Origin of the sequence: Pseudomonas fontis, from assembly GCF_028656955.1 — a bacterium.
Classification (GTDB): Bacteria; Pseudomonadota; Gammaproteobacteria; order Pseudomonadales; family Pseudomonadaceae; genus Aquipseudomonas; species Aquipseudomonas fontis.
Window position 1 is genome coordinate 1 of the sequence record NZ_JAMDGY010000055.1, and the last position, 54,856, is coordinate 54,856.

At 62.8% G+C, this 54,856-nt stretch carries 45 protein-coding genes, 1 tRNA gene and 1 pseudogene; 27 read left to right on the plus strand and 20 right to left on the minus strand.

Translation table 11 applies throughout. From position 1 onward, the window contains the following. Positions 1–17: 17 nt before the first annotated feature. Positions 18–821: pseudogene (locus M5G11_RS17500) on the plus strand (ammonium transporter); the annotation flags it as partial. A 5-nt stretch (positions 822–826) separates the two neighbouring features. On the opposite strand, the gene M5G11_RS17505 reads toward M5G11_RS17500, so the two are convergent. Further along, on the minus strand, positions 827–2,785 hold the full coding sequence (locus M5G11_RS17505) for a monovalent cation:proton antiporter family protein (RefSeq protein ID WP_273913302.1): 1,959 nt from the start codon (positions 2,783–2,785) through the stop codon (positions 827–829). 167 nt (positions 2,786–2,952) lie between these two features. Between M5G11_RS17505 and M5G11_RS17510 the strand changes: the two genes are divergently transcribed. The 4 genes from M5G11_RS17510 to M5G11_RS17525 all read left to right on the plus strand — a co-directional run bounded on the left by M5G11_RS17510 (position 2,953) and on the right by M5G11_RS17525 (position 5,072). Beyond that, positions 2,953–3,189: a glutaredoxin family protein gene (locus M5G11_RS17510; protein ID WP_273913301.1), complete on the plus strand. Its 237-nt coding sequence runs from the start codon at positions 2,953–2,955 to the stop codon at positions 3,187–3,189. A gap of 111 nt (positions 3,190–3,300) precedes the next feature. Then, entirely contained in the window at positions 3,301–3,732 is a 432-nt protein-coding gene (locus M5G11_RS17515; RefSeq protein WP_273913300.1) for a D-Ala-D-Ala carboxypeptidase family metallohydrolase, read from the plus strand. A gap of 93 nt (positions 3,733–3,825) precedes the next feature. After that, the gene (locus M5G11_RS17520; protein ID WP_273913299.1) at positions 3,826–4,137 is read left to right on the plus strand and encodes a transcriptional regulator; all 312 of its coding nucleotides are present in this window, start codon (positions 3,826–3,828) and stop codon (positions 4,135–4,137) included. Between the two features lie 50 nt (positions 4,138–4,187). Beyond that, on the plus strand, positions 4,188–5,072 hold the full coding sequence (locus M5G11_RS17525) for a pseudouridine synthase (protein WP_273913298.1): 885 nt from the start codon (positions 4,188–4,190) through the stop codon (positions 5,070–5,072). A gap of 41 nt (positions 5,073–5,113) precedes the next feature. Here M5G11_RS17525 and M5G11_RS17530 read toward each other — a convergent pair whose 3' ends face one another. The 3 genes from M5G11_RS17530 to acnA all read right to left on the minus strand — a co-directional run bounded on the left by M5G11_RS17530 (position 5,114) and on the right by acnA (position 10,561). Beyond that, positions 5,114–6,679 (minus strand): methyl-accepting chemotaxis protein, encoded by a 1,566-nt coding sequence (locus tag M5G11_RS17530; RefSeq protein WP_273913297.1) that lies wholly within the window; start codon positions 6,677–6,679, stop codon positions 5,114–5,116. A gap of 191 nt (positions 6,680–6,870) precedes the next feature. After that, on the minus strand, positions 6,871–7,662 hold the full coding sequence (locus M5G11_RS17535) for a CPBP family intramembrane glutamic endopeptidase (RefSeq protein ID WP_273913296.1): 792 nt from the start codon (positions 7,660–7,662) through the stop codon (positions 6,871–6,873). Positions 7,663–7,819: 157 nt separating this feature from the next. After that, positions 7,820–10,561 (minus strand): aconitate hydratase AcnA, encoded by a 2,742-nt coding sequence (acnA, locus tag M5G11_RS17540; protein WP_273913295.1) that lies wholly within the window; start codon positions 10,559–10,561, stop codon positions 7,820–7,822. A gap of 255 nt (positions 10,562–10,816) precedes the next feature. On the opposite strand from acnA, the gene rlmM reads away from it, so the two are divergent. Then, positions 10,817–11,881, plus strand: coding sequence for a 23S rRNA (cytidine(2498)-2'-O)-methyltransferase RlmM (gene rlmM, locus M5G11_RS17545; RefSeq protein ID WP_273913294.1), 1,065 nt, complete (start codon positions 10,817–10,819; stop codon positions 11,879–11,881). 140 nt (positions 11,882–12,021) lie between these two features. Beyond that, a complete protein-coding gene (tusA, locus tag M5G11_RS17550) occupies positions 12,022–12,264 on the plus strand; it encodes a sulfurtransferase TusA (RefSeq protein WP_273913293.1) in 243 nt (80 codons plus the stop codon). Here tusA and M5G11_RS17555 read toward each other — a convergent pair. Continuing rightward, positions 12,261–13,655, minus strand: coding sequence for an MATE family efflux transporter (locus M5G11_RS17555; protein ID WP_273913292.1), 1,395 nt, complete (start codon positions 13,653–13,655; stop codon positions 12,261–12,263). The genes tusA and M5G11_RS17555 overlap by 4 nt on opposite strands. 155 nt (positions 13,656–13,810) lie before the next feature. On the opposite strand from M5G11_RS17555, the gene pdxB reads away from it, so the two are divergent. Further along, positions 13,811–14,959 carry a 4-phosphoerythronate dehydrogenase PdxB gene (gene pdxB, locus M5G11_RS17560; RefSeq protein ID WP_273913291.1) on the plus strand — a complete coding sequence of 383 codons (1,149 nt, stop codon included), beginning with the start codon at positions 13,811–13,813 and terminating at the stop codon, positions 14,957–14,959. Positions 14,960–15,106: 147 nt separating this feature from the next. On the opposite strand, the gene M5G11_RS17565 is transcribed toward pdxB, so the two are convergent. Beyond that, a complete protein-coding gene (locus M5G11_RS17565) occupies positions 15,107–15,280 on the minus strand; it encodes a PA1571 family protein (RefSeq protein WP_273913290.1) in 174 nt (57 codons plus the stop codon). Positions 15,281–15,564: 284 nt separating this feature from the next. Between M5G11_RS17565 and M5G11_RS17570 the strand changes: the two genes are divergently transcribed. Next, complete coding sequence (locus M5G11_RS17570) at positions 15,565–17,328, plus strand: ABC transporter transmembrane domain-containing protein (RefSeq protein ID WP_273913288.1); 1,764 nt, start codon at positions 15,565–15,567, stop codon at positions 17,326–17,328. A 1,252-nt stretch (positions 17,329–18,580) separates the two neighbouring features. Further along, on the plus strand, positions 18,581–19,189 hold the full coding sequence (locus M5G11_RS27630; RefSeq protein ID WP_420793893.1) for a methyl-accepting chemotaxis protein: 609 nt from the start codon (positions 18,581–18,583) through the stop codon (positions 19,187–19,189). Positions 19,190–19,317: 128 nt separating this feature from the next. Here the strand turns inward: M5G11_RS27630 and M5G11_RS17580 are convergent, their stop codons facing one another. The 3 genes from M5G11_RS17580 to M5G11_RS17590 all read right to left on the minus strand — a co-directional run bounded on the left by M5G11_RS17580 (position 19,318) and on the right by M5G11_RS17590 (position 20,183). Then, complete coding sequence (locus M5G11_RS17580; RefSeq protein WP_273913285.1) at positions 19,318–19,689, minus strand: bacteriocin; 372 nt, start codon at positions 19,687–19,689, stop codon at positions 19,318–19,320. Between the two features lie 152 nt (positions 19,690–19,841). Further along, positions 19,842–19,918, minus strand: a tRNA-Pro gene (locus tag M5G11_RS17585). Between the two features lie 43 nt (positions 19,919–19,961). Next, positions 19,962–20,183: a YgdI/YgdR family lipoprotein gene (locus tag M5G11_RS17590; protein WP_273913284.1), complete on the minus strand. Its 222-nt coding sequence runs from the start codon at positions 20,181–20,183 to the stop codon at positions 19,962–19,964. Between the two features lie 205 nt (positions 20,184–20,388). Here M5G11_RS17590 and moaB point away from each other — a divergent pair, with 205 nt between their 5' ends. Then, positions 20,389–20,928: a molybdenum cofactor biosynthesis protein B gene (gene moaB, locus M5G11_RS17595; RefSeq protein ID WP_273913283.1), complete on the plus strand. Its 540-nt coding sequence runs from the start codon at positions 20,389–20,391 to the stop codon at positions 20,926–20,928. Between the two features lie 22 nt (positions 20,929–20,950). Next, positions 20,951–22,138 carry a molybdopterin molybdotransferase MoeA gene (locus M5G11_RS17600; RefSeq protein ID WP_273913306.1) on the plus strand — a complete coding sequence of 396 codons (1,188 nt, stop codon included), beginning with the start codon at positions 20,951–20,953 and terminating at the stop codon, positions 22,136–22,138. Here the strand turns inward: M5G11_RS17600 and M5G11_RS17605 are convergent. Further along, positions 22,127–23,371: a glycosyltransferase family 4 protein gene (locus M5G11_RS17605; protein ID WP_273913282.1), complete on the minus strand. Its 1,245-nt coding sequence runs from the start codon at positions 23,369–23,371 to the stop codon at positions 22,127–22,129. The genes M5G11_RS17600 and M5G11_RS17605 overlap by 12 nt on opposite strands. 294 nt (positions 23,372–23,665) lie before the next feature. On the opposite strand from M5G11_RS17605, the gene yegS reads away from it, so the two are divergent. Beyond that, a complete protein-coding gene (gene yegS / locus M5G11_RS17610) occupies positions 23,666–24,568 on the plus strand; it encodes a lipid kinase YegS (RefSeq protein ID WP_273913280.1) in 903 nt (300 codons plus the stop codon). On the opposite strand, the gene M5G11_RS17615 is transcribed toward yegS, so the two are convergent. From M5G11_RS17615 to M5G11_RS17625, 3 genes are all read right to left on the minus strand, one after another. Further along, positions 24,552–25,208, minus strand: a complete 657-nt coding sequence (locus tag M5G11_RS17615; RefSeq protein ID WP_273913279.1) for a response regulator — start codon at positions 25,206–25,208, stop codon at positions 24,552–24,554. The genes yegS and M5G11_RS17615 overlap by 17 nt on opposite strands. After that, positions 25,205–26,095 carry a sensor histidine kinase gene (locus M5G11_RS17620; protein ID WP_273913305.1) on the minus strand — a complete coding sequence of 297 codons (891 nt, stop codon included), beginning with the start codon at positions 26,093–26,095 and terminating at the stop codon, positions 25,205–25,207. Before M5G11_RS17620 ends, M5G11_RS17615 begins: the two co-directional genes overlap by 4 nt. 477 nt (positions 26,096–26,572) lie before the next feature. Next, on the minus strand, positions 26,573–27,061 hold the full coding sequence (locus tag M5G11_RS17625) for a histidine kinase (protein WP_273913277.1): 489 nt from the start codon (positions 27,059–27,061) through the stop codon (positions 26,573–26,575). A gap of 407 nt (positions 27,062–27,468) precedes the next feature. On the opposite strand from M5G11_RS17625, the gene M5G11_RS17630 reads away from it, so the two are divergent. Then, positions 27,469–28,404 (plus strand): chemotaxis protein CheV, encoded by a 936-nt coding sequence (locus M5G11_RS17630; protein WP_273913275.1) that lies wholly within the window; start codon positions 27,469–27,471, stop codon positions 28,402–28,404. 78 nt (positions 28,405–28,482) lie between these two features. Next, positions 28,483–29,286 (plus strand): MOSC domain-containing protein, encoded by an 804-nt coding sequence (locus tag M5G11_RS17635; RefSeq protein ID WP_273913274.1) that lies wholly within the window; start codon positions 28,483–28,485, stop codon positions 29,284–29,286. Between the two features lie 344 nt (positions 29,287–29,630). Here M5G11_RS17635 and M5G11_RS17640 read toward each other — a convergent pair whose 3' ends face one another. Continuing rightward, a complete protein-coding gene (locus M5G11_RS17640; protein WP_273913304.1) occupies positions 29,631–31,559 on the minus strand; it encodes a transglycosylase SLT domain-containing protein in 1,929 nt (642 codons plus the stop codon). A gap of 204 nt (positions 31,560–31,763) precedes the next feature. Between M5G11_RS17640 and M5G11_RS17645 the strand changes: the two genes are divergently transcribed. Then, positions 31,764–33,680, plus strand: a complete 1,917-nt coding sequence (locus tag M5G11_RS17645) for an ATP-binding cassette domain-containing protein (RefSeq protein WP_273913272.1) — start codon at positions 31,764–31,766, stop codon at positions 33,678–33,680. Positions 33,681–33,722: 42 nt separating this feature from the next. On the opposite strand, the gene M5G11_RS17650 is transcribed toward M5G11_RS17645, so the two are convergent. Further along, entirely contained in the window at positions 33,723–34,172 is a 450-nt protein-coding gene (locus M5G11_RS17650; protein WP_273913271.1) for a universal stress protein, read from the minus strand. A 110-nt stretch (positions 34,173–34,282) separates the two neighbouring features. Between M5G11_RS17650 and M5G11_RS17655 the strand changes: the two genes are divergently transcribed. From M5G11_RS17655 to M5G11_RS17685, 7 genes are all read left to right on the plus strand, one after another. Further along, positions 34,283–34,720, plus strand: coding sequence for a hypothetical protein (locus tag M5G11_RS17655; RefSeq protein WP_273913269.1), 438 nt, complete (start codon positions 34,283–34,285; stop codon positions 34,718–34,720). A 539-nt stretch (positions 34,721–35,259) separates the two neighbouring features. Next, positions 35,260–37,407 (plus strand): fatty acid oxidation complex subunit alpha FadB, encoded by a 2,148-nt coding sequence (gene fadB / locus M5G11_RS17660; protein ID WP_273913268.1) that lies wholly within the window; start codon positions 35,260–35,262, stop codon positions 37,405–37,407. A gap of 31 nt (positions 37,408–37,438) precedes the next feature. Beyond that, positions 37,439–38,614, plus strand: a complete 1,176-nt coding sequence (gene fadA, locus M5G11_RS17665) for an acetyl-CoA C-acyltransferase FadA (RefSeq protein ID WP_273913267.1) — start codon at positions 37,439–37,441, stop codon at positions 38,612–38,614. An 87-nt stretch (positions 38,615–38,701) separates the two neighbouring features. Continuing rightward, positions 38,702–38,953 carry a DUF1653 domain-containing protein gene (locus M5G11_RS17670; RefSeq protein WP_273913265.1) on the plus strand — a complete coding sequence of 84 codons (252 nt, stop codon included), beginning with the start codon at positions 38,702–38,704 and terminating at the stop codon, positions 38,951–38,953. A 100-nt stretch (positions 38,954–39,053) separates the two neighbouring features. After that, entirely contained in the window at positions 39,054–41,666 is a 2,613-nt protein-coding gene (gene topA / locus M5G11_RS17675; protein ID WP_273913264.1) for a type I DNA topoisomerase, read from the plus strand. A 150-nt stretch (positions 41,667–41,816) separates the two neighbouring features. Next, positions 41,817–42,338, plus strand: coding sequence for a DUF6586 family protein (locus M5G11_RS17680; protein ID WP_273913263.1), 522 nt, complete (start codon positions 41,817–41,819; stop codon positions 42,336–42,338). A 51-nt stretch (positions 42,339–42,389) separates the two neighbouring features. Beyond that, a complete protein-coding gene (locus tag M5G11_RS17685; protein ID WP_273913262.1) occupies positions 42,390–42,623 on the plus strand; it encodes a hypothetical protein in 234 nt (77 codons plus the stop codon). A gap of 72 nt (positions 42,624–42,695) precedes the next feature. Here the strand turns inward: M5G11_RS17685 and sulA are convergent, their stop codons facing one another. Both sulA and lexA read right to left on the minus strand, forming a co-directional pair. Continuing rightward, complete coding sequence (gene sulA / locus M5G11_RS17690; RefSeq protein WP_273913261.1) at positions 42,696–43,169, minus strand: SOS-induced cell division inhibitor SulA; 474 nt, start codon at positions 43,167–43,169, stop codon at positions 42,696–42,698. Between the two features lie 27 nt (positions 43,170–43,196). Further along, on the minus strand, positions 43,197–43,805 hold the full coding sequence (lexA, locus tag M5G11_RS17695; RefSeq protein WP_273913259.1) for a transcriptional repressor LexA: 609 nt from the start codon (positions 43,803–43,805) through the stop codon (positions 43,197–43,199). Between the two features lie 206 nt (positions 43,806–44,011). On the opposite strand from lexA, the gene M5G11_RS17700 reads away from it, so the two are divergent. The 3 genes from M5G11_RS17700 to nagZ are packed head-to-tail and all read left to right on the plus strand — an operon-like array spanning position 44,012 to position 46,316. Beyond that, positions 44,012–44,725 (plus strand): TetR/AcrR family transcriptional regulator, encoded by a 714-nt coding sequence (locus tag M5G11_RS17700; RefSeq protein WP_273913258.1) that lies wholly within the window; start codon positions 44,012–44,014, stop codon positions 44,723–44,725. A gap of 45 nt (positions 44,726–44,770) precedes the next feature. Further along, a complete protein-coding gene (locus tag M5G11_RS17705; RefSeq protein ID WP_273913256.1) occupies positions 44,771–45,295 on the plus strand; it encodes a L,D-transpeptidase in 525 nt (174 codons plus the stop codon). A 22-nt stretch (positions 45,296–45,317) separates the two neighbouring features. Next, positions 45,318–46,316, plus strand: a complete 999-nt coding sequence (gene nagZ / locus M5G11_RS17710) for a beta-N-acetylhexosaminidase (protein ID WP_273913303.1) — start codon at positions 45,318–45,320, stop codon at positions 46,314–46,316. A 104-nt stretch (positions 46,317–46,420) separates the two neighbouring features. Here nagZ and M5G11_RS17715 read toward each other — a convergent pair whose 3' ends face one another. Genes M5G11_RS17715 through mfd form a run of 3 tightly spaced genes read right to left on the minus strand, consistent with a single transcriptional unit; the run spans position 46,421 to position 52,731 of the window. After that, the gene (locus M5G11_RS17715) at positions 46,421–48,742 is read right to left on the minus strand and encodes a DEAD/DEAH box helicase (protein WP_420793861.1); all 2,322 of its coding nucleotides are present in this window, start codon (positions 48,740–48,742) and stop codon (positions 46,421–46,423) included. 1 nt (position 48,743) lies between these two features. Further along, positions 48,744–49,271 carry a CsiV family protein gene (locus M5G11_RS17720; protein ID WP_273913254.1) on the minus strand — a complete coding sequence of 176 codons (528 nt, stop codon included), beginning with the start codon at positions 49,269–49,271 and terminating at the stop codon, positions 48,744–48,746. A gap of 10 nt (positions 49,272–49,281) precedes the next feature. Beyond that, a complete protein-coding gene (gene mfd, locus M5G11_RS17725; protein WP_273913253.1) occupies positions 49,282–52,731 on the minus strand; it encodes a transcription-repair coupling factor in 3,450 nt (1,149 codons plus the stop codon). A gap of 180 nt (positions 52,732–52,911) precedes the next feature. Between mfd and M5G11_RS17730 the strand changes: the two genes are divergently transcribed. Further along, positions 52,912–54,375 (plus strand): glyceraldehyde-3-phosphate dehydrogenase, encoded by a 1,464-nt coding sequence (locus M5G11_RS17730; protein WP_273913252.1) that lies wholly within the window; start codon positions 52,912–52,914, stop codon positions 54,373–54,375. Positions 54,376–54,856: the final 481 nt, after the last annotated feature.

Consider the following 54,856-nt stretch of genomic DNA (forward strand, 5'->3'; position numbering starts at 1 on the left):
CACACTATTCCGAATAGCCGTTCTTTGAGGGGATGGCGTGGAACGGCAACTTTGGCGTGCAGGCCTGGCTGGCCGAACGCTTTGGCGCCGGCTTCCACGATTTCGCCGGCTCCGTGGTGGTGCACGCCATGGGCGGCTGGCTGGCGCTGGCAGCGGTGTTGCTGCTGGGGCCGCGCCATGGCCGTTATCGCGAGGGGCGCCTGGTGGCGTTCGCACCGTCGAACATTCCGTTCCTGGCGTTGGGTTCGTGGATTTTGATTGTCGGCTGGTTCGGCTTCAACGTCATGAGCGCGCAAACCCTGCCGGCCGTCAGCGGCCTGGTGGCAGTGAACTCGCTGATGGCCATGGTCGGCGGCACGGTCGCCGCGTTGCTGGTCGGGCGCAACGACCCGGGCTTCCTGCACAACGGCCCGCTGGCGGGGCTGGTGGCGATCTGTGCCGGCTCCGACCTGATGCACCCGGTGGGCGCATTGGTGACCGGGGCCATTGCCGGCGCCTTGTTCGTCTGGTGCTTCACCGCCACCCAGAACCGCTGGAAGATCGACGACGTGCTGGGCGTCTGGCCCTTGCATGGCATTTGCGGGGTGTGGGGCGGGATCGCCTGCGGGATCTTTGGCCAGGAACTGTTGGGCGGGTTGGGCGGGGTCAGCCTGATCAGCCAGCTGTTGGGTACAGCGGCGGGTGTACTGGTGGCGCTGGTCGGCGGCTTTGCCGTGTACGGTTCGATCAAGGCCGTGACCGGCCTGCGCCTGAGCCAGGAGCAGGAGTACTACGGCGCCGACCTGTCGATTCACAAGATCGGCGCCACCAGCCACGACTGAGCCGCTTAGCGGCCCGCCAGCAAGCGCGCCTCGCAGGCTTCGAGGGCGCTGGACGGGCCGCTCAGCAGCACGGCATCGCCGGCGTGCAGGCAGGTCTGGTTGTCCAGTGCCAGCTCGCTGCCGTTGCGCTGCACCGCTTGCAGCTCGACGCCCATCTGCTCCAGCGCCAGCTCCTGCAAGGGGCGGCCGCAGGCGTAGGCGTCCGAGCCGAGGTTGACTGCGTGCATGAGCACCTTGGGTTGCCCTTCGCTGTCCACCGGGTTGGTTTGCGCGCCTTGGTAGAAGCCGTGTAGCAGGCGATAACGGCTCTTGCGCACTTCATCGATGCGCTGTTGTACCTGCTCTTGCGGCAGGCCGATCATCACCAGCGCGTGGGAGGCCAGCATCAGGCTCGACTCCAGCAACTCCGGCACCACGGCGGTTGCCCCGGCAGCGCGCAGTTCGTCGCGCAGGCTGTCGTCACGGGTGCGAACCAGGATCGGCACTTGACTGCTTAGGTGGCGGGCGGCCTTGAGCACATTCATGGCGACATCGGTCTTGTCCACCGCGATCACCAGCAGGCGCGCGCGCTCAAGCCCCACGGCTGCCAGCAGCTCGCCGCGCCGTGAGTCACCGTAATGCACGCAGCTCTCGCCGGCCGCCGCTTCCTGGACCCGCACCGGGTCGTCATCCAAGGCGATGAAGACTTGCTGCTCGCGGCGCAGGAAGCGCCCGATCGACTGGCCCACCCGGCCATAGCCGCAAATCACCACGTGGCCGTTCATCTCGGCACTTTGTGCGCCAATGGCCTCCAGGTGCACCTCCTGGTTGGGTTTGCGGTGCAGGCGGGCGGCCAGGCTTGGTGCAGCCCGCAGCATCAGCGGGGTGACCACCATCGAACAGAAGGTGGCGGCCAGCAGCAGGTCGCCGAGGCCTTCGGGCATCAGGCGGCTTTGCTGCATCTGCGCCATCAGGGCGAAGCAGAACTCGCCGCCCTGGGCCAGGGCCAGGCCGCTGCGCCAGGCGGTTTCCGCATCGCTGCCACGCAGGCGCACAAGGGCGGCGACGACCAGGCCCTTGATCACCAGCAGGCCCAAGGTCAGGCCGAGGATTTTCAGGCCATCGGTGGCGAACAGTTGCAGGTCGATCAGCATGCCGATACTGACGAAGAACAACCCGAGCAGGATGTCGCGAAACGGGCGGATATCCGCTTCGATCTGGTGGCGGTAGTTGCTTTCGCCCAGCAGCATGCCGGCCAGGAAGGCGCCGAGCGCCGGGGACAGGCCAAGCAGGTGGGTGAGCCAGGCAGTCAGCAGCACGATCACCAGGGCCAGCAGCACGAACAACTCAGCGGAGTGCGAGGCGGCCACCTCGTGGAACAGGCGCGGCAGCAGCCAGCGGCTGGCCAGCAGCAAGCCGACAAACAGGATCACGGTTTTGCCCAGGGTAAGCGGCAGGGCCCAGTACCAGGCCTGGCCGCTTTCGCCGGCGAACACCGGCACCAGGGTCAGCAGCAACACGGCGACCACGTCCTGGAACAGCAGCACGCCGATTGCATTCTGGCCGTGGCTGCTGAAGATCTCGCCGAGGCTGGTCAGCTCCTTGCTGACGATGGCGGTGGACGACAGGGCCAGCCCGCCACCCAGCAACAGCGCCGCGTTGGTGGGCATGCCGAGCAGCGAGAGCAGGCCGGCGATCAGCACCGTGGTGCAGATTACCTGCAGGCTGCCCAGGCCGAAGACCACGCGGCGTAGCGCGAGCATTTTCGACAGGGAGAACTCCAGGCCCAGGGAAAACAACAGGAACACCACGCCCATTTCGGCGAGGTCTGGCAGCGCTTCACTTTCGTTGACCCAGTCCAGGGCAGTGGGGCCCACGAACAGGCCGACGCACAAATAGCCCAGTACCGGCGGCAGTTGCAGGCGCCGGAAGATGGCAATGACGACCAGCGAAGAGGCCAGGATGATCAGCAGGTTTGCAAACACACAACACACTCCATGTAAAAACCGGCAAAAAAGTGCCGAGGGTACAGGCCAGGGCCCGGGTGGCAGATGATCCATATCAGTGTCTTGGCGAGCGCGTGCTCGGGTCGACGGGGTTGGCTTGGGGTCCTAGAATAACCTTCCCATCCTTCTTGTTGTCGGTGCTGTTCATGCTTCCTGAATGCCAATTGTTCGGTACGCTCGGTTGCCATCTGTGTGAGGTGGCTGAGGCGCTGTTGATGCCGCTTGTCGAGCACGGGTTGCTGGTCGAGCTGGTGGACATCGCCGAGAGCGACGCGCTGTTTGAACAGTACGGGTTGAGCATTCCGGTGTTGCGCCGGTGCGATACGGGGGGGGAGTTGGGGTGGCCGTTTGATGCGGAGCAGGTGGTGGCGTTTTTGCGTTAGGCGGGTGATGCCTGGCTCCGGTTACATGACGAAGCACTCTCCTTCGTGCATCCGGTGCAACAGCATCAGAGAATCCCCAGCCAACGTTCAGCCTGCCAAGGAGTGGCATTCATGTACCTGAGCCCGCATTTTACCCTCGACGAGATGATCGTCTCGCAAACCGCCAGCCGCGAAGGCATCGACAACACCCCCAGCCCACAGGTCGTGCGCAACCTGCGGCGCCTCACCCAGACCCTCGAGCAAGTACGCAGCCTGGTCGGCTGCCCGATCGTCGTCAGCAGCGGTTACCGCAGCCTGGCCCTCAATCGCAGAATCGGCGGTTCTTCCACCAGCGCCCATATCAAGGGCCTTGCCGCCGATATCAGTGCCGTAAGGTTCAGTGCCCGTGAACTGGCCCAGCGCCTGGCCAGCAGCGACCTGGTCTTCGACCAGATGATCTACGAGTACGACGGCTGGGTACATTTTGGCCTGGCCGAGCATGGCGCCCGGCAACAGGTGCTGACCCTGCGCCAAGGCACCGGCTATCTGCCCGGCGTGCAGTAGCGATCCGTTTGATTGACGAGAAACCCGCCCGCAGCCTATGCTGTATATAAATACAGTATCAAGGGCGACTGCTTGCGCCTGAGGGAACAGCCGATGGTCAACGTCGAACAATTGAAATACAGCATCAACCGCATGTCCGCCGCCCAGGTCAGCGAGGCCGTGCTCGAGCTACGCCTCGATGGCCTGGTCACCGAAGGCAAAACGCCTTTCACCAAGGTCCACTTCAATACCTGCTTTGCCGAGATCGAAGCGCTGTTCCAGCGCGCCGGCTATCACCGGCCATTGGATGTGGTTGGCTATCAAGGCCTGATGTATGCCCTGTACGACCCGAGCCGCTGGGAAGCGGTGCAGGTGCTGCGCTGGCTCAAGGAGTTCACCGAGGCTGCCGCAGCCCGGGCTGGTTGATCCGCCGGGCATGCAGGATAATGCCGGGTCATCCTGTTGCGAGTGTGTCCATGAGTGCTCCCTTCGACCCGTCACGGCATCAAGCCAGTACGGTCTGCCTGCCACCTGGCCCTTGGGCGACCGTGCTGGACTGCCTGTGCGATCACTTCAAGGCCATCGACCGCGAGCAGTGGCTCGACCGCATCGCCCGGGGCAGGGTGCTGGACGCTCAAGGTCAGCCGATCAGCACCGCAACGGCCTACCGGCAAGGCCTGAAGATTCATTACTTCCGTGAAGTGCCCAATGAGAAGCCGATCCCGGTGCAGGAGCAGATCCTGCATATGGACGAACACCTGGTGGTCGCCGACAAGCCGCATTTCCTGCCGGTGACGCCCACCGGTGAATACGTCGAGCACACCTTGCTGCGTCGGCTGATCCGTCGCCTGGACAACCCGGACCTGGTGCCGCTGCACCGTATCGACCGGCACACGGCCGGCCTGGTGCTGTTCTCGGTCAACCCGCAAAGCCGTACGGCCTATCAGCAGCTGTTCCCCACCCGGCAGATCGACAAGCACTACCAGGCCATTGCCCGCGCCTTGCCCGAACTTGAGTTCCCGTTGGTGCACAAGAGCCGGATGGTCAGTGGCGAGCCGTTTTTCCGCATGCAGGAAGCCCCCGGCACCAGCAACAGCGAAACCATTGCCCAGGTGTTGGAAAAACGCGGGGAGTTGTGGCGCTATGGCCTTTCACCGGTGACCGGCAAGACCCACCAGTTGCGCGTGCACATGACCGCATTGGGCGCGAGCATCTGCAATGATCCGTTCTACCCGGACGTGGTGAATGGCCCGGACGACTACGCCAAGCCGCTCAAACTGCTGGCGCACAGCTTGCGCTTCAAGGATCCGTTGACGGGGGAAGAGCGTTATTTCGAAAGTCGGCTGACACTGGACTTCTAGGCCGCTGTCGGCGCACACCGCGAGGGTGTGCGCCACAGGGTTTAGCGGTTGAAGCGTTCCACCAGCGAGTACTGGGTGGTGGCGGTGCGCGTCAGTTCTTCGCTGAGCAGGGCGGAATGCTGGGCCTGTTCGGAAGTCTGGTCGGCGAGGTCGGCGATGGTGCTGATGTTGCGGCTGATTTCGTCAGCCACTGCCGTCTGCTCTTCGGTCGCTGCAGCGATCTGGGTCGCCATGTCGGTGATGTTGGCCACGGCCTCACTGATGCCCACCAGTGCCTGGTCAGCTTCCATCACTCGCGCCACGCCTTCTTCGGCCTGACGATGGCCAGCTTCCATGGTTTGCACCGCGTTGCTGGCTGTTTGTTGCAGCTTGGCGATCAGGCCGTGGATCTGCCCGGTCGATTCGCTGGTGCGTTGCGCCAGCTGACGTACTTCGTCGGCCACCACGGCAAAGCCACGGCCCATTTCACCGGCACGGGCCGCTTCAATGGCGGCGTTGAGTGCCAGTAGGTTGGTCTGGTCGGCGATGCCCTTGATCACGTCGACCACGCCGCCGATCTCGTCACTGTCGCGGGCCAGTTGGGTAACGGTCTGGCCGGTTTCACCCACGGCCACCGACAGGCGCTGGATGGCGTCGCGGGTTTCCCCGGCGATATCGCGGCCGCGACCGGTCAGGCGATTGGCCTCCTGGGTGGCGTCGGCAGTGCGCTGTACGTGGTTGGCAACTTCCTGGGTAGTAGCGGCCATCTGGTTCACGGCGGCAGCGACCTGCTCGGTCTCGATGCGTTGGCGCTCCAGCCCCGAAGAGCTGCTGTGCGCCAGGGCATCGGATTGCCGCGCCTGTTCGTTCAGGTGTTCGGCGGTGTCCTGCAGGCGGGTCAGGCAGGTTTTCAGGCGGGCATCCTGGCTGAGCATGGCCATTTCCAGACGCGCCTGGACGCCACGGCTGTCGGTGTACATCTGCGCGATCAGCGGGTCGGAGGTGGTCTGTTCGGCCAGGCGCAAAAGGCGCTTGAGGCCGCGCTGCTGCCAGCTCAGGCCCAGCAGGCCGAGCGGTACGGACAGGCCGGCGGCCACCGCAAAGCCCCAGGGGTGGCCCAACCAGCTACCGATCAGGAAGCCGATCTGGCTGACCAGAATGAACGGCAACCAGTCCTGCAGCACCGGCAGCCACTTGTCGCGGCCCGGAATGGCCGGCTTGCCCTGGTTGATGCGGGTGTACAGCTCTTCGGCGCGGCGCACTTGTTCGGCAGTCGGTTTGACCCGCACCGATTCATAGCCGACCACCTGGTTGTTATCAAACACAGGGGTGACGTAGGCATTTACCCAGTAGTGGTCACCGGTTTTGCACCGGTTCTTGACGATACCCATCCATGGCAGCCCCTGTTTCAGGGTGCTCCACATATGGGCAAAGACCGCTGGTGGCACATCCGGGTGCCGAACCAGGTTATGGGGGGCGCGAATCAACTCTTCCCGCGTAAAACCACTGATCTCGACGAAGGCATCGTTGCAATAGGTGATGACACCCTTGGCATCGGTGGTCGAAATGAGGCGTTGCTGAGCTGGGAAAGTCCGTTCGCGCTGGGTAATTGGCTGGTTGTTACGCATAAGCTGTTCAATCCGCAAGGCTTTCGTGAGGTATCGGCACAAAGGCGTTTTTATTGAGTGGATATTTAAAGAAAATTGATCCAGCGCAATGTCGGTCGTCCTGACCTGGGCTACGTGAATTGTACAAAATTCAGTAAATTAGCCGCATTCTTTCATATTTTTGACACATTAGTCAGCTAAAGACTGGCAGTTCACTGCGGCATTAATTGCGGGTAAGTAAAGAGCGTGAAATGCGCCATATTCAGGCCGAAATGGCAGGCGATGGCGGCATAAAGCCCGCCGTATCGATAGGCCAGGCCGTAGCCGATACCGGCCAATGTGGCCAGGCTGACCCACTGCCAACCAGCCCCGAAATGCGCCAGGCCAAACAGGCCGGCGGCAACCAGTAATGCAATGTTCTGACCTTGCGGCAGGTGCTTCAAGGCGCGTTGCAGGCTGCCTTGCAAGTAGCCGCGAAACAGCAGCTCCTCGGTCAGGCTCACCAGCAAGAGGTTGTTGAACAGCCAGATCCAGGCCTGTGCCGGCCACTTCGGCGCCCATTCGATCATCCCCATCCACACCGCCAGGCCCAGTGTCACCAGGCACGTCAGTGGCAGCAACACGGCCGCGCTTGCCAGGCGCTTGCGGGTGCCGGCGAGGAACAGCCACGGGCAGGCCAGTAGCAGCCAAAGGCCGATCAGCGGTTTGTCGAGGTTCAGGTGCAATGAGAAGGGCACGGCGTCTGGGGTAAGGCGAGTCGCCGCGATGACTTTCGCGTTATTGAAGCCGGGCAGCCAGTGCAGGGCCAGGGCGAAGGCCAGCAACACGAACAGGCCATGGCCCAGGCCGCGCAGCCAGGCTTGCTTGCCACGGCAGACCAGCCACAGGCTGGCGAGCAGCAGTACGAAGGTGGGCAGGGTGGCGATGCCCAGGCTGCCGAAGCTCAGGGCGATGGCATAGCCCAGGCCAAACAGCACCAGGCCGATCCATTGAGAAGCGAGCATGTCGGGTCCTTTACGATGAAAAAGAAGCGTACGACTCCCTGAAAACGTTTCAAGGCACGTCAAATTTCGTCGTCATGCTACGGGTTGCTGCGGCGGGCTCAAGGTGAAAAAGCAGAAAAAGGCCCGGCCATTCGAGGCCGGGCCTGTAGGACGTGGATCAGCTTGCGATCAATTGTCGCAGCACGTAGTGCAGGATCCCTCCGGACTTGAAGTACTCCACTTCGTTGAGGGTGTCGATGCGGCACAGCACCTCGATGTCTTGCTGAGTGCCGTCTTCGCGGTGCAGGGTCAGCGTCAGGGTCATGTGTGGTTGAATCTGCGCGTTGCTCAGCCCTTTGATGTCGATGCGCTCACGCCCGCTGAGGGCAAGGGTCTTGCGCGTCTGCCCAGCAGTGAACTGCAAGGGCAGCACGCCCATGCCCACCAGGTTGGAGCGGTGGATGCGCTCGAAGCTCTCCGCCAGCACGGCCTTGACCCCCAGCAGGTTGGTGCCCTTGGCGGCCCAGTCACGGCTGGAACCTGTGCCGTATTCCTGCCCTGCAATCACCACCAGCGGCGTGCCTTCGGCTTTGTAACGCATGGCCGCATCATAGATCGCCAGTTTCTCGCCGCTCGGGATATGGACGGTGTTGCCGCCTTCTTCGCCGCCAAGCATTTCATTGCGGATACGGATGTTGGCGAAGGTGCCGCGCATCATCACTTCGTGGTTGCCGCGTCGCGAGCCATAGGAGTTGAAGTCGTGTGGTTGCACGCCTTTGTCGCGCAGGTAACGGCCGGCCGGGCTGTCGGCCTTGATGTTGCCGGCAGGGGAGATGTAGTCGGTGGTCACCGAGTCGCCGAGCAAGGCCAGCACGCGCGTGCCGGGGATGTCCTCGATGACGGGCAATGGGCCGGTAATGTCGTCAAAGAACGGTGGATGCTGGATATAGGTGGAGTCGTCCTGCCAGACATAGGTGGCAGCCTGGGGTACTTCAATGGCCTGCCATTGCGCATCGCCGGCGAACACTGCGGCGTATTCCTTGTGGAACATCGCGGTGTCGACGTTGCTCACCGCTTCGGCGATCTCCTGCTGTGTAGGCCAAATGTCCTTGAGGTACACCGGCTTGCCATCGCTACCGGTGCCCAGCGGTTCGCTGGAAATATCGATGCGCACGCTGCCGGCCAGGGCATAGGCCACCACCAGTGGCGGGGAGGCCAGCCAGTTGGTCTTCACCAGTGGGTGCACGCGGCCTTCGAAGTTGCGGTTGCCGGAGAGCACCGAGGCAACCGTGAGGTCGGCCTGGGTGATGGCTTTTTCGATGGGCTCGGCCAGCGGGCCGGAGTTGCCAATGCAGGTGGTGCAGCCGTAGCCCACCAGGTCGAAGCCCAGCTTGTCCAGGTACTGGGTCAGGCCCGCAGCCTTGTAGTAGTCGGTCACCACCTTGGAGCCGGGTGCCAGGGAAGTCTTCACCCAGGGTTTGCGGGTCAGGCCTTTTTCGACCGCCTTTTTCGCCACCAGCCCGGCGGCCATCATCACGCTCGGGTTGGAGGTATTGGTGCAGGAGGTGATGGCGGCAATCACCACGGCGCCATCGCGCAACTGATGGCGCTGGCCCTGGTATTCATAGCTGGCTTCGCCGGCCTGGTCGGCATTGCCCACCGCCACGCCGCCACCGCCTTCGCTTTCCAGTCGTCCGAGCTCCTTGCTCGGAACCTTCAGTTGCAGGCCAAGGAAACTGTCGAAGGCCTGGCTCACCTGTGACAGCGCCACGCGGTCCTGCGGCCGTTTCGGGCCGGCAAGGCTGGCCTCGACTTCGTGCATGTCCAGCGCCAGGGTATCGGTGAATACCGGCTCCTGGCCGGGCAGGCGCCACAGGCCCTGGGCCTTGCAATAGGCCTCGACCAGTTGCACCGTGGCTGCCGGGCGACCTGACAGCTTGAGGTAGTCCAGCGTCACCTGGTCCACCGGGAAGAAGCCACAGGTGGCGCCATATTCCGGGGCCATGTTGGCAATGGTCGCACGGTCGGCCAAGGGCAGGTCGGCCAGACCATCGCCATAGAACTCGACGAATTTGCCGACCACGCCTTTTTTGCGCAGCATTTGCGTGACGGTCAGCACCAGGTCAGTGGCGCTGATGCCTTCACGCAGCTTGCCGGTCAGCTTGAAGCCGATCACTTCGGGGATCAGCATCGACACCGGCTGGCCGAGCATGGCCGCTTCGGCTTCGATCCCGCCTACGCCCCAGCCCAGTACGCCGAGGCCGTTGATCATGGTGGTGTGCGAGTCGGTGCCGACCAGGGTGTCGGGGAAGGCGTAGGTGCGGCCGTCCTCTTCACGGGTCCAGACGGTGCGGCCGAGGTATTCCAGGTTGACCTGGTGGCAGATGCCGGTGCCCGGCGGCACCACGCTGAAATTGGCGAAGGCACTCTGGCCCCAGCGCAGGAACGCATAGCGCTCGCCATTACGCTGCATCTCGATATCGACGTTCTCGCTGAACGCGTCCTGGCTGGCATAACGGTCGACCATCACCGAGTGGTCGATCACCAGGTCCACCGGCGACAGCGGGTTGATCCGTTGCGGGTCGCCGCCGGCCTTGGCCATGGCTGCGCGCATGGCGGCCAGGTCGACCACGGCGGGTACGCCGGTAAAGTCCTGCATCAATACCCGCGCCGGGCGGTACTGGATCTCGCGGTCGGAGCGACGCTCCTTGAGCCAGCCGGCGAGGGCTTGCAGGTCGCTGGCGCTGACGGTCTTGCCATCCTCCCAGCGCAGCAGGTTTTCCAGCAGCACCTTCAGCGACATGGGCAGGCGCTGCAGATCGCCAAGGCTTCGAGCGGCCTCAGTCAGGCTGAAGTAATGGTATTCACGGTTTTCCACCGTCAAGGTCTTGAGGGTTTTCAGGCTGTCGAACGAGGGCATTGACCAACTCCTTCTGCGCCGGTGCCCGGCAATCTCCTGTGTTGTCGCCGGTTCACCGCCTCTGTGACGGTCCGCACGGCACGGACCTGGCGAACGGTCAGGTTAGCCCTGTTTGGCACCCCTGACCATGTACTGGACCGGCGGGGCGTGTCGCCGGTTCCGAAACTCCTTTATCATTCGCCGATTTGCCGCCGTTGCGCCTTGCGCTCGGTCAGGCTTGGTGGAAGTCGTCCGCCAGCCGTTCTGGAGTGAGTCATGAATACCCTGTTTATGCATTGTCGGCCCGGTTTCGAGAGCGAAGTCTGCTCGGAGATCGCCGAGCACGCCGCCCGCCTGGGTGTGGCCGGCTATGCCAAGGCCAAGCCGCAGACCGCCTGCGCCGAATTCATCTGCAACGATGCCGAGGGCACCGAGCAGTTGATGCGCGAGCTGCGCTTCAGCCAGTTGATCTTCCCGCGCCAGTGGGCCCGGGGCAGTTTCATCGAGTTGCCGGAAACCGACCGCATCAGCGTGTTGATCGAACACCTGGCTGACTTCCCGGTGTGCGGCAGCCTGTGGCTGGAAGTGATGGACACCAACGACGGCAAGGAACTCTCGACGTTCTGCCGCAAGTTCGAAGTACCGCTGCGCAAGGCGCTGAGCAAGGCCGGGCGGCTGCAAGAGGACGCCAGCAAGCCGCGTTTGCTGCTGACCTTCGTCAGCGGTCGGCGGGTGTTTGTCGGGCTGGCAGCGGCAGACAATTCGGCCATGTGGCCGATGGGCATCCCGCGCTTGAAGTTCCCGCGTGAAGCGCCGAGCCGTTCGACGTTGAAGCTGGAAGAGGCCTGGCACCATTTCATTCCGCGCGACCAGTGGGAGCAGCGCCTGGCCGATGACATGACCGGGGTGGACCTGGGGGCGGCGCCGGGTGGCTGGACGTATCAGTTGGTCAGGCGTGGCATGCTGGTGACGGCCATCGACAACGGGCCGATGGCCGAGAGCCTGATGGACACCGGGTTGGTCCAGCACCTGATGGCTGATGGGTTTACCTACAAGCCCAAGCAGATAGTCGACTGGATGGTCTGCGATATCGTCGAGAAGCCGGCGCGTAGCGCGGCGTTGCTGGAGACCTGGCTGGGCGAGGGCCTGTGCCGCGAGGCGGTGGTCAACTTGAAGTTGCCGATGAAGCAGCGCTATGCCGAAGTGCGCCGCTTGCTTGATCGCATCGAGGAGGGCTTCAAGGCGCGCAAGGTCAAGGTCTCGATTGGCTGCAAGCAGCTGTACCATGACCGCGAGGAAGTGACCTGCCACCTGCGGCGCCTGGACCTGAAACCGCGCTGACAGCCATCCTTGATTCTGTGGGAGCCGGCCTTGCCGGCGATGGGCGGCAAGCCTGGCGGTTTGCTTCGCCGGCAAGGCCGGCTCCCACAGGAAGGGTGAATCTGCCTTTAGACTGTATTTACGTCACACCGGAGTACCCCATGACCGATTTCACCCCCGATGCCATCCTCGACGCCACCGGCCTCAACTGCCCGGAGCCGGTCATGATGCTGCACCAGCACGTGCGTGACCTGGCCGCTGGCGGCCTGCTCAAGGTGATCGCCACCGACCCCTCGACCCGCCGCGACATTCCCAAGTTCTGCGTCTTCCTCGGCCACGAACTGGTTCAGCAGCAGGAAGAGGCCGGTACCTACCTGTACTGGATCCGCAAGAAGCTCGACTAGGCCCGCGCGGCCTGGCGGATGCGCTTGCGGGCGCTACGCGCCAGGCGCACCGTGAGCATCAGCGCCGCACAGGTCAGGCCGACAATCAGCCCCTGCCACAGCCCGCTCGGGCCCGTGGCCGTACCCAGCCAGTCGGTCAGGCCGAGCAGGTAACCCACCGGCAGGCCGATCCCCCAGTAGGCGAACAAGGTCAGGATCATCGTTACCCGGGTGTCCTGATAACCACGCAAGGCACCGGCCGCGGTGACCTGGATCGCATCGGAAAACTGGAACAGCGCCGAGTACACGATCAGCATCGAAGCGATCTGGATCACTGCCGTGTCAGTGGTGTAGATGGTCGCGATCGGCTCGCGCAGCAACAACATCAAGCTTGCCGAGAAGCACGCATAGGCCAGCGCCGTGCCCATCCCTACACCCGCAGCAAAGCGTGCCTGGCGCGGATTGCCGGCACCAATGGCCTGGCCCACGCGCACCGTGACGGCCATGCCCAGCGAATACGGGATCATGAACACCAGCGAACTGACGTTCAGGGCGATCTGGTGCCCGGCGACCACGGTCGCGCCGAGGCTGCCGATCAGCAGGGCGATCACCGCAAAGATGCTCGACTCGGCAAACACCGCAATGCCGATGGGCAGGCCAATCGACAGCAGGCGCTTGATCACCGCCCATTGCGGCCATTCGAAGTTACCGAATAGCTGCGACTCGCGGTAGGCCGGCGCACGTCCGACCCAGAAGGCCATGCCCAGGGCCATGGCCCACATGACGATGCCGCTGGCCCAGCCACAACCGACCCCGCCCATTGCCGGCAGGCCCAGGTGGCCATAGATGAAGATGTAGTTCAGCGGGATGTTCAGCATCAAGCCGCCCAAGCCGATCACCATGCTTGGCCGGGTACGCCCCATGGCATCGCTGCAGCAGCGCAGCACGTAATACAGCGCCACCGCCGGCAGGCCGAAAGCGATCCCGTGCAGGTAGCCCATGCACGGCGCAATCAATTCCGGCTCGACCTTCATCAGGTGCAGGATCGGTTCGGCGCTGAGCAGCATCAGGCTGGCGCCCAGGCCAACCACAAGGGCCAGCCATAGCGCCTGGCGCACCAGCGGGCCGATCTCCTTGATCTGGCCGGCACCGAAACGCTGCGCCACTTTCGGTGTGGTGGCCAGCAGGATGCCGCTCATCAGCAGGTAGACCGGTACCCAGATCGAGTTGCCCAGCGCCACGGCGGCCAGGTCGCGGGGGCCGACGCGGCCAGCCATCACCGCATCGACGAAGCCCATGGCGGTGGTGGCCAGTTGGCCGATGATGATCGGCGTGGCCAGGTGCAGCAGGCTGCGCACTTCGGCGCGGACCCGGGCAGGGCGGGAAACGGGGAGGGTGGTTTCGCTGGTCATGAGTGTCACAAGGCAGTTGCCCACAGTAAAAGGTGCGGAAAACCGCGTAGTCTACGCCCTGACGCACTGGTCAGGAAACTTTGTAGGTATTGCCCATCGTGCTGGATCAGCCCGCGAAGATCGGCCTACACTGCGTTCCCCTACAGGAGAGCGCCATGCTGATTGTTGCCGACGAGAATATTCCGCTGCTCGATGACTTCTTTGCCGGGTTCGGCGAAATCCGCCGCTACCCCGGCCGGGCCATCGACCGCGCCTGCGTGCAGGACGCCGACGTGCTGCTGGTGCGTTCGGTAACCCAGGTCGACCGGGCCTTGCTGGAGGGCAGTTCAGTGCGTTTTGTCGGCACCTGCACCATCGGTACCGATCACCTCGACCTGGGGTATTTCGCCGAGGCCGGCATTCACTGGTCGAGTGCGCCGGGCTGCAATGCCCGTGGCGTGGTCGACTATGTGCTGGGCAGCCTGCTGACCCTGGCGGAGCTGGATGGCGTAGCACTGCCGGAGCGGACCTATGGGGTGGTCGGTGCCGGCGAAGTGGGTGGGCGGCTGGTTGCAGTATTGCGTGGCCTGGGCTGGAACGTGCTGGTTTGCGATCCGCCACGCCAGGCGCGCGAGGGCGGCGACTATGTCAGCCTGGAGCAGGTGCTGGCGCAGTGCGATGTGATCAGCCTGCACACGCCCTTGACCCGTGAAGGCGAGCAGCCGACCTGGCACCTGCTCGATGCCGAGCGCCTGGCGCAATTGCGCCCTGGTGCCTGGTTGATCAATGCCAGCCGTGGCCCGGTGGTGGACAATCAGGCGCTGCGCGGGTTGTTGCGCCAGCGCGATGATGTGCAGGCGGTGCTGGATGTGTGGGAAGGGGAGCCGCAGGTAGATGTGGCCTTGGCCGACCTGTGCGTGATCGCCACCCCGCATATCGCTGGCTACAGCCTGGATGGCAAGCAACGCGGAACTTCGCAGATCTACCAGGCGTTCTGTGCCTGGCGCGGTGTGCCCGAGCAGATGCAACTGGCGGACCTGCTGCCGCAACCGTGGCTGGCCCAGCTTGATCTGCGTGCTGAAGCCAATCCGGCCTGGGCGTTGGCCACAGTGTGCCGGGCGGTGTACGACCCGCGCCGCGATGATGCGGATTTCCGTCGCAGCTTGAGCAGTGATCCGCTGGTGCAGCGGGCGGCGTTCGATGGGTTGCGCAAGCAGTACCCGGTACGGCGGGAAATCGAAGGGCTGGCGGTGCGCATCGGTGGGGAAGGTGAGGCGCCTGAGCTGGTGCAGATGGTGCGGGCGTTGGGTGGGGTTTTGGTCTGACCTTTTGGGCCCTATCGCCGGCAAGGCCGGCTCCCACAGTTCAGGCAGCAAAAAGGATCTCTGTGGGAGCCGGCCTTGCCGGCGATGGGGCCCCAACAGGCAATAAAAAACCCGGCTCTGCAGCCGGGTCATTGAATTCTTGTTTGATCAGCGGTTTTTCTTGGGAGCTGCTTCCTGGCGGCTTTTTTCCAGCGTCTCGCAGGCTTTCTGGATCATCTCTTCCGTCACTTCGATTTCACGCCCCTGGGCGTCGATGACCGAGCAGCCAACAGGTTTGGAAGGTTTCGACGGTTTTACTTCGCTGCTGTGTTGCAAGCTCATTTCCTGTCTCCTCATCAGGTTGCAAGCCTAGACTAGATACGCGTGATGACCGCCCTGTTACAACGCCCTGGGTGGTGCACTGCGCTGATATCAGTCCAACAGAAACCTGGGCAAACTTCCAGCGCCACTTTAGAACGAAACGGTCTAGCAACAAGCGCTCGGTGCCTTATGACTTCGGCACTACCCATAGGGTGTGCGACGCCAGGTCGCATACAGAGTTCACTGGCGCAAGACAGGCGGTCGGGTCTAGGCTGCGTGCATCCGTTTTAGCTATGGCATTGCTCATGTTCAGTCTGCTGTCTTCCCGCCAACGTCAGGCCCTGCAATTCGCATGGCGCTTTATTCGCCCGTATCGCAAACAAACTGCCGCCGCGCTGCTGGCACTGATCGTCACGGCAGGCATTACCCTGTCGATGGGGCAGGGGATTCGCCTGTTGGTGGACCAGGGCTTCATGACCCAGTCGCCGCACCTGCTCAACCAGTCCATCGGCCTGTTCCTGCTGCTGGTGCTGGCCCTGGCGGCGGGCACTTTTATCCGCTTCTACCTGGTGTCGTGGATTGGCGAGCGCTGCGTGGCCGACATCCGCCAGCAGGTCTTCGATCACCTGGTGTACCTGCACCCGGGCTTTTTCGAAAGCAACCGCAGCTCGGAAATCCAATCGCGCCTGACCACCGACACCACCCTGCTGCAATCGGTGATCGGCTCATCGCTGTCGTTGTTCCTGCGCAACGCACTGATGGTGCTGGGCGGGATCATCCTGCTGTTCATCACCAACCCCAAACTGACCAGCATCGTGGTACTGGCCCTGCCGCTGGTGCTGGCGCCGATCCTGATTTTCGGCCGCCGCGTTCGTACGCTGTCGCGCCAGAGCCAGGACCGCATTGCCGATGTCGGCAGCTACGTGGCCGAAACCCTGGGGCAGATCAAGACCGTGCAGGCCTACAACCACCAGGCCAGCGACCAGCAGCGCTTCGGCCAGACCGTCGAAGCCGCCTTCGAGACTGCGCGCAAGCGCATCGTGCAGCGCTCCTGGCTGATTACCCTGGTGATCGTGCTGGTGCTCGGTGCAGTCGGGGTGATGCTTTGGGTGGGCGGCATGGACGTGATTGCCGGGCGCATCACCGGCGGCGAGCTGGCGGCCTTCGTGTTCTACAGCCTGATCGTCGGCAGTGCCTTCGGCACCCTCAGCGAAGTGATCGGCGAGTTGCAGCGTGCCGCCGGCGCTGCCGAGCGGATCGCCGAATTGCTCGCAGCGCGCAGTGAAATCGTCCCGCCCGCGCAGGGCCTGATTGCCTTGCCGGCGCGGGTCAGTGGCCGCCTGGAGCTGCAGGATCTGCATTTTGCCTACCCCTCGCGGCCCACCCCGGCGGCCATCGATGGCTTGAGCCTGCGCGTCGAGCCGGGTGAAACCCTGGCCCTGGTCGGCCCTTCGGGGGCTGGCAAGTCGACGCTGTTTGACCTGTTATTGCGCTTCTATGACCCGCAACAAGGGCAGATCCTCATCGATGGCCAGCCGTTGGCGGCACTCGCCCCCCAGGACCTGCGCCGGCATTTCGCCCTGGTCGCGCAGAACCCGGCGCTGTTCTATGGCACGGTCGAGGAAAACATCCGCTACGGGCGCGCCGATGCCAGCGCCGCCGAGGTCGAGGCGGCGGCGCGCAGTGCGCACGCCCACGAGTTCATCCTGCAATTGCCACAGGGTTACCAGACCCACCTGGGCGATGCCGGCCTGGGCTTGTCCGGTGGTCAGCGCCAGCGCCTGGCAATTGCCCGGGCGTTGCTGGTGGATGCGCCGATTTTGCTGCTCGACGAAGCCACCAGTGCCCTCGACGCGCAAAGTGAGCACCTGATCCAGCAGGCGCTGCCGACGTTGATGGCAGGGCGTACGACGTTGGTCATTGCACACCGCCTGGCGACGGTGCAGCATGCCGACCGCATCGCGGTGATCGATCAGGGGCGCCTGGTGGCGATCGGCACGCACCGCGAATTGATCACGCAAAGCCCGCTGTATGCACGTCTTGCGGCGCTGCAATTCAACGCGGCGTGAGCTTGAAATTAATTTCTTTAAGATTTTGTGACAGGCGTCGATATTGTTGACACATATCGGTAGCAATCTACTGAGAGTATCAATGCCAGCTGTTGCGTAATGCTCAATGCAGTTTGGCTGTCATCGTTCGATGGCAGCTTTTTTTTGCCTGGTAATCGAAGACAGGGATGTCTTTGGCTGGTCGAGGCCCTGCGCTTCGCTTGCGTCCCCATCCTTTGCTCTGAGAGCCTTCCCGATGTTCTTGCGTAAATCCCTGAGAATGCAAATTCTTGCCCTGCTGGGCGGCAGCTTGCTGGCCATGCTGTTGATTGCCCTGGTCTGCTTCCATTTCCTTTCCGCCAGCGTTCACGGCTACGGCAAGTTGGTGGACGGGCCATTACGCGCCTCGCAACAGATCGATGAAGCCAACCTGCAATTCAAGGTGCAGGTGCAGGAGTGGAAAAACGTCTTGCTGCGCGGCAAGCAGCCAGCGGAGATGGACAAGTACTGGCAGCAGTTCCAGGCCCGCGAGCAGCAGGTGCAGGAAATTCTGGCGCAACTGCTGCGTGACAGCGCGGCCGACCCGGCCTTGCGCAACCGCCTGCAGCAACTCAAGGATGCCCATGCACAGTTGGGCAGCGCCTATGGGCGGGGGCGTGAGGCGTTCCTGGCGGCCGGTGCCGACCCGGCCGCCGGCGATCAGGCGGTCAAGGGCGTGGACCGCGCAGCCAGCGAGCAGATGAGCGAGCTGGTCAGCCAGTTGCGCGCAGCGGCGCAGGTACAGGCGCAGGCACTCAGCGACAGCGCGCAGCGCACGGTCTGGCTTGGCCTGCTGGTCATGCTCGGCTCAGCCCTGATGATTGGCGTGCTCAGCCTGTGGCGGGTGAACTCAAGCCTGATCGAACCGATCGGCCGGCTGATCGAGTACGTCGCGCACCTGAGCCAGGGCCGTTTCGATGCGCGGGTTGTCAGTGACCGTCAGGATGAGCTGGGCAAGTTGGCCGTTGCGGCCAATACCCTGCGTGACTTCCTTGCCGATACCGTGGGGCGCCTGCAGGACAACGCCGGTGAACTGGACGCCGCCAGTGGTGAGTTGCGCACGTTGGCGGGCGGCATGGCCCGCGGCACTGACGACCAGTTCCAGCGTACCGACCAGGTGGCCACCGCGATGCATGAAATGTCGGCGACGGCCCAGGAGGTGGCGCGCCATGCCGTCGATGCGGCGCGTGCAGCCGACGATGCCGATCACAGTGCCCAGGCGGGCGAGCAGGTGATGCAGGCGACCATCGACACCATCGCCATGGTCAACCGCGAGATTGCCGGTACCGCGCAGGTGATTCGTCACCTGGAGCAGGACAGTGGCCGGATTGGCAAGGTGCTTGAGGTGATCCGCGGGATTGCCGAGCAGACCAACCTGCTGGCGCTGAACGCGGCCATTGAAGCGGCGCGGGCTGGGGAAGCCGGTCGCGGCTTTGCCGTGGTGGCGGATGAGGTGCGTAGTTTGGCGCAGCGTACCGGTGCGTCGATTGCCGAGATCAACCAGATCATCAGCGCGGTGCAGTCGGGCGCGGTGGAGGCCGTGAAGGCGATTGAAAGTGGTCAGGTGCGTAGCGAAGAGGGTGCCGAGCAGGTGCAGCGGGCCGGGGCAATGTTGCAGCGCATCACCCAGGCGGTGGAGGCGATTCGTGACATGAACCGGCAGATTGCCACGGCGGCTGAAGAGCAGACCAGCGTTGCCGAGGACATTTCGCGCAACCTGGTGGAGATCACCCGGATCGCCACTGACAACCAGGGTGCTGTGCAGCGTACCGAGCGGGCGGGGCAACGTTTGCATGCGCTGTCGGGGCAGTTGGGTGAAGTGACGGCGCGCCTCAAGGCATAAGAGCAATTTGTAGCCGCTGCCGCTAGGCTGCGCTGGAGCCCGCGAGGGCTCCCAAAGGCGACGCCTGCTATGCAGGCGAGCGCAGCCTGACGGCAGCGGCTACAGCGGGCTAGGCCCTCAACGTTCTATCAATGACGGCGCTTCTTGCCATCCGCCAGGTTGTTGCCCAGGGCACCACCGGCCGCGCCACCCAGGCCGGCACCAATCGCCGAACCGGTGCTGCCACCGAGCTTGCCACCGACCAGCGAACCACCCGCCGAACCCAGGCCGCCACCGATGGCTGCCTTGGTCTTGTTGCCTTTCTTCGCCGCCATGGCGCTACCGGCCGCACCCCCTACACCCGCACCCACGGCTGCGCCAGTGCTGCCGCCGAGCTTTTGCCCGACCACGTTACCCAGCACACCGCCCAGGCCGCCGCCAATGGCCGTCTGGCCATCGCCCGCCACAGCACCTTGTGCGAACAACAGGCCCAGGGTCAGGGCAGCAAGAGTCTTACGCATGTGAAACAACCTCTAAGGTAGGAAAAAAGGCGTGCATTCTGCGGTGCCGTGCCCCGCGGGGCAATCGTGGCAACCCGTGCTGGCACGCATTTGTTTTGCCCTGTGCAAACACGACAAAGCCCGCGCAAGGCGGGCTTTGCTGACTAGAAAAATGGTCGGGGAGACAGGATTCGAACCTGCGGCCTTCTCGTCCCGAACGAGACGCGCTACCTGGCTGCGCTACACCCCGATGAAGCAAATTCTAGTCAAGAAGTACTGCTAGGCAAGGCGCGTTACAGGTCCTTGACGGTGCGTACCTGATCCTTGTTGATCCGGGTGTTCTTGCCGTCCAGCTGTTCAAACTCGTAGAAACCGGACTCATCGTCGTAAGTCGGGGTGTCGACAGCCTGGATCTCGCGGCCGTCATTCAAGGTGATCACGGTTGGCGATGCGCAACCTGCGAGCGTGCCCAGGCCCAGAGCGAGGAAGAGGGCGGGAAGGGTCCGTTGAATCATCGTGTCTCTCCAGTCAAAAAAAGAGTTGCGTGTAATGTTCGTGAGACGCAAGTGCTTGGGGCAAAGTTCCTTGCCACTTCAGCATAGCGACAGATTCCACACATTGACCGGGAACAATGCCCCGGCCCCCCGCAGCCTCGGGCGGGGCGGTGGTGGCCTGTGATATAACGGTGGCCATTCTTCCCTCGTAATGGATCAAGGCCAGATGAAAGCCAAGGCTGATGCCCCCTTCGTCCCCCTCAACATCGCAGTACTGACGGTCAGCGATACCCGTACCTTTGAAACCGATACCTCCGGCCAGGTGTTCGTCGATCGCCTCGGCGCAGCCGGCCATCACCTCGCTGCCCGTGTGCTGCTCAAGGACGACCTGTACAAGATCCGCGCCCAGGTGGCGACCTGGATCGCTGATGAACAGGTGCAGGTAGTGTTGATAACTGGCGGTACCGGATTCACCGGGCGCGACAGTACCCCAGAGGCGGTTGCCTGCCTGCTCGACAAGCAGGTCGATGGTTTCGGCGAGCTGTTCCGGCAGATCTCCGTGGCCGACATCGGCACCTCCACCGTGCAGTCGCGTGCGTTGGCCGGCCTGGCCAATGGCACCCTGGTTTGCTGCCTGCCGGGTTCGACCAATGCCTGCCGCACTGGTTGGGACGGCATCCTGGCCGAGCAACTGGATTCGCGTCATCGCCCGTGCAACTTCGTTGCCCACCTGAAGCAGGCCGCGCCCTGTGAAACCCGTGGCTGAGGCCCCGGCGGTGAAGCCGTTGATGCCGGTTGAAGCGGCGCTGGAGCGTTTGCTGGCGCTGGCCGAAGCAGCGCCCATCCGCGAAACCGAGCAAGTAGCCCTGGCCGATGCAGAAGGCCGGGTGTTGGCCGGCAATCTGGTCGCCACGCTCGACCTGCCGCCTTGGCCAAACAGCGCCATGGACGGCTACGCCTTGCGCCTGGCCGACTGGCAGGGCGAGGCGTTGCCGGTCAGCCAGCGGATTTTCGCCGGCCATGCGCCTACGCCCCTGCAACCGGGCACCTGCGCGCGGATCTTCACCGGTGCACCGTTGCCGGCAGGTGCCGACTGCGTGGAAATGCAGGAAAACGCCGAGGTGCTGGACGACGGCCGCGTGCGCTTCGTCGAGCCCATTCACATCGGCCAGAACGTACGTCCGCAAGGCCAGGAGACCCGTGCCGGCGAAGAAGTGCTGGCGGCGGGCACGCGTTTGGGCCCGATCGAGTTGGGGCTGGCTGCTTCGCTCGGCTGCGCCAGCTTGACGGTGGTGCGCCGGGTGCGCGTTGCCGTGTTGTCCACTGGTGACGAACTGGTCGAGCCTGGCCTGCCGCTGGGGCCGGGGCAGATCTACAACAGCAATCGACGTCTGCTGGGCAGTTGGCTGCAACGCCTGGGCTGTGAGGTAGTGGACGCGGGCATCCTCCCGGATGACCTGGAAAAAACCCGAGCATGCCTGGCGCAACTGCACGCGGTCGACCTGATCCTGTCCACCGGCGGCGTGTCGGTAGGCGAAGCGGATTACCTGGGCATTGCCCTGCGCGAAGAAGGCGAGCTGGCTTTGTGGAAGTTGGCGATCAAGCCGGGCAAACCACTGACCTTCGGGCATTTTCGTGGTGTGCCGGTGATCGGGCTGCCGGGCAACCCGGCCTCGACCCTGGTCACCTTCGGCCTGCTGACCCGGCCGTACCTGCTGCGCCGTCAGGGCGTGCAGGATGTCACGCCGTTGCAGTTCCCGGTGCCCGCCGGTTTCGACTGGCCCAAGGCCGGCAACCGCCGCGAGTACCTGCGTGGGCGTATGGAGCAAGGCCAGGCGTTGATCTACAAGAACCAGAGCTCGGGGGTGCTGCGCAGCGCTGCCTGGGCCGAGGGCCTGGTCGAGGTGCTTGAAGAGACCACGCCACAGCGGGGGGACAGCGTCCGTTTCATCCCCCTTAGCGAACTACTCGGCTGAGCCCATCAGCCCGCTGGCCAGGCTGCCCTGGGCCAGCGGCAGCTGGGTTGAGAGCCGCGAGTAGATGCCTTCCAGTTGCTGGGCGGCCACGCTCCAGTCATGTTTCTCACTGACGAACTGCCGCGCAGCCTCTGACAGCTGGCGCATGCGCCAGGGCTGGTTGAGCAGTTGGGTGATGGTCAGGGCCAGGCTATCGCTGTCATCGCAACCCAGGTAGTGCTCGCCATTGCGTACGCCCAGGCCCGACGCGCCCTGGCGCGTTGTGACCACCGGCAGCCCGGCGGCCATGGCTTCAAGCAGCTTGATCTTGCACCCGCCACCATGGCGCAGCGGTGCGAAGAACAGCGCCGAATGGCGTTGCAACTCGCGCAGGTCCGGCAGGTAACCCACCCATTCAATGCGCGGGTCGTTCCAGCGCAGTTTCCAGTGCCCAGGCAATGCATTGCCGACCACGGCCAGGCGCACGGCCGGGTTGTTCTGCCAGATCTGCGGCAGGATCTCCTCAAGCGCCCATTCAATGGCCTCGACATTCGCGCCGTACTCGAAATTGCCGACAAACAGCAAGCGCTGGCTGTGCGGGCACGGGCTGATGTGCTGGTAGTGCGCGCAGTCCACGCCGTTGACCGCCAGGGCGGTCGGGCGCCCGGTCAGTTGGCTGATCTGTTCGGCGTCGTGGGGGCTCACCGCGACCACCTCGTTGGCCTGCTGGAGCACGCGCGCTTCCCAGCGGCGGTAGCGCCAGCGATCAAAGCTGTTGAACGGGCGCAGCCACAGCGGCAGGCGGTCCTGGCAGGCGGCGCCGGTGGCCCATTCGATATTGTGTTCACTGACCATGAACGGCAAGCCACGGCTTTGCAGGGCCCGTTCGAAGGGCTGGAAGCTGTAGCTGTGCTCGATCTGGATCACATCCCAGGGTTCCTCCAGCAATGCTTCGAAACGGTGACGCAGACGAGGTGCCAGGCCGTTGGTGCTGGCGCGCATCGGGTAGCTGAAGCAACAGGCCGCGAGCAAGTTGAGCGGGCTGTGCAGCGGGCGCCGTGGCAGGACGATCAGGCGCTCGACCAGAGGTTCGAGCGCCACGCGCGCCGCCTCGCTAAGGGGCACCCTGGACTGGACCAGCAAGGTGATGCGGTGGCCGCGTTCGGCCAGGCTGCGCAGCAGGTGAAATTGCCGGGTCTTGTTGCCACTGGTGGTAGGCCAGGGCAGGTAGGGGAGTGTCCAGAGTACGCGCATGACCCCTTACTCGCTTGCCGGATGGGCGTCTGAAGGTGGGTGGGACGCTCGCATGGTCGTGTGCCAGGGCGGATTTTTTTCAGAATCGCGAGCGGTGGTCTTTCAAGTAAAGGTCAAAAGAATGGCTTTTCCAGCCTGAATATTTGCTTGAGCCAAATTATTGTCGGGCGTTTGTCGGGCTGATCGGCAGGTTTCCTTTGTGTGGCAGGGAGCTATCCTCTGCGGCGTGTGGTCGAGATAGTCAGGCTGGCCGACGAATGGCCGCAGTTGGGCAATTTTTATGAGAGGGATGGCATGACGAACGAGCGCAAGGCACTGCTGATCCTGCATGGCAAGCAGGCGATGAACGAAGAGGTTCGCCAGGCCGTCAACGTCATGCGCGAGCGTGGCTGGCAACTGGATGTGCGGGTGACCTGGGAGGGCGGTGACGCCCAGCGCCTGGTGGCTGAGGCGTTGGCTGCGGGCTATTCACAGTTGATCGCTGGCGGAGGTGACGGCACTTTGCGTGATGTCGCCGAGGCCATGGCCAAGGCGGCAACCCAGGCCAGCCTGGTGCTGCTGCCCCTGGGCACGGCCAATGATTTCGCCAAGGCGGCCGGCGTGCCGCTGGAGCCGGAGGCGGCGCTGGCATTGCTGGAGGTGCCTGCGCGGGCCATCGACCTGGGTGAAGTGGGCGGGCAGGTCTTTCTCAACATGGCTACCGGCGGCTTTGGCAGCCAGGTCACCGCCAATACTTCGGAAGACCTGAAGAAGGTGTTGGGCGCGGCGGCCTACCTGTTCACCGGGCTTTCGCGTTTTACCGAGCTGCGGGCCGCCTCCATTGAACTGCACGGGCCAGACTTCCAGTGGCAGGGGGACCTGCTGGCGCTGGGTATCGGCAATGGCCGGCAGGCGGGCGGTGGGCATCCGCTTTGCCCGCAGGCGTTGGTGGATGACGGCCTGCTGGATATCAGCATCCTGCCGGCCCCGCAGGAGGTGGTCAGTACCCTGCGCGACCTGCTGTCAGACGGCCTGGGGCTGGAAAAGCTGTTTGTTCGGGCGCGCCTGCCCTGGGTCGAGATCAAGAGCTCGCAAGGGCTGGACATCAACCTCGATGGCGAGCCCCTGCAAGGCGACAATTTGCGCTTCCAGGCGTTGCCAGGGGCCCTGCGGGTGCACTTGCCGATGGGCTCGGCGTTGCTCAGTCGTCCAGACTGATGATCTGCTCGCGCACGGCGAACAGCACCAGGCCTGCCACGTCGTAGATCTGCAGGCGCTTCATGATCTGCGAGCGGTGGGTTTCTACCGTCTTGATGCTCAAGCCCAGGCCCTGGGCGATTTCCCGGGTGGACTTGCCCCGTACGATCAGGCGCAGGATCTCCAGTTGCCGGGCCGTCAGGTTGTGGTTGTCGCTGACTTCAGGCTTTGCCTGGGCGCGCAACAGCGCCTGGTTGATCACCGTGTGGGCAATCGCCGGGCTCAGGTAGCGCTCGTCACTGCGCAGTGCCGCCAGGGCCTGCTCCAGCTCGACTGCGGTGGTGTCCTTGAGCAGGTAGCCATGGGCGCCGGTTTCCAGGGCTTGCATGATCAGTTCGGGGTCGGTGTGCATCGACAGGATCAGCACCTTGCTGCGACAGCCCATCGCTTGCAGCCGGCCCAGCGCCTCCAGGCCGCCAGTGCAGCGCATGGAGATGTCCAGCAGGATGATGTCCGGGTCCAGTTGCATCACCAGTTCGGGCAACTGGCTGCCATCGCTGGCTTCACCGACGACGGCATAGCCGGGAATGTCAGAGACCAGCGCACGGACACCTGCGCGGATCAGGGAGTGGTCATCCACCAACAACAAATTACAGGTCATGTGGCTTTACTTGTGTTGGCACGCTCGAGGGCTCGAGGTGGCCAGGGAAAGAGTGCATTGATCTGCGTGCCTTTGCCAGGCTCGCTGTGGACTGTCAGGTTGCCGTTGAGCAGGTGGGTCCGCTCGACCATGCCGGACATGCCGCGCTGGCCTTCATCGGCGGGATGGGTGGCGGGGACGAAACCCGCACCGTCGTCATTGATGCTCAGGGCCAGGCCCTCGGGCGTGCGCTGGATACGCACGATCAGGTTGGTGGCGCTGGCATGGCGCAGCATGTTGGTCACGGCTTCCTGGGTGATGCGGAAGGCGGCGATGGCCATGTCTTCCGGGATGCCGTCCAGGCGCTGCTTGCATTGCAGGCTCCAGTGCACCTCGGTGTTCTCCAGCGTGCGCAGCAAATGCGCGCGCAGGCTCGCCTCAAGGCCCAGGCTGGCCAGTTGGCGGGGGTTGAGGATGGCCGAAACATCGCGAACATTGGCCAGGGTGTCATCCAGGGTCTGACGCAGCGTTGTGCACTGCGCCTGCAGTTCTTCCGGCATGCGCCGTTGCAGCCAGTCGGCTTGGAGTTTTGCGGCGGTGAGCATCTGGCCGATATCGTCGTGCAGCTCCCGGCTCAGGCGTTGGCGCTCGCTTTCCTGTACCTGGAGCAACCGCTCGGCAAGCTCTTGCGGGCGCATGGCGATCGAACGTGCAGCCTGGTGCAACTGCCAGCCGATACCGAGCATCGCAACCAGCTGCAACGTCAGCAAGCTGGCCGGCATCGGCGCGCCTTGCAGGTACAGGAAGAGGTTTGCTGCTACGGAGGCCAGGCAGAGCAAAGCGCTGGTCCAGTGGAGCAGGGAGGCTCCGGAGGGACAGCGCTTGAGAGTCTTGAGGCTTGAGAACATAGGGAATGGAGCCACTGGAGTGTCGCGGTTGAAAACCAGCCAAAAGATCAACGGAACGCGTTGGTCGTAGTGCCTACGATAACTTTAGTTAGTCGGATTCCGTTGGGGGTATCAGGTAACTTTTTTTATACGCTGAAACCGCCATATTTCAGCACGTCGACTGTTGGCGTGCGGCTCGCGTTGTGCATGGTATCACTTCGCATGGAATTGGTCGCGGGGTGTGGCAAATGTCTGCAGCGTCAGGTTTTACGGGGTGGTACGAGCGTTCCGGAAGGTGCGAATTCTAGCACTTTGCTATCACGGCGGACGATATAAAGCATGTCTTATTGGCGGCCCTGTACTTGTTTTCCATTACCGACAGGGAGGTCCTGGGTAATTGCAAAGTTTGAGCTTATTACTCGGAAAAGTCTGTCGGGATGTTACGTGGTGTACGCCAACTACAGGACGTATTAGTTGGCGCTAATTTATTGACCTGGTTTATCGGTCAAACTCGGCAGCCCTGCCGGACAGTGCCGCTGAGCGTGGGCCGTCTGCGGAGTGGTCGCAGGGTTGCGCCGTCTCGATGCAGGCTGTGCAGGCCGAAGGTGCAACCTTGAGGGTGGCGCTCAGGGTGTCGAGTAATTCGAGTTGCTCCTGGTTGTCCAGGCTCAGTTTGCCGGTGTGTGGATCGATCAGCTCAAGTTGCCATTCCACCAGTACCAGGCAGGCTTGCAGTGCATTGAGGCTGGCGTCTTGCAGGCGGTCGTGGCACTCGGTGGGCTCGAGCAGTTGGCGCAGATGCTCGCAGAACCCGGCAATTTGCGGCTGGCTGTGGCTTTTGGCCTGGCTGACCAGGCTGGCGAGGGTTTTTAGCAGGCAGTCGCAGGCATCGGCATCGTGGCCAATCAATTCCAGGTGCTGCAGGCACTCCTGGGCGCGGATCAGCAAAACCTGGGCTTCGCTCAGAAAGTCGTGAAGGGAGCTCATATCCATCGAGTCATGTGGCATCGGTCGGCCCTCGCGGGGTGCAAGCCTGTAAAAGGCCTGGGCGGCGGGCGTTTGGCAGGGCAAAAGCAGGGGCGGGCCACAACAAGGCGATAGCGAGCAAAAGCCTGACTCCGTTCATGCAATGAGAATGGCGTCACATTAATGGCTAATGGATATTGCGAACATCAGGTCTCGCCCGATTGCGACTAGGGGATTCCCTGATGAGGGTTTCTGAATGCGACCTGTTGCAGATCGAAACGACAGGAATGGAGTGAGCGCAGTAAAGCATGATGCTAAAGTGACATCAATGCCCCTCGTTGTATTTTCTTTGGGGCATCAAGCTGCGTCACAACCGGCCGATAAGAGGTCGACGTACTTCATTTTTGCAATACGCCTTGGGGGATTCAATGGCTGGCATTCTCGACACGGTAGACCAACGGACACAACTGGTAGGTGAGAACCGCCTGGAAATCCTCATGTTCCGCCTGGCGGGTCGTCAGCTGTTCGCGATCAACGTGTTCAAGGTCCAGGAAGTCCTGCAACTGCCCAAGCTGACCCTGATGCCGCAGCGTCACGCGTACGTCTGTGGCGTGGTCAACCTGCGTGGCCAGACGCTGCCGGTAATCGACCTGTCGCAGGCCATCGGTATGCGGCCGATTGTGCCGGGGCCCAACAGCACCATCATCGTCACCGAGTACAACCGTTCGGTGCAGGCGTTCCTGGTAGGGGGCGTGGACCGCATCGTCAACATGAACTGGGAGGCCATCCTGCCACCGCCGACCAGTGCCGGTCGCCAGCATTACCTGACGGCGATCAGCAAGGTGGACGAGCAGTTGGTGGAGATCATCGACGTCGAGAAGGTACTGGCCGAGATCGTGCCGTACAACGCCAAGGTCTCCCGCGACAAGCTCGAAGACCCGGTGTTGGCGCGGGCACGTGGGCGTGAAGTGCTGCTGGTGGACGACTCCACGGTGGCGCTGGCGCAGCTGCGCGAAACCCTGTCGCAGCTTGGCGTGAAGATGCATGTGGCCAGTGATGGCCTGAAAGCGTTGAAGCTGCTCAAGAGCTGGGCGGATGCGGGCGAAGATGTCTGCGAGAAATTGCTGATGATCTTTACCGACGCCGAAATGCCGGAGATGGATGGTTACCGCCTGACCACCGAGATCCGCAACGATGCGCGCCTGCGCGGCCTCTATGTGGTGCTGCACACCTCGTTGTCGGGCAGTTTCAACGAATCGATGGTGAAGAAGGTCGGCTGCGACAACTTCCTCTCCAAGTTCCAGCCGGACAAGCTGGTCGACGTGGTGCGCCAGCGCCTGATGCTCGACGAAGCCACGGCCTGATCCTGCATGTGCCGGGCAGCGTTTGCCCGGCGCGCGGTGTAAGCTGGCGCTCTTCGATCATCTTGAGGGCAGGCAGCCATGCAGTTGAGTGCGCTTTACCGTTATCCACTTAAGTCCGCCCGGGGCGAAGCCCTTGAGCGCTCGGCCACCGGGTTGCTGGGGTTGGTTGGGGATCGCCGCTGGATGCTGGTAGACCGTGACAGCGGTCGCTTCCTGACCCAGCGGGCCTTTGCCCAGATGAGCCAGCTGTCGGCGCTGTATGCGCCCGACGGCGGCTTGCTGCTCAGTGCTGCCGGGCAGGCGCCGCTGCATGTGGCGGTGCCTGAGGCGAGCGAGGCGCTGCGGGGGGTGACGATCTGGCGTGACACCTTTCGTGTACCGGATGCCGGGGACGCTGCAGCTGACTGGCTGAGTGCGTTTATCGGCAAGCCGGTGCGGCTGGTGCATGTGCCGCAGGAGCGCACGCGATTTTTGCCTTCCGGGTATGGTCAGATTGATGATCGCGTGGCGTTTGCCGATGGTTTTCCCCTGCTGTTGATTGGCCAGGGATCGTTGGATGACCTGGTTGGACGGGTTGGGCGGCCGTTGGCGATGGAGCGCTTCAGGCCCAACCTGGTGATCACCGGGAGTACGGCGTTCGCTGAAGATGGCTGGAAGCGGATTCGCATCGGGACGCAGGATTTTCGGGTGCTCAAGCCGTGTTCGCGGTGCATCTTGACCACCATCGACCCGCAAACCGGGGAGCGTAGTGATGACCGTGAGCCGCTGACGACGCTCAAGACCTATCGGGAGAAAGAGGGGGATGTGATGTTTGGGCAGAACCTGGTGGCCGATGGGGAAGGGGTGCTTGAGGTGGGCATGGATGTTGTGGTGTTGGAGTAGTTTTTGATGGGGGTGTGGGGCTTTCGGGCCTCTTGCGCCCCGGCGGCAGATCACGATCAATGCTGCGCTCCGGCGCCCCGACAAGCCCCCGTAGCCGCTGCCGTGAGGCTGCGCTCGCCTGCATAGCAGGCGCCGCCTTTGGGAGCCCTCACGGGCTCCAGCGCAGCCTATCGGCAGCGGCTACAAAAAGGGTGCAAGACAGTTGTTCCCACAGTGTGTGGCTTTGCTTTGTGTGATGTACACAAATCGCTGAGTGGAGCCTGCACGGAGCCTTGGACGGCCCTGCGGAGTGTGGGCAGGAGAGGGGCCTGCGAGGCCCCTACAGCTTGGATTAGCACACAAGCCTACTGATCATCAAAATACCGCTCATGCCAATCCACCAACGGCTGCGGCGAATTCAGCTTCTGCCCGTAGATCACCGAATAAGACAGCACGTTCTGCACATACTGGCGCGTCTCATCAAATGGAATCGACTCAACCCACACGTCGAAGCTCAGGTGGTCCGCCCCGCGCAGCCACTGCCGAACCCGCCCAGGCCCCGCGTTGTAGGCGGCAGACGCCAACACCCGGTTGCCATTGAACTGGCTGTGCACCTGGCTCAGGTATGCAGCCCCCAGCTGAATGTTCTTGTCCGGGTTGAACACCTGCGCCGGGGAGGCCAACGGAATGTTGAACTTGCGCGCGGTCTCCTTGGCCGTCGCCGGCATCAATTGCATCAGGCCGCTGGCCCCCACGCTGGACCGCGCATCGTCCATGAAGGCACTTTCCTGACGGGTAATCGCAAATACCCAGCTGGAATGCAGGCCCCGTACCTTGGCTTCACGCACCAACGTGTCGCGATGCGCCATCGGGAAGCGGATGTCCAGGTCGTCCCAGTACTGCGCCTGGCTGATGGTACGAATTGCCGGGAAGTACCAGCGCAACTCGTACGCCAGGCGCGCCTGGGCAACCATTTCGTCACGGCTGAAGTGCCGGCTGACGTGGTACCACTCGCGGCGCCCATCGACGATCTGCCCGCGTGCATGGAATTCCAGCGCCCGACGCACGCCCGGCGTATTGCGCACCTTGTTGATCAGCGCCTGGCTCAATACCAGCGGCTTGTTGTTCAGTTGATAAGGCGTCTGCGCCCGATCCGCCGCCAGGAAGCCATAGAAATCACGCTCGCGCGCCACGGTCTTGTACAGCAGCGGAACCTGCGGGTTCTTCGGCTGCGCCAGTTCCAGGCTGCGCGCCTGCCAGTAGCGCCAGCGGTTGGTCGTGGCCAGGTCTTGCGGCAGACGACGGGTCAGATCGTAGGCGTCTTCCCAGCGACCCAGGCGCAGCAGCAGGCGCAGGCGCCATTCGGTAACGGTGTTGTCGCGCAACTCCGGGTCGTACTTGGTCATCAGGTCCAGCGCGCGCGGGTCATAACGACGCGCCAGGGTCAGGCCGATTTCATTGGCGATGGCGACTTTCTCATCGCGCGAGAAATGCATGCGGTTGGCATAGTCGTCGAGCAGCGCCATGGCGCGCTCCGGGTCTTGCCGGGCAAGGCGGCGCAGGCCCAGGCTGACCACGTCGGACATCGCCTCATCGACAGGTACGAAGCGCCCTGGCTGGTTCAGCAGCTCAGGCTTTTGCGCCACATCAACCAGCAAGCGACCTTGTGCACCCAGGGTATTCAGCGACTTCACCAGGCTGTTGGCCAAGGCATAGTTGCGTGCCTGCGCGGCGAGCTTGGCACGCTGCCAACGCTTCTGTTCGGTGAGCTGGCCCTGGGCCGCCCACAAGTCAAACAGGGCATCGCAGGCCGCAGGCTGCGACTTGCCAACCAACCAGAGTTTCTCGGTGTTGGCGTAGCCTTCGGCCTTCAGGTTGTGGCTGAGCTGGTACTGGCCATTGAGGCAGTCCAACTCGGTGAAATTCATTTTCGGGTCGTAATACTTGACGAACGTCGGCCATTCGCCGCGATCAGCCAACCAACGCAACCAGCGCAGTTTCATCCAGTTGGCCTGGGGCAGGTCGCCGTGCTGGGCCAGGAAACGCTCGATTTCTTCGTTGCTGGCGGTCTTCAGGCGAGCCGTCAGCTCGTCATACGCCAGATAAGGCTCCAGCGGATAATCACGCAGGGCCTGTTCGTAACGGCGGTAGGGGCCGCTGTCACCCTTGGCCAGGGCGCGCTTGGCTTCGTCGTAGTACTGACGTTGCTGGGTGAGGTCGGCAGCCTGCGCGGCGTTGGCCGCGGTGGCAGAGAGGAGCAGGCAGGAAACAAGGCTGAGCAGGCGGCGCATGATACTTCCGGACAGTTTGACCAAAACGAGTGTCGGCGTCGCCAGCACTGATGGGTTACGGGCTTAAGCTTAGCTGTTTGCCGGGGGCGGATGAAAGCATTGTGCTTGTATCTGGACGTAAGCGCGACGACGGACCGCTCGCGGTTACACGTAATGTGAAGGAGGCCCAAGTCAGGTAGAATGCGCGCCCTGTTTTTGGAGAAGATCATGACCCTGCTCAAATTAAGCGATGTGTCCCTTGCGTTCGGCGCCATGCCGTTGCTGGACAAGGTGTCCTGGCAGATCGCCCGTGGTGAGCGGGTCTGCATCATCGGCCGCAATGGCACAGGCAAATCAAGCATGCTGCGCCTGGTGAAGGGCGATCAGAAGCCCGATGAAGGCGATGTCTGGCGCGCACCCGGGCTGAAAATCGGCGAGCTGCCGCAGGAACTGCCAGTCGCCGACGGGCGGACGGTTTTCGACGTGGTTGCCGAAGGCCTCGACGGGGTTGGCGCGCTGCTCGCCGAATACCATCACCTGAGCCAGAACATTCACACCGACGCCGACCTCGAGAAGCTCATGCACGTCCAGCATGACCTCGAAGCCCGCGACGGCTGGCGTCTGCAGCAACTGGTCGACAGCACCCTGAGCCGCCTGCAACTGCCGGCCGACAAGACCCTGGCCGAGCTGTCCGGTGGCTGGCGTCGCCGCGTGCTGCTGGCCCAGGCGCTGGTGTCCGAACCGGACCTGCTGCTGCTCGACGAACCAACCAACCACCTGGACATCGGCGCCATTGCCTGGCTTGAAGATGCCCTGAGCAGTTTCGGCGGCGCCGTGCTGTTCATTACCCACGACCGGTCCTTCTTGCAGAACCTGGCCAACCGCATCCTCGAACTGGACCGTGGCGGCCTGATCGACTGGAATGGCGATTACGCCAGCTTCCTGGTGCACAAGGAAGCCATGCTTTCCGCGGAAGAAACCGCCAACGCGCTGTTCGACAAGCGCCTGGCCCAGGAAGAAGTGTGGATTCGCCAGGGCATCAAGGCCCGTCGCACCCGTAACGAAGGCCGCGTACGTGCGCTGAAGGAACTGCGCGTCGAGCGTGGCGAGCGCCGCGAGCGTCAGGGCAAGGCCAACATCCAGCTCGACGTTGCGGAGAAATCCGGCAAGCAGGTGATGGTGCTGGAGAACGTTTCCTTCGCTCACCCGGGCGGGCCGAACCTGGTCAAGGATTTCTCCATGGTGCTGCAGCGCGAAGACCGCATCGGTCTGCTCGGCGCCAACGGTACCGGCAAGACCACGCTGCTCAAGCTGATGCTCGGCGACCTGGAGCCCACCGGCGGCAAGGTCGAGTCCGGCACGCGCCTGGAAGTGGCCTACTTCGACCAGTTGCGCCATCAGTTGGACCTGGAAAAGACCGTGATCGAGAACCTCGCCGAAGGGCGCGACTTCATCGAGATCGACGGCCAGAACCGCCATGTCCTGAGCTACCTCGGTGACTTCCTGTTCAGCCCGCAGCGTGCCCGCACGCCGGTCAAGGCGCTGTCCGGGGGCGAGCGTGCGCGTCTGCTGCTGGCCAAACTGTTCAGCAAGCCGGCCAACCTGCTGGTACTCGACGAACCGACCAACGACCTCGACGTCGAAACCCTCGAGCTGCTCGAAGAAGTGCTGGCAGCCTTCAAGGGCACCGTACTGATGGTCAGTCACGACCGGGCATTCCTCGACAACGTGGTGACCAGCACGCTGGTGTTCGAAGGCGAAGGCAAGGTCCGCGAATACGTCGGTGGCTACCAGGACTGGATCCGTCAAGGCGGATCGCCGAAGTTGCTCGGTGTGTCCGAGAGCAAGTCCGGCAAGTCGGAGCTGAACACTGCCGTGGTCGAAGCCGCAGCGCCTGCGCCGGTGGCGGCACCCGCTGCCGAGACCAAGAAGAAGCTCAGCTACAAGCTGCAGCGCGAGCTGGAGGCTCTGCCAGGCCAGATCGACGCGGTGGAGCAGAAGATGGCTGCCGTACAGGCGCAAATCTCTGACGCGGGCTTCTACCAGCGCCCGATTGACCAGACCACTGCGGTACTGGCCAGCCTGGAGCAATTGCAGGCCGAGCTGGACGTGCTGGTCGAGCGCTGGGCTGAACTCGACAGCTGAGGGGAGGGCAGCCCGGCGCACAGTGCACCGGGCTGCCAGTGATTACTCTTTCTTCTGCAGGCGTACCGCGAGCACATCGCAGGGTGCGCCATGCAGTACGTCGTTGGCGGTGGAGCCCAGCAACAGGGCCAGGCCGTGACGACCATGGCTGCCGACCACGATCAGGTCGCAGTGCTGCTCTTTGGCCAACTGGTGGATCTCCTGGCGTGGCTGGCCGTAGGTCAGGTGCGCGTCACCGCGATTGATATCCGGGTACTTGTTGTACAGCCGATCCATGCGCTCCTTGGCTTGGTCGAACTGTTGCTGCTGGAGTTGCGACAGGTCCATCGGTACGTCGCCGCCAAAGGCCATGGCCATGGGTTCGACGATGTGCACGAGGGACACCTTGGCATTGCCTGAGGTGCTTGAGGTGGCCAGCTCCCGGGCGCGCTTGATGACCGGGTCGCATTCTTCGGTCAGGTCGACAGCAACCAGGATGTGTTCATAGGGCATGAGAGGTTCTCCTGACAATCGCGATAGTTAAAGTATGGTCGGTTTCAGGCTGATCGCATCGAATCACGGCTAACCAGCTCAATTGCAAAGTCTTGATAGGAATAACAGATATGACGGTCTGGGTAGTAGTGTCAATCCTTGCGCTGATTCTCAGCCCGCTGGCCTGGCTGCTGCCGTCGCGGCGTACCAGCGGGCGCATGTCGCTGCGCATGGAGGCTCGGCGCATGGGCTTGCACATGCGCCTGGCCAAGCAGGACTGGCCGCATTGGCTGCCCGAAACCCTGCCGCACACCTGCGCGCAATACCACCGCGCGCGACGCAAGGGCCGAGTAGACAGCTGGGTGTACTACCAGGCGGCGCCTGGGCAGTGGGTGAATCAGTGGCGCGAGCCGTGTGAAGACCCGGTGCTGATGGCGCAGTTCTCGAAGATGCCCGACAGCGTCTACAAGGTCGAAGCCGGGCCGCAGATGATTGCCCTGTATTGGGGCGAGAAGGGTGAGGCGTCTGTGTTGCAGGATATTGCCCAGTTGCTCAGAACACTGGCTTGAATCGCTGACAGCATCGCGGGACTAGCCCGCTCCCACAGAGGTCGATGTGATCCCTGTGGGAGCGGGCTAGTCCCGCGATGCTTTCAAGGCCAGGCAGGCCGGAAATATTTCAGTCACAACCCAGCGTAGCTCGGCTTTTTTCCTGCGCCAGCGCACGCTCCCGCCTTTTTATACCCCGCGCGTTGAAACCCCCGCCGTTGGCGTCTCTCGCCTTGCGCACATCGCTTACATGAATGATCGACGATCACTGTCACCAGGGTTTCGTGGTTGTCTGAGCAAAATGACCGGAAAGTCGCGTTTTCACAGTGCTTTTGTGTATTTGACATCGGCAGGCTTTTCGGTGAATGTGTGCGTACCCAAATCAAACGGGCGTATGAATTGAGCGTTTGTATTACCAGAAAGCTCTTACAGAATCCCGACTATCGCGCTGACGGGTGTGCCTGGTGCAAGGGTTCGGCAAACAGCGGCAGCATGCCGGCCGACTCTACTGCCAGTGATCAGCGTGTACAGTTCAGCTTCCATATCGTGGAGATCAGTTGATGATTTACGAAGGTAAAGCCATCACGGTTAAGGCTCTTGAAAGCGGCATCGTCGAACTGCAGTTCGACCTCAAGGGTGAGTCCGTCAACAAGTTCAACCGTCTAACCCTGAATGAATTGCGTCAGGCCGTAGACACCATCAAGGCCGATGCTTCGATCAAGGGCGTCATTGTCAGCAGTGGCAAGGACGTGTTCATCGTCGGCGCGGATATCACCGAGTTTGTCGATAACTTCAAGCTGCCCGAGGCCGAACTGGTCGCCGGCAACCTGGAAGCCAACCGCATCTTCAGCGACTTCGAAGACCTGGCCGTGCCGACCGTTGTCGCGATCAACGGCATCGCCCTGGGTGGCGGTCTGGAAATGTGCCTGGCTGCGGACTACCGCGTCATGGCCAACAGCGCCAAGATCGGCCTGCCGGAAGTCAAGCTGGGCATCTACCCAGGCTTCGGCGGTACCGTGCGCCTGCCGCGCATCATCGGTGCCGACAACGCCATCGAGTGGATCGCCTCCGGCAAGGAAAACCGTGCCGAAGACGCGCTGAAAGTCGGCGCCGTCGATGCCGTGGTTGCTCCTGAGAAACTGCAGGAAGCCGCCCTGGACCTGATCAAGCGCGCCATCAGCGGCGAGTTCGATCACAAGGCCAAGCGTCAGCCAAAGCTGGAAAAACTCAAGCTCAACGCCATTGAGCAGATGATGGCCTTCGAAACCGCCAAAGGTTTCGTGGCAGGCCAGGCCGGCCCGAACTACCCGGCCCCGGTCGAAGCCATCAAGACTATTCAGAAGGCCGCCAACTTCGGTCGTGACAAGGCTCTGGACGTCGAGGCCGCCGGCTTCGCCAAACTGGCCAAGACCTCGGTTGCCGAGAGCCTGATCGGTCTGTTCCTGAACGACCAGGAGCTCAAGCGCAAAGCCAAGGCCCATGACGAAATCGCTCACGACGTGAAGCAGGCCGCCGTACTCGGCGCTGGCATCATGGGTGGCGGTATCGCCTACCAGTCTGCGGTCAAGGGCACCCCGATCCTGATGAAGGATATCCGCGAAGACGCCATCCAGCTGGGCTTGAACGAAGCCTCCAAGCTGCTCGGCAAGCGCGTTGAGAAAGGTCGCCTGACCCCGGCCAAGATGGCTGAAGCGCTGAACGCGATTCGTCCAACCCTGTCCTACGGTGACTTCGGCAACGTCGACATCGTGGTTGAAGCCGTGGTCGAGAACCCGAAAGTCAAACAGGCGGTGCTGGCGGAAGTGGAAGCGCAGGTCAAGGATGATGCAATCCTGGCCTCGAACACCTCGACCATCTCCATCAACCTGCTGGCCAAGGCGCTCAAGCGTCCGGAAAACTTCGTCGGCATGCACTTCTTCAACCCGGTGCACATGATGCCGCTGGTGGAAGTGATCCGTGGCGAGAAGTCCAGCGAAGTGGCAGTTGCCACCACCGTTGCCTACGCCAAGAAGATGGGCAAGAACCCGATCGTGGTCAACGACTGCCCGGGCTTCCTGGTCAACCGCGTACTGTTCCCGTACTTCGGTGGTTTCGCCAAGCTGGTCAGCGCCGGTGTCGACTTCGTGCGCATCGACAAGATCATGGAGAAATTCGGCTGGCCGATGGGCCCTGCCTACCTGATGGACGTGGTCGGCATCGACACCGGCCACCACGGCCGTGACGTGATGGCTGAAGGTTTCCCGGACCGCATGAAAGACGACCGTCGTTCGGCCGTTGATGCGCTGTACGAAGCCAACCGCCTGGGCCAGAAGAACGGCAAAGGCTTCTACGCCTATGAAACCGACAAGCGCGGCAAGCCGAAAAAGGTGGTTGATGCCACCGTGATGGACGTGCTCAAGCCGGTCATCTTCGAGCAGCGTGAAGTCACTGACGAAGACATCATCAACTGGATGATGGTCCCGCTGTGCCTGGAAACGGTTCGTTGCCTGGAAGACGGCATCGTCGACACCGCCGCCGAAGCCGACATGGGTCTGGTCTACGGTATCGGTTTCCCTCCGTTCCGTGGCGGTGCGCTGCGTTACATCGACGCTATCGGTGTAGCCGAATTCGTTGCCCTGGCCGACAAGTACGCCGATCTGGGTCCGCTGTATCACCCCACCGCGAAGCTGCGTGAAATGGCCAAAAACGGCCAGAGCTTCTTCGGTTAAGCGCCCAACGATATAGAGCGAGAGTGAATTTATGAGCCTGAATCCAAGAGACGTGGTGATTGTCGACTTCGGTCGCACGCCGATGGGCCGCTCCAAGGGTGGCATGCACCGCAACACCCGCGCCGAAGACATGTCCGCGCACCTGATCAGCAAGGTGCTGGAGCGCAACAGCAAGATCGACCCGGCAGAAGTCGAAGACGTCATCTGGGGCTGCGTCAACCAGACCATGGAGCAGGGCTGGAACATCGCCCGCATGGCGTCCCTGATGACCCAGATCCCGCACACTGCTGCCGGCCAGACCGTCAGCCGCCTGTGTGGCTCGTCGATGAGCGCGCTGCACACCGCTGCCCAGGCAATCATGACCGGCAACGGCGACGTGTTCGTCGTCGGCGGTGTCGAGCACATGGGCCACGTGAGCATGATGCACGGTGTCGATCCCAACCCGCACATGTCGCTGTACGCGGCCAAGGCCTCGGGCATGATGGGCCTGACTGCGGAAATGCTTGGCAAGATGCATGGCATCAGCCGTGAAGCGCAGGACGCCTTTGGCGTGCGTTCGCACCAGCTCGCCCACAAGGCGACGCTCGAAGGCAAGTTCAAGGACGAAATCATCCCGATGCAGGGCTATGACGAGAACGGCTTCCTCAAAGTCTTCGACTACGATGAAACCATTCGTCCTGAAACCACCCTGGAAAGCCTGGCGGCCCTCAAGCCTGCCTTCAATCCAAAGGGCGGTACCGTCACCGCGGGCACGTCGTCGCAGATTACCGATGGTGCCTCGTGCATGATCGTCATGTCGGCACAGCGCGCCCAGGACCTCGGCATCCAGCCGCTGGCCGTGCTGCGTTCGATGGCGGTTGCCGGTGTTGACCCGGCAATCATGGGCTACGGCCCGGTCCCGGCGACCCAGAAAGCCCTGAAGCGTGCCGGCCTGACCATGGCGGATATCGACTTCATCGAGCTCAACGAAGCCTTCGCCGCACAGGCCCTGCCAGTGCTGAAGGATCTGAAAGTGCTCGACAAGATGGATCAGAAGGTTAACCTGCACGGCGGCGCTATCGCCCTGGGCCATCCTTTTGGTTGCTCCGGTGCACGGATTTCCGGCACTCTGCTCAATGTCATGAAGCAGAATGGCGGTACCTTCGGTCTGTCGACCATGTGTGTCGGCCTTGGCCAAGGCATCACCACCGTCTTCGAACGCGTTTAATCGCGGCGGCGACGGAAACCGGGGCCTAGTGCCCCGGTTTTGTTTTTTGCGGTTTTTTTTACAGCGTTTCTCAAGAGGGTGAGCAGCATGCAGATACAACCAGGCGTATACCAGCATTACAAAGGGCCTGAGTATCGTGTGTTCGGCGTTGCGCGCCATTCCGAAACCGAGGAGTGGGTAGTGTTCTACCAGGCCCTGTATGGCGAGTTTGGCCTCTGGGTACGACCACTTTCGATGTTTATGGAGTCGGTCGAGGTTGACGGCGAGCACGTGCCGCGCTTTGCTTTGGTCAAGGCTGAAACCGAGCTGTTTTCCCGGCCCGATGCCGAGGGTGGCTGAAGCCTCGCGCTTGACCTCACTCTGTTGCCACTATATATAGCGGTGCCACGTCAGGTACCTGCCGTGTTTTTATTTTCAGTATTCAGGAATTTTCCGATCCATGGGCAAATCGCTGGTCATTGTGGAATCCCCGGCTAAGGCCAAGACCATCAACAAGTACCTGGGCAGCCAGTACGTGGTGAAGTCGAGTATCGGCCATATCCGAGACCTGCCCACCAGCGGTTCGGCCAGCGCCAATAAAGAGCCTGCGGCCAAGCGCGGCAAGGCTGCGGCTGGCGAGGCACCGGCACTGTCGCCCAAAGAAAAGGCGCGCAAGCAGCTGGTAGCGCGGATGGGCGTCGACCCGGACCACGGCTGGAAGGCCAAGTACGAGATCCTTCCTGGCAAGGAAAAGGTCATCGAAGAACTGCGTCGTCTGGCCAAAGATGCCGACACCATCTATCTCGCAACGGACTTGGACCGCGAAGGGGAAGCCATTGCCTGGCACCTGCGCGAAGCCATCGGTGGCGATGACAGCCGCTACAAGCGCGTGGTGTTCAACGAAATCACCAAGAAGGCCATCCAGGAGGCCTTCTCCAAGCCGGGCGAGCTGGACATCCACCGCGTCAATGCCCAGCAGGCGCGGCGCTTCCTCGACCGCGTGGTGGGCTACATGGTCTCGCCACTGCTGTGGGCGAAAATCGCCCGTGGCCTGTCGGCTGGCCGTGTGCAGTCGGTAGCGGTGAAGCTGGTGGTCGAGCGTGAGCGCGAGATTCGTGCGTTCATCCCGGAAGAGTACTGGGAAGTACACGCCGACCTCGGCACCGCCAAGGACGCCAAGGTGCGTTTCGAAGTGGCGCGCCAGAACGGCGAAGCCTTCAAGCCGCTCAACGAAGCGCAGGCCATGGCCGCGCTGGAGCAGCTCAAGTCGTCCAGCTACACCATCGCCAAGCGTGAAGACCGCCCGACCAGCAGCAAGCCGTCGGCGCCGTTCATCACCTCGACCCTGCAGCAGGCGGCCAGTAACCGCCTGGGCTTCGGCGTGAAGAAAACCATGATGATGGCCCAGCGTCTGTACGAAGCGGGTTACATCACCTACATGCGTACCGACTCGACCAATCTCTCGGCAGATGCCCTGGAGATGGCGCGTAGCTACATTGAGAGCGAATTCGGCAAGAAGTACCTGCCGGAGTCGCCAATCACCTACAGCAGCAAGGAAGGGGCCCAGGAGGCGCACGAAGCGATTCGTCCGTCCGACGTCAATACCCATCCGACCAAGCTGACCGGTATGGAGCGTGATGCCGAGCGTCTGTACGAGCTGATCTGGCGCCAGTTCCTGGCCTGCCAGATGCCGCCGGCGCAGTACCTGTCGACCACCGTCAGCGTCACCGCTGGCAACTTCGAGCTGCGTGCCAAGGGCCGTATCCTCAAGTTCGACGGTTACACCCGCGTTCTGCCGCAGCAGAGCAAGCCGGGCGACGACGACGTGCTGCCGGAAATGAACCAGGGCGAAGTCCTCAAGCTGATCCAGCTCGACCCGAGCCAGCACTTCACCAAGCCGCCGGCACGCTTCTCTGAAGCCAGCCTGGTCAAGGAAATGGAAAAACGCGGCATTGGTCGTCCATCGACCTATGCGGCGATCATTTCCACCATCCAGGACCGCGGCTACGTGACCCTGCACAACCGCCGCTTCTACTCCGAGAAGATGGGCGATATCGTCACTGAGCGCTTGTCCGAGAGCTTCTCCAACCTGATGGACTACGGCTTCACCGCCGGCATGGAAGAGAATCTCGACGACGTTGCCCAGGGCGAGCGTGACTGGAAGAACGTGCTGGACGAGTTCTACGGTGACTTCAGCAACAAGCTGAAAGTGGCCGAGGCGGCTGAAAACGGCATGCGTGCCAACCTGCCGACCCCGACCAGCATTGCCTGCAAGGAATGTGGCCGGCCGATGATGATCCGTACTGCCTCTACCGGGGTGTTCCTCGGTTGCTCGGGCTACAGCCTGCCGCCCAAAGAGCGTTGCAAGGCCACCGTCAACCTGGTGCCGGGTGACGAGATCGCTGCGGACGACGAGGGTGAGTCCGAGTCGCGCGTGCTGCTCAACAAGCACCGCTGCCCGATCTGCGCCACGGCGATGGATGCTTACCTGCTCGACGAGAAGCACAAGCTGCACATCTGTGGTAACAACCCGGATTGCACAGGCTACGAGATCGAGGAGGGTAGCTACCGCATCAAGGGCTACGAAGGCCCGAGCCTGGAATGTGACAAGTGCGGCAGCGAGATGCAGCTCAAGACCGGCCGTTTCGGCAAGTTCTTCGGTTGCACCAACGCTGAGTGCAAGAACACCCGCAAGCTGCTCAAGAGCGGTGAAGCAGCGCCTCCGAAGATGGACGCGGTGAAGATGCCGGAGCTCAAGTGCGAGAAGGTCAACGACACCTACGTGTTGCGTGATGGTGCTTCGGGGTTGTTCCTGGCGGCCAGCCAGTTCCCGAAAAACCGCGAGACCCGCGCACCGCTGGTGATGGAGATCGTCCCGCACAAGGATGAGATCGATCCGAAGTATCACTTCCTCTGCGAAGCGCCGAAGAAGGACCCTGAAGGTCGCCCGGCCGTGATCCGTTACAGCCGCAAGACCAAGGAGCAGTACGTGCAGACCGAAGTGGACGGCAAGCCGACCGGCTGGCGTGCGTTCTACGACGGCAAGGCGTGGAAGGTCGAAGACAAGCGCTGAGTTCGACGTCGTAGCAATCGCGGGGCCAGCCCGCTCCCACAGTTGTTGTGGGGGCGGGCTGGCCCCGCGATGCGTTTGCGCCCTTGCATAACGGCAGGTGCTTCGCAGACACTGACAGACCCGCCTCGCAACCCTTCGGAGAGCGCCTTCATGGCCCAGGAACTCTACACCCGTACCAACCAGAAAATTTACTTCGCGGGCTTGGCGCTTGATGCCTTGGGCAAGGCCCAGGAAAGCCGGGCGATGAATGCGCAGGCGCTGATCCAGGCCGAGCGCGAATCCGCGCTGTTCCACCTGTATGGCGCCTTGCTCGGTCTATGCCATGAGATCGCCGGCTACTACCGTCTGCCACAGGCTGGCGCGCCACGCGCGGAGCTGCTGCTGACCCGCGAAGTGTTGGCGGCGATCGCCATCCCTGAAATGGCCGAACTGGTCGAGCTGGCCGAACAGCGGGAAACCTGGTTGGCACGTCTGCTGAATGCCTATCGCGATTTGTTCCGACCGCCGGTCGCGACAAAAGCGCCAAAAGGCGATGTCACCCAGCCGCTGATTCAGGCGGTGAGCCTGGACCAACCCGAAGTGCCAGTGCTGTCGCGTGAGGAATTGGAAAGCTGGCGGCAGAACCTCAAGGGCCTGACCGTGCGTTTTCGCGAAGGCTTGAGTGAGTGCTGATCCCGTCAGTGGCTGATACAATGCCGGCCTTTCCTGGAGACCCGTCTTAATATGCCCACGTCCTTTCTAGAAATTGTCGAGCTGCCAGACGGCCGAATCGAGCTGCGCCGCGCCGAGGACGAGGGTTCGTTGGTTACCCTGGATTTCTCCGAAGACGCCAAGGCGTTCCTGCAAGGGCAGCACGTTGAAGTGGCCAAGGCCATGCTCAGCGTGGGCGTGCAGATGGCGGGCAAACTGGTGGATGGCGAGATTGATCGTGACGACGGGCCACGCGTCCTGCACTGATCACTCGCACATGGCTTCCTCGTCCTGAGGAAGCTTGGCAGGTTTCAAACATTCAGAACTTTGAAGCGAATATCAGCCCAGGCGGATGTTCAGGCTTTGCGCGTCACCGGCACGCGCGGCGCTGGTCAGTTGCTGGCGTGCCGCGCTGCTGACCGGGTTGAGCCAGCTCACCACGGTGTGGCTGCGGCCCAGGCGCAAGGCATCGCAGGCCAGTTGCAGGGTGCTCTGGTTGCCGCGGGGGTGCAGCAACAGGATGCGCTCGCGGTTCAGGCCGGCGTCGCGCAGCCAGGTCTGGGTCAGGCTGGCGGGCGGGGCGATCAGGGTCAGCCAGCGGGCATCCTGTTCTTCACTCAGCTCGCGCAGCATGGGCGCCAGCAGGCTCTGGCAGTGCTCCAATGCACCACGCAAAGACAATTCGCTGAAAGCTTGCGGCTCATTGCTCGGCTGCACGGGTGCCTTGGCTTTCAGGCGTGGCAGTACCGGTTGGGCCAGGAACGCTTCGAACAAGGGTAACTGTGCTTGCTGGGATGTATGGGGGAACTGCATGGTGCCTCCTTGTTGCCGGCGTATTAATTACCGGCGAATGACGCCGACGCTCAAGCCCTCGATGACCAGTTCCTGATCTTTCAGGTTGACTTCGATGGGGGCGAATTCGGGGTTTTCGGCGATCAGCCAGACCTTGGTGCCTTCGCGCTTGAAGCGTTTGACGGTCACTTCATCACCCAGGCGGGCCACGACGATCTGGCCGTTGCGGGCTTCGCGGCAGGTGTGCACGGCCAGCAGGTCGCCGTCGACGATGCCGACGTCCTTCATGCTCATGCCGTGTACGCGCAAGAGGTAGTCGGCACGCGGGCTGAAGAAGGCCGGGTTGATGTTGCAGGACTCTTCGATGTGTTGCTGGGCGAGGATCGGGGCGCCGGCGGCAACCCGGCCGATGATCGGCAGGCTGTTGTCTTCGGCCTTGGCCTCAAAGCCCGGGATGCGAATGCCACGGGAGGCGCCTGGGGTCATCTCGATGGCGCCTTTGCGGGCAAGGGCCTTGAGGTGCTCTTCGGCGGCGTTGGGGGATTTGAACCCCAGCTCCTGGGCGATTTCCGCGCGGGTAGGCGGGAAGCCGTTGTCTTCCAGGCAGCGCTTGATAAAAGCCAGAATCTCAGCTTGGCGTGGCGTCAGTTTTAGCATGTCGATCGCTCTGTCTTTTTATACAGTGACTGGGATTATATACAGTAGGTGGCCCGCTGCAAGCACCGCACCTGAAGAAAAACCCCGCCACCTGCCTGCAGGCCCTGCGGATTGTCGCTTTAGCTGTGTTCTAATGCCGTCCTTGACTTGACAGTCACGGTGTTGAAACGTATGTTTCAAACAAGTGTTTGTCAGGCGGAGTAGTCATGGCCCAGTCGGAAACCGTTGAACGCATTCTCGATGCTGCCGAGCAGTTGTTCGCGGAAAAAGGTTTTGCCGAAACCTCATTGCGGCTGATCACCAGCAAAGCCGGCGTCAACCTGGCGGCGGTGAACTACCATTTCGGTTCGAAAAAGGCCCTGATCCAGGCCGTGTTCTCGCGCTTCCTCGGGCCGTTCTGCCAAAGCCTCGAGCGTGAGCTGGAGCGCCGTCAGGGGCGCCCGGAGCAAAAACCGACCCTTGAAGAGCTGCTGGAGATGCTGGTCGAGCAAGCGTTGGTGGTGCAGCCACGCAGCGGCAACGACCTGTCGATCTTCATGCGCCTGCTGGGCCTGGCCTTCAGCCAGAGCCAGGGCCACCTGCGCCGCTATCTCGAAGACATGTACGGCAAGGTGTTCCGCCGCTACATGCTGCTGGTCAACGAAGCGGCCCCGCGTATTCCCCCTCTAGAGCTGTTCTGGCGCGTGCATTTCATGCTTGGCGCGGCGGCGTTCAGCATGTCGGGTATCAAGGCGTTGCGCGCGATTTCCGAAACCGACTTCGGCATCAATACCTCGATCGAGCAGGTCATGCGCCTGATGGTGCCGTTCCTCGCCGCCGGCATGCGTGCCGACAGCGGGGTGACCGACGAAGCCATGGCGGCTGCGCAACTGCGCCCGCGCAGCAAGTCCGCCAGCGCGCCGGCCACGGCCAAGGCCTGATTCACGGCTGGGCGCGGCGGCTGCCATCGGCTAAGCTAGCGCCCCATGCCTACTCTCGATTTATTGCATGTTTCCATCGCCGATCAATGCCTCTATGGGTTCGCCCAGGGGCGCCTGGTCGTGCGTCTGGCGGTGTCTACCGCGCTGAATGGTGCGGGTGAGCGCAACGGCTCCGGCTGTACGCCGCGCGGCTTGCACCAGGTGCGCGCGAAGATCGGCGCCGACCTGCCGCAAGGCGCGGTGCTGCGCGGCCGACGCTGGACCGGTGAAACCTGGGCGCCTGCCCTGCATGAGCAGTTTCCCGGTCGCGACTGGATCCTTACGCGCATTCTCTGGCTGAGCGGCTGCGAGCCGGGGCGCAATCGCCTTGGCGCGGTCGACACCTTCCGTCGCTACATCTACCTGCACGGCACGCCTGACAGCGAACCCATGGGTGTGCCGCTGTCCCATGGCTGCATACGCCTGCGCAATGCCGATCTGCTGCGCCTGTTCGATCAGGTGCCGATCCATTGCCCGGTGCAGATCGAAGAAGCCGCCTGCCCCGAATGGGCCGGCGCGCCCCTGAACTGAAGGATCATTTATGAGTGTCAGCCTGCAAGGCTCCCTGATGGTGGATATCGCCGGTACCTGGTTGACCGCCGAGGACCGCCACCTGCTACGCCAGCCCGAAGTGGCCGGCCTGATCATCTTTGCCCGCAACATCGAGAGCCCGCGCCAGGTGCGTGAGTTGACCGCCGCCATTCGTGCCATTCGCCCGGACCTGATCCTTGCGGTGGACCAGGAGGGCGGTCGGGTCCAGCGCCTGCGCCAGGGTTTTGTGCGCCTGCCGGCAATGCGTGCGATTGCCGACAACGACAACGCCGAATACCTCGCCGAGCAGTGCGGTTGGCTGATGGCTACCGAAGTGCTCGCGGTCGGTCTGGACCTGAGCTTCGCGCCGGTCCTGGACCTGGACCACCAGCGCAGCGCTGTGGTCGGCAGCCGTGCGTTCGAGGGTGATCCATTGCGCGCTACGGCGCTGGCCGGGGCATTCATTCGCGGCATGAACGCGGCAGGCATGGCGGCATGCGGCAAGCACTTCCCGGGGCATGGTTGGGCCGAGGCGGATTCGCACGTGGCGATTCCGACCGACGAGCGCAGCCTGGAGCAGATCCGTGCTGCCGACCTGGTGCCTTTCACTCGCTTGAGTGGGCAGATGGCCGCGGTGATGCCGGCGCATGTGATCTACCCGCAGGTCGACAACCAGCCGGCAGGCTTCTCGCGTCGCTGGCTACAGGAGATTCTGCGCGGTGAGCTGGGCTTTGATGGGGTGATCTTCAGTGATGACCTGTCCATGGCCGGTGCGCATGTGGTGGGTGATGCGGCCAGCCGGATCGAGGCGGCGCTGAGCGCTGGTTGCGACATGGGCCTGGTGTGCAATGACCGGGCAGCGGCAGAGCTGGCCCTTTCGGCGGCGCAGCGGATGAAGGTCACGCCTTCGCCGCGGATTGCCCGCATGCGTGGGCAGGGTTTTGCACGCACCGACTACCGCCAGCAGCCGCGTTGGCTGGAGGCGCTTGGGGCGCTGAAGGAAGCGCAGTTGGTGGATTGAGGGTTGGTTGGGGTCGCTTTGCGGCCCATCGCCGGCAAGGCCGGCTCCCACAGTGGCCAATGTGCATGGCCCTGTTGTGGGAGCCGGCCTTGCCGGCGATGGCTTCAACTTGATTTAGAGCCCTTGCGCTTACCAGGCAGTGGCGCAAACAACGCATCGATATCTTCGGCCGCCAGCTTCCAGTCTCCCGCCGCCCGGCCTTCCAGTACACCAGCAGCCAATGCCGACTTCTCCAGCTGCAACTGCTGGATCTTTTCCTCGACCGTCCCGCGCGTGATCATCTTGTAGACGAACACCGGCTTCTCCTGCCCGATCCGATAAGCGCGGTCGGTTGCCTGGTTCTCCGCCGCCGGGTTCCACCACGGGTCATAGTGGATCACCGTGTCCGCTGCCGTCAGGTTCAGGCCGACGCCACCGGCCTTGAGGCTGATCAGGAAGATCTGCCGCTTGCCGCTCTGGAAGTCCGCTACAGGAGCCCGCCGATCGCGGGTTTCTCCGGTTAGCAGGGCATAGTCGATCCCGCGTTGCTGCAACTCCTGCTCGATCAGCCCGAGCATGCTGGTGAACTGCGAGAACAACAGCACGCGACGGCCTTCGGCCATCAATTCCTCGATCATCTCCAGCAGGCTTGCCAGCTTGCCGGAAGCCGCATTGCGCACATTCGAGGCAGTGTGGTTAACCAGGCGCAAGTCACAGCACACCTGGCGCAACTTGAGCAGTGCTTCGAGGATGATGATCTGGCTGCGCGCCACACCTTTGCTGTTGATCTCGTTGCGTACTTTCTGGTCCATGGCCAGGCGCAGGGTCTCGTACACGTCCCGCTGCGCATCGCTGAGCTCGACCCAGTGGATCATCTCGGTCTTGGCCGGCAGTTCGGTGGCTACCTGCTCCTTGGTCCGGCGCAGCAGGAACGGCCTGATCCGCGCGTTCAAATGCTGCAGGCGCTCATTGTTGGCCTGGCGTTCGATGGGCACCCGGTAATCGCGGTTGAACGCCTTGATGTCGCCCAGCCAGCCCGGCAGCAAGAAGTGGAACAACGACCACAGTTCACCCAGATGATTTTCCAGCGGCGTACCACTCAGGCACAGGCGCTGGCGGGCGTTGAGCTGGCATGCGGCCTGGGCTGCCTTGCTCGATGGGCTCTTGATGTACTGGGCCTCGTCAAGGATCAGCACATGCAGCGACAGGTGCTTGAAGTGCTCCAGGTCCTTGGGCAGCAGGGCGTAGGTGGTCAGCAGCAGGTCGTAGTCCTGCAGGTGCTCGAAGTGCTTGCGCCGGCCGACCCCTTGCAGCCCCAGTACCCGCAAGCCCGGAGCGAAACGCTCGGCTTCGTCTTGCCAGTTGGGGATCAGGCTGGTCGGCATCACCACCATGGCGGGGCGGTCCAGGCGCCCGGCGTTTTTTTCGGTGAGCAGGTGCGCCAGGGTTTGCAGGGTCTTGCCCAGGCCCATGTCGTCGGCCAGGATGCCGCCGACTTCCAGCTCGCGCAACGCTTGCATCCAGCTCAGGCCGTCGAGCTGATAGGGGCGCAAGGTGGCGTTCAGGCCCTCCGGGGTCTGCGCCGGTTGGGTGCGGATATCGCGCAGGCGTTCAGCCAGGTCGCGTACCCGCTCGCCGCCCTGCCAACTGAGGGGCAGGTCTTGCAGGGCATTGAGTCGGGTGGCGTCCGGGGTGGCCAGGCGCAATGTGGTTTCGCCGGGCTCGCGCAAATAGAAGTCACCCAGCGCCGCAAGCACGGGCTTGAGCCGCCCATAGGTCAATGCAATGTTGAGCACGCGGCGGGCAGCTTGCGGGTGCGGTACGGGCACCAACAGTTGCTCGTCGTCGCGGTGGCGAGCCAATTGTGTCGGGTTGAGCAGTTCCGGGTGGCTGCGCAGCAGGTTGAGCAGGATCGGCAGCAGGCTCAGGCGCTCGCCATTGATCACGATGCCCAGTTCCAGGTCGAACCAGTCGCGCTCCGGCGCCTCGTGGATCTGCGCGTACCAGTCATCCACCGGCGTCAGGTCGAAGGCGAAGTCTTCGGCGCAGACGATCTCCCAGCCGCGTTCGCGCAGCGTGGGCAAGTCGTTGAGCACAAAGCGCAGCCAGGCGTTGTCGTTGGGCAGCTCAAAGGGCGCCCCCGCGCTCTCCGGCAAGGCCTTGCTCTGGCGCGTGGCAATCTTGAAGCCGAGGGTCAGCAGGGTGTCGCGCAACTCGCGCTCGGCCTGTGGTTGGCGTTGCAGGCGCGCGGCGTGCTCGCTGTCCGGGTGCAACGGGCCGCTGCGCGCGCCGCTGACAAACTCGCCGTCGTAGCCGAAGGCGAGGGCGGCGCGGTGTTGCACGTGCCGCTGCATGCGCCCGTTACGCGGTTCGAAGGCGCTGAATTCGATGCTGCCCAGCCACAGCCGTGGCTGGGGCTGGTGGGTGTCGGAAGGTCGCTCGGGCATCTCAGGGTTTCGTGATCTTGAGCAGCAGTGCCAGGTGACCGCCATCCATGAAGATCAGCTCGCCGCTCTTGATGCTGGCGTTGTTCTGTTTGAACTGCTCGCTCTGGGTCACGCTGCCGTTACCGTCGAACTGGTTGACCCAGAGGCTGGCGTCGGCCGCGACAAAACGGCCCTCGGTCAGTTTCAGGTTGCCCTCGATCGGGAAGTGGCCGAACTGCTGCTGGCCTTCGCTGATGGCGACTTGCGACGGCTCGCTGCCAACCTGCTGTTGCCAGGCCTTGTGCAGCAGCACGGTGTACTGCGGGTCGGCGCTCAGCTTGGCGGCTTCGGCGTTCATTGCCGGTTGGCGCAAATCGTCAGAGGCCAGGGCCTTGGCGCCTTCGCTCCAGTCTTCCGGGGCGAGCGGGCTGGTGATCGCCGGCACGGCGTTCTGCCGCACCAGGATCATCTCGACCTGGTAGGTGCCTTCGGCAAAGGCCGCCGGGGCAATCAGCGCCAGCAGCAGGGTCAGGCTACGCATCACACGCATGGATCTTCCTTCACGCAGTTTGGGGTGTCAGGCGCTCAAACAGCGCCTCGAGGTTGTTGAATCGTTCTTCCGGGCGCTCCATCGGCACCATGAACCTGAACTGGGTGGCGCCTTCGAACTTGTAGCGCTTGGGCTGGCCCTGGATCAGCTTGATCAGTACCAATGGGTCGACCGGGGTTTCGGCTTCGAACTCGATCTTGCCGCCATTGGGGCCGGCATCGACTTTCTTGATGCCGAGCTTTTCTGCCTGCAACTTGAGCAGGGTCAGGCGCACCAGGTTCTTGGTCGGCTCCGGCAGCAGGCCGAAGCGGTCGATCATCTCCACTTGCAGGTCTTTCAGGCCGTCCTCGTCCACCGCCGAGGCGATGCGCTTGTACAGGATCAGGCGCGCATGCACGTCTGGCAGGTAGCTTTCCGGGATCAGTGCCGGCAGGCGCAGGTTGATCTCCGGGCCACCGCCCAGTGGCTGGTCCAGATTCGGCTGGGTGCCTTTGCGAATGGCCTTGACCGCGCGCTCGAGCATTTCCATGTACAGGGTGAAGCCGACCGCCTGGATCTGCCCGCTCTGGCCTTCGCCAAGTAGCTCGCCGGCGCCGCGGATTTCCAGGTCGTTGGTGGCCAGCACGAAGCCGGCACCGAGGTCCTGGGTGTTGGCAATCGCCTCCAGGCGCTTTTCGGCGTCGGGGGTGATCTGCTGGCGTGGTGGTGTCAGCAGGTAGGCATAGGCCTGGTGGTGGCTACGGCCGACCCGGCCGCGCAACTGGTGCAACTGGGCCAGGCCGAACTTGTCGGCACGCTCGATGATGATGGTGTTGGCGCTCGGCACGTCAATGCCGGTCTCGATGATGGTCGAGGCAATCAGCACGTTGAAGCGCTTGTGGTAGAAGTCGCTCATCACCTGTTCGAGTTCGCGCTCGCGCATCTGTCCGTGACCGATGCCGATACGCGCCTCTGGCACCAGCTCGGCCAGGTCGGCGGCGCATTTCTCGATGCTCTTCACATCGTTGTGCAGGTAGTAGACCTGGCCGCCGCGCAGCAGCTCACGCAGCAAGGCTTCCTTGATGGTGCTCTTGTTCTGCTCCATCACGAAGGTGCGCACCGAGAGGCGGCGGGCGGGCGGGGTGGCGATGATCGACAGGTCGCGCATGCCTGCCACCGCCATGTTCAACGTACGCGGGATCGGCGTGGCGGTGAGGGTGAGGATGTCGACCTCGCTGCGCAGCGCCTTGAGCTGTTCTTTCTGGCGCACGCCAAAGCGGTGTTCTTCGTCGATGACGACCAGGCCCAGGTCCTTCATCTTGACGTCGTCCTGCAGCAGCTTGTGGGTGCCGATGACGATGTCGATCTTGCCTTCGGCCAGGTCGGCTACGGCGGCGCTGATTTCCTTGGCCGACTTGAAGCGGCTCATCACCTCGACATTCACCGGCCAGTCGGCAAAGCGATCGCGGAAACTGTTGTAGTGCTGCTGGGCGAGCAGGGTGGTCGGCACCAGGATCGCCACCTGGCGGCCGCTATGCACTGCAATGAAGGCGGCGCGCATGGCTACTTCGGTCTTGCCGAAGCCGACGTCGCCGCACACCAGGCGGTCCATCGGCTTGGCGGCGAGCATGTCTTCGCGCACCGCTTCGATGGCGGCCTGCTGGTCCGGGGTTTCCTCGAAGGGGAAGCCGGCGCTGAAGGTGGCGTAGTCGACGCTTGGGTCGGCAAAGGCGTAGCCCTTGCGCGCAGCCCGGCGGGCATAGATGTCGAGCAGTTCGGCGGCGACATCGCGCACCTGTTCGGCCGCCTTGCGCTTGGCCTTCTGCCAGACTTCCGAGCCCAGCCGGTGCAGTGGCGCCAGGGCGTCATCGCTGCCGGTGTAGCGGGCAATCAGGTGCAGGTTGGCCACCGGCACATAGAGCTTGGCGTTCTCGGCGTATTCCAGGGTTAGGAATTCGGCGACCTGGTTGTCGATTTCCAGCGTCGCCAGGCCCAGGTAGCGGCCCACGCCGTGGTCGATATGCACCACCGGCGCGCCTTCGCGCAACTCGGTGAGGTTCTTGATGACCGCGTCGTTGTTGGCGTCGCTGCGCTTTTCCCGGCGTCGGCGCTGCATCACGCGCTGGCCGAACAGCGGGCTCTCGGCAATCAGCGCTACGCCGGGGTCGTCCAGCAGCAGGCCGTCGTCCAGCGGAGCAATGGTGATCGCCAGGCGCGTGGTGCCGGTGACGAAGTCCAGCCAGCCCTCGACGGTTTTCGGGCGCAGCTTCAAGCGCTCAAGCAGTTCCAGCAGGACTTCGCGGCGACCGGCTGATTCGGCGGTAAACAAAACGCGCCCAGGGAACTGATCGAGGAAGTCGGCCAGTGCGGCCAGCGGCTGGCTGGCCTTGGCCTGGATGGCCAGGTCCGGCAGCTTCTGCGCCGGGAAGCGTTCGCGGCCGGGGCCGCTGTCGACGTCGTCCTGGCTGACCACGATACGCGGCCAGCCCTTGAGGCGGGCGAAGCAGTCTTCCACCGGCATGAACAGTTCGGCCGGCGGCAGCAGCGGTCGGTTCGGGTCGATGCGGCGCTCTTCATAGCGGTTGCGCACATCGCTCCAGAAGTGCTCCGCCGCCTGCTCGACGCCCGGCAGCGAGAACACCTGGGTGTTCTCGGGCAAGTAGTCGAACAGGGTCGAGGTGTCTTCGAAGAACAGCGGCAGGTAGTACTCGATGCCGGCCGGGGTGATACCGCTGGCCAGGTCCTGGAAGATCGGATTGCGGCGAAAATCGACGTCGAAACGTTCGCGAAAGCGCGCTTTGAAGCGGGTGATCGCATCTTTTTGTAACGGGAATTCTCGAGCGGGCAGCAAGCGCACCGAGTCGACCTTGTCGATCGAACGCTGGGTTTCCGGGTCGAAGGTGCGCAGCGTCTCGATCTCGTCGTCGAACAGGTCGATCCGGTAGGGCAGCTTGCTGCCCATCGGGAACAGGTCGATCAGCGCGCCGCGCACGGCGAACTCGCCATGCTCGTAGACCGTGTCGACGCAGCGGTAGCCGCTGGCTTCCAGGCGCGTGCGCATCTGTTCCACGTCGAGCTTCTGGCCGATGTCCAGCACCAGGCTGCTGCCCAGCAGGAAGGTGGTCGGGGCCAGGCGGTGCAGGGCGGTGGTGATGGGCACTACAAGAATGCCGTGGTCCAGTTCCGGCAGCCGGTACAGGCTGGCAATCCGCTGCGAAATGATGTCCTGGTGCGGCGAGAACAGATCGTAAGGCAGGGTTTCCCAGTCCGGGAACGGCAGCACGGCCAGGTCCGGGGCGAAGAAGCGCAGCTCCTGCTCCAGCCGGTCAGCGCTTTGGCTGTCGGCGGTCAGCAGCAGGGTAAAGCGCTTGGCGGCGCTGGCGGCTTCGGCGATGGCCAGGCTCAGGGCGGCGCCGGGCAGGTTGCCCCAGGTTTGTTTGCCGGCAATGGCCGGCAGGTGCGGTAGACGCAGAACAGGCACGGGAGGTCGAGCTCCAAGCGTTGCGACAAAGACGCCAATTGTACCGGGCGCGGGCCTGTGCTGTCAGGTTTCAGCGGGGCTATTGCACGGCTATTCCATGTAGTGGCGCGATCTCGACAGGCGCTCATTGCCCGATGGGGCGCGGGGCGTCATAATGTAGCCCCTTTTTTCTGTCCCTACATGTGGAAGGTTCCCGTGACTCAGAAGCCCGACCAGTGTCTTGGTGAGTGGATTGATCGTGAAGCGCTTGCAGAAGCGATGATCCCGCTTATCGGTCAGCTCTACCGCAATAACAACGTGGTGAGCTCGATCTATGGCCGTAGCCTGATCAACCGTTCGGTGATCGCGATCCTCAAAGCTCACCGCTTTGCCCGTCATCGCCAAGCCGACGAAACCGAACTGTCTGTCCACGAGACATTCCCGCTGCTCAAGGCGATGAGCGAGCTGAAACTGGGCGCCGCTTCGGTCGACCTGGGCAAGCTGGCTGCGAAGTTCAAGGCAGAAGGCAACGGCCGTACCCCTGAGCAGTTCGTGCGTGAAGAGATGGCCGACGTGGTTGGCCAGCAAAACGCTTCGGCCCGCAAAGGTACCGACGTTGTGCTGTACGGCTTCGGTCGTATCGGCCGTCTGCTGGCGCGTATCCTGATCGAGAAAACCGGTGGTGGCGACGGCCTGCGTCTGCGTGCCATTGTCGTGCGCAAAGGCGCCGAGAACGATCTGGTCAAGCGTGCCAGCCTGTTGCGTCGTGACTCCGTGCACGGCCCGTTCGATGGCACCATCACCATCGACGAAGAAAACAACACCATCACTGCCAACGGCAACCTGATCCAGGTTATCTACGCCAAGAGCCCGAGCGAAGTCGACTACACCCAGTACGGCATCAGCAATGCGCTGATCGTCGACAACACCGGTGTATGGCGTGACGCCGACGGCCTGGGCCAGCACCTGGCATGCCCGGGCGCTGCTCGGGTGATCCTGACTGCACCTGGCAAGGGCGCACTGAAGAACATCGTGCATGGTATCAACCATGGCGAAATCAGCGCTGATGACAAGATCATCTCCGCGGCTTCCTGCACCACCAACGCCATCGTGCCGGTACTGAAAGCGGTCAACGACAAGTACGGCATCGTCAACGGTCACGTTGAAACCGTTCACTCGTTCACCAACGACCAGAACCTGATCGACAACTTCCACAAAGGCAGCCGCCGTGGTCGTGCTGCGCCGTTGAACATGGTTATCACCGAGACCGGTGCTGCCACTGCTGCGGCCAAGGCACTGCCAGTGTTGAAGGGCAAGCTGACCGGCAACGCCATTCGTGTTCCGACGCCGAACGTTTCGATGGCGATCCTGAACCTGAACCTGGAAAAAGCCACCGATCGCGAAGAGATCAACGAGTACCTGCGCCAGATGGCCATGCACTCGGATCTGCACAAGCAAATCGACTACGTCAGCTCGCAGGAAGTGGTTTCGACCGACTTTGTGGGTTCGCGTCACGCCGGTGTGGTTGATGCTGAAGCGACTATCTGCAATGACAACCGTGTTGTTCTGTATGTTTGGTACGACAACGAATTCGGTTACAGCTGCCAGGTAGTGCGTGTGATGGAAGACATGGCCGGTGTGAACCCGCCAGCATTCCCACGCTAAGCTTTTTGGTGTGTTGAAAAAACGGGAGCCTGCGGGTTCCCGTTTTTTTTGAGCTATATATTTTGGCTTTGGCTTTTGATTTTTGTGCGCGGTGGTTCAGGCGACGGGGGTCGTCCCTTCAGGAGGCCGAGTGGAGCGCCTGCGGAGTGGGGTAAGGGCCATGGATGGCCCGCAAGCGCCGATGGGCCAGGGACGGCCCTTCGGCGCGGCCCCACGGAGCAGGTGCGGAGGGAGGGGACCCGGAGCGAAGCGTAGGGCCGTATGCTGGGACGAGGGGTTTTGGTTACTTTTGCCCCGACAAAAGTGACCCGCCGTAAGGGCGGAAAGGGGGTTTGGCGTCGCCATCTTCAATGGATATGTTCACAGGGCTGAGTACCTTGGTGATTGTGTGAGCTTATCCATTTGCAATGGCGCCTCCCAAGGCCCCTTCCGCTCTTACAGCGGGTCACTTTTGAAAGGCACAAAAGTAACCAAATGTATG

Excerpts from the sequence above, each read along its gene's own strand:
- M5G11_RS17570 (WP_273913288.1), top strand. The coding sequence starts at position 15,565 with ATGTTCAGTCTGCTGTCTTCCCGCCAACGTCAGGCCCTGCAATTCGCA.
- M5G11_RS17620 (WP_273913305.1), bottom strand. The coding sequence starts at position 26,095 with ATGTTCTCAAGCCTCAAGACTCTCAAGCGCTGTCCCTCCGGAGCCTCC.
- M5G11_RS17635 (WP_273913274.1), top strand. The coding sequence starts at position 28,483 with ATGCAGTTGAGTGCGCTTTACCGTTATCCACTTAAGTCCGCCCGGGGC.
- M5G11_RS17685 (WP_273913262.1), top strand. The coding sequence starts at position 42,390 with ATGCCCACGTCCTTTCTAGAAATTGTCGAGCTGCCAGACGGCCGAATC.
- M5G11_RS17655 (WP_273913269.1), top strand. The coding sequence starts at position 34,283 with ATGACGGTCTGGGTAGTAGTGTCAATCCTTGCGCTGATTCTCAGCCCG.
- M5G11_RS17670 (WP_273913265.1), top strand. The coding sequence starts at position 38,702 with ATGCAGATACAACCAGGCGTATACCAGCATTACAAAGGGCCTGAGTAT.
- M5G11_RS17705 (WP_273913256.1), top strand. The coding sequence starts at position 44,771 with ATGCCTACTCTCGATTTATTGCATGTTTCCATCGCCGATCAATGCCTC.
- fadB (WP_273913268.1), top strand. The coding sequence starts at position 35,260 with ATGATTTACGAAGGTAAAGCCATCACGGTTAAGGCTCTTGAAAGCGGC.
- M5G11_RS17515 (WP_273913300.1), top strand. The coding sequence starts at position 3,301 with ATGTACCTGAGCCCGCATTTTACCCTCGACGAGATGATCGTCTCGCAA.
- topA (WP_273913264.1), top strand. The coding sequence starts at position 39,054 with ATGGGCAAATCGCTGGTCATTGTGGAATCCCCGGCTAAGGCCAAGACC.
- pdxB (WP_273913291.1), top strand. The coding sequence starts at position 13,811 with ATGCTGATTGTTGCCGACGAGAATATTCCGCTGCTCGATGACTTCTTT.
- fadA (WP_273913267.1), top strand. The coding sequence starts at position 37,439 with ATGAGCCTGAATCCAAGAGACGTGGTGATTGTCGACTTCGGTCGCACG.
- moaB (WP_273913283.1), top strand. The coding sequence starts at position 20,389 with ATGAAAGCCAAGGCTGATGCCCCCTTCGTCCCCCTCAACATCGCAGTA.
- lexA (WP_273913259.1), bottom strand. The coding sequence starts at position 43,805 with ATGCTAAAACTGACGCCACGCCAAGCTGAGATTCTGGCTTTTATCAAG.
- M5G11_RS17590 (WP_273913284.1), bottom strand. The coding sequence starts at position 20,183 with ATGATTCAACGGACCCTTCCCGCCCTCTTCCTCGCTCTGGGCCTGGGC.
- acnA (WP_273913295.1), bottom strand. The coding sequence starts at position 10,561 with ATGCCCTCGTTCGACAGCCTGAAAACCCTCAAGACCTTGACGGTGGAA.
- M5G11_RS17530 (WP_273913297.1), bottom strand. The coding sequence starts at position 6,679 with ATGCGTAACAACCAGCCAATTACCCAGCGCGAACGGACTTTCCCAGCT.
- M5G11_RS17520 (WP_273913299.1), top strand. The coding sequence starts at position 3,826 with ATGGTCAACGTCGAACAATTGAAATACAGCATCAACCGCATGTCCGCC.
- sulA (WP_273913261.1), bottom strand. The coding sequence starts at position 43,169 with ATGCAGTTCCCCCATACATCCCAGCAAGCACAGTTACCCTTGTTCGAA.
- rlmM (WP_273913294.1), top strand. The coding sequence starts at position 10,817 with ATGAATACCCTGTTTATGCATTGTCGGCCCGGTTTCGAGAGCGAAGTC.
- M5G11_RS17615 (WP_273913279.1), bottom strand. The coding sequence starts at position 25,208 with ATGACCTGTAATTTGTTGTTGGTGGATGACCACTCCCTGATCCGCGCA.
- M5G11_RS17680 (WP_273913263.1), top strand. The coding sequence starts at position 41,817 with ATGGCCCAGGAACTCTACACCCGTACCAACCAGAAAATTTACTTCGCG.
- M5G11_RS17580 (WP_273913285.1), bottom strand. The coding sequence starts at position 19,689 with ATGCGTAAGACTCTTGCTGCCCTGACCCTGGGCCTGTTGTTCGCACAA.
- M5G11_RS17650 (WP_273913271.1), bottom strand. The coding sequence starts at position 34,172 with ATGCCCTATGAACACATCCTGGTTGCTGTCGACCTGACCGAAGAATGC.
- M5G11_RS17630 (WP_273913275.1), top strand. The coding sequence starts at position 27,469 with ATGGCTGGCATTCTCGACACGGTAGACCAACGGACACAACTGGTAGGT.
- M5G11_RS17715 (WP_420793861.1), bottom strand. The coding sequence starts at position 48,742 with ATGCCCGAGCGACCTTCCGACACCCACCAGCCCCAGCCACGGCTGTGG.
- M5G11_RS17730 (WP_273913252.1), top strand. The coding sequence starts at position 52,912 with ATGTGGAAGGTTCCCGTGACTCAGAAGCCCGACCAGTGTCTTGGTGAG.
- M5G11_RS17600 (WP_273913306.1), top strand. The coding sequence starts at position 20,951 with ATGCCGGTTGAAGCGGCGCTGGAGCGTTTGCTGGCGCTGGCCGAAGCA.
- M5G11_RS17535 (WP_273913296.1), bottom strand. The coding sequence starts at position 7,662 with ATGCTCGCTTCTCAATGGATCGGCCTGGTGCTGTTTGGCCTGGGCTAT.
- M5G11_RS17555 (WP_273913292.1), bottom strand. The coding sequence starts at position 13,655 with ATGACCAGCGAAACCACCCTCCCCGTTTCCCGCCCTGCCCGGGTCCGC.
- M5G11_RS17565 (WP_273913290.1), bottom strand. The coding sequence starts at position 15,280 with ATGAGCTTGCAACACAGCAGCGAAGTAAAACCGTCGAAACCTTCCAAA.
- M5G11_RS17525 (WP_273913298.1), top strand. The coding sequence starts at position 4,188 with ATGAGTGCTCCCTTCGACCCGTCACGGCATCAAGCCAGTACGGTCTGC.
- M5G11_RS17605 (WP_273913282.1), bottom strand. The coding sequence starts at position 23,371 with ATGCGCGTACTCTGGACACTCCCCTACCTGCCCTGGCCTACCACCAGT.
- M5G11_RS17700 (WP_273913258.1), top strand. The coding sequence starts at position 44,012 with ATGGCCCAGTCGGAAACCGTTGAACGCATTCTCGATGCTGCCGAGCAG.
- M5G11_RS17625 (WP_273913277.1), bottom strand. The coding sequence starts at position 27,061 with ATGAGCTCCCTTCACGACTTTCTGAGCGAAGCCCAGGTTTTGCTGATC.
- yegS (WP_273913280.1), top strand. The coding sequence starts at position 23,666 with ATGACGAACGAGCGCAAGGCACTGCTGATCCTGCATGGCAAGCAGGCG.
- tusA (WP_273913293.1), top strand. The coding sequence starts at position 12,022 with ATGACCGATTTCACCCCCGATGCCATCCTCGACGCCACCGGCCTCAAC.
- M5G11_RS17720 (WP_273913254.1), bottom strand. The coding sequence starts at position 49,271 with ATGCGTGTGATGCGTAGCCTGACCCTGCTGCTGGCGCTGATTGCCCCG.
- M5G11_RS17510 (WP_273913301.1), top strand. The coding sequence starts at position 2,953 with ATGCTTCCTGAATGCCAATTGTTCGGTACGCTCGGTTGCCATCTGTGT.
- M5G11_RS17645 (WP_273913272.1), top strand. The coding sequence starts at position 31,764 with ATGACCCTGCTCAAATTAAGCGATGTGTCCCTTGCGTTCGGCGCCATG.
- M5G11_RS27630 (WP_420793893.1), top strand. The coding sequence starts at position 18,581 with ATGCAGGCGACCATCGACACCATCGCCATGGTCAACCGCGAGATTGCC.